Annotated in this window: 69 protein-coding genes and 1 riboswitch (1 of these 70 running past the window's edge); of the genes, 63 read left to right on the top strand and 6 right to left on the bottom strand. The window is 28.0% G+C overall.

What is annotated here, in order from left to right:
* The first annotated feature begins 478 nt into the window (after window positions 1–478).
* From J2Z24_RS13445 to J2Z24_RS13520, 16 genes are all read left to right on the top strand, one after another.
* Window positions 479–2,122: an ABC transporter substrate-binding protein gene (locus J2Z24_RS13445; RefSeq protein ID WP_173702721.1), complete on the top strand. Its 1,644-nt coding sequence runs from the start codon at window positions 479–481 to the stop codon at window positions 2,120–2,122.
* A 9-nt stretch (window positions 2,123–2,131) separates the two neighbouring features.
* A complete protein-coding gene (locus J2Z24_RS13450; protein WP_035152308.1) occupies window positions 2,132–3,118 on the top strand; it encodes an ABC transporter permease in 987 nt (328 codons plus the stop codon).
* Entirely contained in the window at window positions 3,115–3,930 is an 816-nt protein-coding gene (locus J2Z24_RS13455) for an ABC transporter permease (protein WP_035152310.1), read from the top strand. Before J2Z24_RS13450 ends, J2Z24_RS13455 begins: the two co-directional genes overlap by 4 nt.
* A gap of 10 nt (window positions 3,931–3,940) precedes the next feature.
* The gene (locus tag J2Z24_RS13460) at window positions 3,941–4,738 is read left to right on the top strand and encodes an ATP-binding cassette domain-containing protein (RefSeq protein ID WP_051593440.1); all 798 of its coding nucleotides are present in this window, start codon (window positions 3,941–3,943) and stop codon (window positions 4,736–4,738) included.
* Window positions 4,735–5,355: an ABC transporter ATP-binding protein gene (locus J2Z24_RS13465; RefSeq protein ID WP_035152312.1), complete on the top strand. Its 621-nt coding sequence runs from the start codon at window positions 4,735–4,737 to the stop codon at window positions 5,353–5,355. The genes J2Z24_RS13460 and J2Z24_RS13465 overlap by 4 nt, the downstream gene beginning before the upstream one ends.
* A gap of 23 nt (window positions 5,356–5,378) precedes the next feature.
* Window positions 5,379–7,133 (top strand): ABC transporter ATP-binding protein, encoded by a 1,755-nt coding sequence (locus J2Z24_RS13470; RefSeq protein ID WP_035152314.1) that lies wholly within the window; start codon window positions 5,379–5,381, stop codon window positions 7,131–7,133.
* A gap of 12 nt (window positions 7,134–7,145) precedes the next feature.
* Window positions 7,146–8,876 (top strand): ABC transporter ATP-binding protein, encoded by a 1,731-nt coding sequence (locus J2Z24_RS13475; RefSeq protein WP_035152315.1) that lies wholly within the window; start codon window positions 7,146–7,148, stop codon window positions 8,874–8,876.
* 63 nt (window positions 8,877–8,939) lie between these two features.
* Complete coding sequence (locus J2Z24_RS13480; RefSeq protein WP_035152318.1) at window positions 8,940–10,307, top strand: MATE family efflux transporter; 1,368 nt, start codon at window positions 8,940–8,942, stop codon at window positions 10,305–10,307.
* A 162-nt stretch (window positions 10,308–10,469) separates the two neighbouring features.
* On the top strand, window positions 10,470–10,850 hold the full coding sequence (locus tag J2Z24_RS13485) for a DUF4363 family protein (protein ID WP_111947496.1): 381 nt from the start codon (window positions 10,470–10,472) through the stop codon (window positions 10,848–10,850).
* Between the two features lie 46 nt (window positions 10,851–10,896).
* On the top strand, window positions 10,897–11,568 hold the full coding sequence (locus J2Z24_RS13490) for a DUF421 domain-containing protein (protein ID WP_035152322.1): 672 nt from the start codon (window positions 10,897–10,899) through the stop codon (window positions 11,566–11,568).
* Between the two features lie 56 nt (window positions 11,569–11,624).
* Window positions 11,625–12,227: a DUF421 domain-containing protein gene (locus J2Z24_RS13495; RefSeq protein ID WP_035152325.1), complete on the top strand. Its 603-nt coding sequence runs from the start codon at window positions 11,625–11,627 to the stop codon at window positions 12,225–12,227.
* 169 nt (window positions 12,228–12,396) lie between these two features.
* On the top strand, window positions 12,397–12,954 hold the full coding sequence (gene dhaS / locus J2Z24_RS13500; RefSeq protein ID WP_035152328.1) for a dihydroxyacetone kinase transcriptional activator DhaS: 558 nt from the start codon (window positions 12,397–12,399) through the stop codon (window positions 12,952–12,954).
* Between the two features lie 275 nt (window positions 12,955–13,229).
* Window positions 13,230–13,409, top strand: coding sequence for a hypothetical protein (locus J2Z24_RS13505; protein ID WP_035152331.1), 180 nt, complete (start codon window positions 13,230–13,232; stop codon window positions 13,407–13,409).
* A gap of 176 nt (window positions 13,410–13,585) precedes the next feature.
* Window positions 13,586–14,386, top strand: a complete 801-nt coding sequence (locus J2Z24_RS13510) for a glycoside hydrolase family 73 protein (RefSeq protein ID WP_051593441.1) — start codon at window positions 13,586–13,588, stop codon at window positions 14,384–14,386.
* Between the two features lie 284 nt (window positions 14,387–14,670).
* Window positions 14,671–16,371, top strand: a complete 1,701-nt coding sequence (locus J2Z24_RS13515) for a methyl-accepting chemotaxis protein (RefSeq protein ID WP_051593442.1) — start codon at window positions 14,671–14,673, stop codon at window positions 16,369–16,371.
* An 88-nt stretch (window positions 16,372–16,459) separates the two neighbouring features.
* Complete coding sequence (locus J2Z24_RS13520; RefSeq protein ID WP_035152334.1) at window positions 16,460–17,395, top strand: hypothetical protein; 936 nt, start codon at window positions 16,460–16,462, stop codon at window positions 17,393–17,395.
* Between the two features lie 30 nt (window positions 17,396–17,425).
* Here the strand turns inward: J2Z24_RS13520 and J2Z24_RS13525 are convergent, their stop codons facing one another.
* Window positions 17,426–17,890, bottom strand: a complete 465-nt coding sequence (locus J2Z24_RS13525; RefSeq protein WP_035152336.1) for a pyridoxamine 5'-phosphate oxidase family protein — start codon at window positions 17,888–17,890, stop codon at window positions 17,426–17,428.
* A gap of 270 nt (window positions 17,891–18,160) precedes the next feature.
* A riboswitch (cobalamin riboswitch) is annotated at window positions 18,161–18,339 on the top strand.
* Between the two features lie 202 nt (window positions 18,340–18,541).
* Here J2Z24_RS13525 and J2Z24_RS13530 point away from each other — a divergent pair.
* The 11 genes from J2Z24_RS13530 to J2Z24_RS13580 all read left to right on the top strand — a co-directional run bounded on the left by J2Z24_RS13530 (window position 18,542) and on the right by J2Z24_RS13580 (window position 27,920).
* Window positions 18,542–19,408, top strand: coding sequence for a YitT family protein (locus J2Z24_RS13530; protein WP_035152339.1), 867 nt, complete (start codon window positions 18,542–18,544; stop codon window positions 19,406–19,408).
* A gap of 400 nt (window positions 19,409–19,808) precedes the next feature.
* Window positions 19,809–20,765: an ATP phosphoribosyltransferase regulatory subunit gene (locus J2Z24_RS13535; protein WP_035152342.1), complete on the top strand. Its 957-nt coding sequence runs from the start codon at window positions 19,809–19,811 to the stop codon at window positions 20,763–20,765.
* A 6-nt stretch (window positions 20,766–20,771) separates the two neighbouring features.
* Window positions 20,772–21,398 carry an ATP phosphoribosyltransferase gene (gene hisG / locus J2Z24_RS13540; protein WP_035152345.1) on the top strand — a complete coding sequence of 209 codons (627 nt, stop codon included), beginning with the start codon at window positions 20,772–20,774 and terminating at the stop codon, window positions 21,396–21,398.
* A 2-nt stretch (window positions 21,399–21,400) separates the two neighbouring features.
* On the top strand, window positions 21,401–22,687 hold the full coding sequence (hisD, locus tag J2Z24_RS13545) for a histidinol dehydrogenase (protein ID WP_035152348.1): 1,287 nt from the start codon (window positions 21,401–21,403) through the stop codon (window positions 22,685–22,687).
* A 3-nt stretch (window positions 22,688–22,690) separates the two neighbouring features.
* Window positions 22,691–23,743, top strand: a complete 1,053-nt coding sequence (gene hisC, locus J2Z24_RS13550) for a histidinol-phosphate transaminase (protein WP_035152350.1) — start codon at window positions 22,691–22,693, stop codon at window positions 23,741–23,743.
* Complete coding sequence (gene hisB, locus J2Z24_RS13555; RefSeq protein ID WP_035152353.1) at window positions 23,730–24,308, top strand: imidazoleglycerol-phosphate dehydratase HisB; 579 nt, start codon at window positions 23,730–23,732, stop codon at window positions 24,306–24,308. Before hisC ends, hisB begins: the two co-directional genes overlap by 14 nt.
* Entirely contained in the window at window positions 24,309–24,911 is a 603-nt protein-coding gene (gene hisH / locus J2Z24_RS13560; RefSeq protein WP_035152354.1) for an imidazole glycerol phosphate synthase subunit HisH, read from the top strand. It begins immediately after the preceding gene.
* Window positions 24,908–25,627, top strand: a complete 720-nt coding sequence (gene hisA / locus J2Z24_RS13565; RefSeq protein WP_035152357.1) for a 1-(5-phosphoribosyl)-5-[(5-phosphoribosylamino)methylideneamino]imidazole-4-carboxamide isomerase — start codon at window positions 24,908–24,910, stop codon at window positions 25,625–25,627. Before hisH ends, hisA begins: the two co-directional genes overlap by 4 nt.
* Window positions 25,609–26,367 (top strand): imidazole glycerol phosphate synthase subunit HisF, encoded by a 759-nt coding sequence (gene hisF / locus J2Z24_RS13570; protein WP_035152360.1) that lies wholly within the window; start codon window positions 25,609–25,611, stop codon window positions 26,365–26,367. Before hisA ends, hisF begins: the two co-directional genes overlap by 19 nt.
* 11 nt (window positions 26,368–26,378) lie before the next feature.
* Window positions 26,379–27,002, top strand: a complete 624-nt coding sequence (hisIE, locus tag J2Z24_RS13575) for a bifunctional phosphoribosyl-AMP cyclohydrolase/phosphoribosyl-ATP diphosphatase HisIE (protein WP_035152362.1) — start codon at window positions 26,379–26,381, stop codon at window positions 27,000–27,002.
* Window positions 27,003–27,059: 57 nt separating this feature from the next.
* Entirely contained in the window at window positions 27,060–27,920 is an 861-nt protein-coding gene (locus J2Z24_RS13580; protein ID WP_241392966.1) for a metallophosphoesterase, read from the top strand.
* A 156-nt stretch (window positions 27,921–28,076) separates the two neighbouring features.
* Here the strand turns inward: J2Z24_RS13580 and J2Z24_RS21795 are convergent, their stop codons facing one another.
* Window positions 28,077–28,535 carry a CBO0543 family protein gene (locus tag J2Z24_RS21795; protein ID WP_307861368.1) on the bottom strand — a complete coding sequence of 153 codons (459 nt, stop codon included), beginning with the start codon at window positions 28,533–28,535 and terminating at the stop codon, window positions 28,077–28,079.
* A 165-nt stretch (window positions 28,536–28,700) separates the two neighbouring features.
* On the opposite strand from J2Z24_RS21795, the gene J2Z24_RS13585 reads away from it, so the two are divergent.
* The 3 genes from J2Z24_RS13585 to J2Z24_RS13595 all read left to right on the top strand — a co-directional run bounded on the left by J2Z24_RS13585 (window position 28,701) and on the right by J2Z24_RS13595 (window position 31,816).
* Window positions 28,701–28,874 (top strand): aspartyl-phosphate phosphatase Spo0E family protein, encoded by a 174-nt coding sequence (locus tag J2Z24_RS13585; RefSeq protein ID WP_085059182.1) that lies wholly within the window; start codon window positions 28,701–28,703, stop codon window positions 28,872–28,874.
* A gap of 141 nt (window positions 28,875–29,015) precedes the next feature.
* On the top strand, window positions 29,016–29,402 hold the full coding sequence (locus J2Z24_RS13590) for a BlaI/MecI/CopY family transcriptional regulator (protein ID WP_035152368.1): 387 nt from the start codon (window positions 29,016–29,018) through the stop codon (window positions 29,400–29,402).
* Window positions 29,403–29,416: 14 nt separating this feature from the next.
* Window positions 29,417–31,816: a M56 family metallopeptidase gene (locus J2Z24_RS13595; RefSeq protein WP_051593443.1), complete on the top strand. Its 2,400-nt coding sequence runs from the start codon at window positions 29,417–29,419 to the stop codon at window positions 31,814–31,816.
* A 46-nt stretch (window positions 31,817–31,862) separates the two neighbouring features.
* Here the strand turns inward: J2Z24_RS13595 and J2Z24_RS13600 are convergent, their stop codons facing one another.
* Window positions 31,863–32,636: a 3'-5' exonuclease gene (locus J2Z24_RS13600; protein WP_035152371.1), complete on the bottom strand. Its 774-nt coding sequence runs from the start codon at window positions 32,634–32,636 to the stop codon at window positions 31,863–31,865.
* Window positions 32,637–32,775: 139 nt separating this feature from the next.
* Between J2Z24_RS13600 and J2Z24_RS13605 the strand changes: the two genes are divergently transcribed.
* Window positions 32,776–33,690 (top strand): Ig-like domain-containing protein, encoded by a 915-nt coding sequence (locus J2Z24_RS13605; protein ID WP_051593444.1) that lies wholly within the window; start codon window positions 32,776–32,778, stop codon window positions 33,688–33,690.
* 181 nt (window positions 33,691–33,871) lie between these two features.
* Window positions 33,872–34,054 (top strand): hypothetical protein, encoded by a 183-nt coding sequence (locus J2Z24_RS13610; RefSeq protein ID WP_035152374.1) that lies wholly within the window; start codon window positions 33,872–33,874, stop codon window positions 34,052–34,054.
* A gap of 58 nt (window positions 34,055–34,112) precedes the next feature.
* Here J2Z24_RS13610 and J2Z24_RS13615 read toward each other — a convergent pair whose 3' ends face one another.
* On the bottom strand, window positions 34,113–34,700 hold the full coding sequence (locus J2Z24_RS13615; RefSeq protein WP_035152377.1) for a protein kinase: 588 nt from the start codon (window positions 34,698–34,700) through the stop codon (window positions 34,113–34,115).
* Window positions 34,701–34,803: 103 nt separating this feature from the next.
* On the opposite strand from J2Z24_RS13615, the gene J2Z24_RS13620 reads away from it, so the two are divergent.
* From J2Z24_RS13620 to J2Z24_RS13635, 4 genes are all read left to right on the top strand, one after another.
* Window positions 34,804–34,968, top strand: a complete 165-nt coding sequence (locus J2Z24_RS13620) for a hypothetical protein (protein WP_156950279.1) — start codon at window positions 34,804–34,806, stop codon at window positions 34,966–34,968.
* A gap of 142 nt (window positions 34,969–35,110) precedes the next feature.
* The gene (locus tag J2Z24_RS13625) at window positions 35,111–35,611 is read left to right on the top strand and encodes a TspO/MBR family protein (protein ID WP_035152380.1); all 501 of its coding nucleotides are present in this window, start codon (window positions 35,111–35,113) and stop codon (window positions 35,609–35,611) included.
* Window positions 35,612–35,785: 174 nt separating this feature from the next.
* On the top strand, window positions 35,786–35,980 hold the full coding sequence (locus J2Z24_RS13630) for an alpha/beta-type small acid-soluble spore protein (protein WP_035152383.1): 195 nt from the start codon (window positions 35,786–35,788) through the stop codon (window positions 35,978–35,980).
* Window positions 35,981–36,145: 165 nt separating this feature from the next.
* A complete protein-coding gene (locus J2Z24_RS13635; protein ID WP_035152386.1) occupies window positions 36,146–36,442 on the top strand; it encodes a hypothetical protein in 297 nt (98 codons plus the stop codon).
* A 130-nt stretch (window positions 36,443–36,572) separates the two neighbouring features.
* On the opposite strand, the gene J2Z24_RS13640 is transcribed toward J2Z24_RS13635, so the two are convergent.
* Window positions 36,573–37,028, bottom strand: coding sequence for a hypothetical protein (locus tag J2Z24_RS13640; RefSeq protein WP_035152390.1), 456 nt, complete (start codon window positions 37,026–37,028; stop codon window positions 36,573–36,575).
* A 150-nt stretch (window positions 37,029–37,178) separates the two neighbouring features.
* On the opposite strand from J2Z24_RS13640, the gene J2Z24_RS13645 reads away from it, so the two are divergent.
* From J2Z24_RS13645 to spoVM, 26 genes are all read left to right on the top strand, one after another.
* Window positions 37,179–37,376 carry a hypothetical protein gene (locus J2Z24_RS13645; protein WP_035152392.1) on the top strand — a complete coding sequence of 66 codons (198 nt, stop codon included), beginning with the start codon at window positions 37,179–37,181 and terminating at the stop codon, window positions 37,374–37,376.
* Window positions 37,377–37,499: 123 nt separating this feature from the next.
* Window positions 37,500–37,733 carry a DUF3006 family protein gene (locus J2Z24_RS13650; RefSeq protein ID WP_035152395.1) on the top strand — a complete coding sequence of 78 codons (234 nt, stop codon included), beginning with the start codon at window positions 37,500–37,502 and terminating at the stop codon, window positions 37,731–37,733.
* A gap of 98 nt (window positions 37,734–37,831) precedes the next feature.
* On the top strand, window positions 37,832–38,014 hold the full coding sequence (locus J2Z24_RS13655; protein WP_035152398.1) for a hypothetical protein: 183 nt from the start codon (window positions 37,832–37,834) through the stop codon (window positions 38,012–38,014).
* A 170-nt stretch (window positions 38,015–38,184) separates the two neighbouring features.
* The gene (locus tag J2Z24_RS13660; protein ID WP_156950280.1) at window positions 38,185–38,334 is read left to right on the top strand and encodes a hypothetical protein; all 150 of its coding nucleotides are present in this window, start codon (window positions 38,185–38,187) and stop codon (window positions 38,332–38,334) included.
* Between the two features lie 127 nt (window positions 38,335–38,461).
* A complete protein-coding gene (locus J2Z24_RS13665) occupies window positions 38,462–38,749 on the top strand; it encodes a hypothetical protein (RefSeq protein ID WP_242990641.1) in 288 nt (95 codons plus the stop codon).
* A gap of 119 nt (window positions 38,750–38,868) precedes the next feature.
* Complete coding sequence (locus J2Z24_RS13670) at window positions 38,869–40,017, top strand: aminotransferase class I/II-fold pyridoxal phosphate-dependent enzyme (RefSeq protein ID WP_035148468.1); 1,149 nt, start codon at window positions 38,869–38,871, stop codon at window positions 40,015–40,017.
* Window positions 40,018–40,186: 169 nt separating this feature from the next.
* Window positions 40,187–41,065, top strand: a complete 879-nt coding sequence (locus J2Z24_RS13675) for a YicC/YloC family endoribonuclease (protein ID WP_035148469.1) — start codon at window positions 40,187–40,189, stop codon at window positions 41,063–41,065.
* Between the two features lie 15 nt (window positions 41,066–41,080).
* Window positions 41,081–41,353, top strand: a complete 273-nt coding sequence (gene remA, locus J2Z24_RS13680) for an extracellular matrix/biofilm regulator RemA (protein WP_035148470.1) — start codon at window positions 41,081–41,083, stop codon at window positions 41,351–41,353.
* Entirely contained in the window at window positions 41,353–41,982 is a 630-nt protein-coding gene (gene gmk, locus J2Z24_RS13685) for a guanylate kinase (protein ID WP_035148472.1), read from the top strand. The genes remA and gmk overlap by 1 nt, the downstream gene beginning before the upstream one ends.
* The gene (rpoZ, locus tag J2Z24_RS13690; RefSeq protein ID WP_035148474.1) at window positions 41,963–42,181 is read left to right on the top strand and encodes a DNA-directed RNA polymerase subunit omega; all 219 of its coding nucleotides are present in this window, start codon (window positions 41,963–41,965) and stop codon (window positions 42,179–42,181) included. The genes gmk and rpoZ overlap by 20 nt, the downstream gene beginning before the upstream one ends.
* Window positions 42,182–42,183: 2 nt before the next feature.
* Window positions 42,184–43,377, top strand: a complete 1,194-nt coding sequence (coaBC, locus tag J2Z24_RS13695; RefSeq protein ID WP_035148476.1) for a bifunctional phosphopantothenoylcysteine decarboxylase/phosphopantothenate--cysteine ligase CoaBC — start codon at window positions 42,184–42,186, stop codon at window positions 43,375–43,377.
* 118 nt (window positions 43,378–43,495) lie between these two features.
* Window positions 43,496–45,697 carry a primosomal protein N' gene (priA, locus tag J2Z24_RS13700; RefSeq protein ID WP_035148478.1) on the top strand — a complete coding sequence of 734 codons (2,202 nt, stop codon included), beginning with the start codon at window positions 43,496–43,498 and terminating at the stop codon, window positions 45,695–45,697.
* Between the two features lie 20 nt (window positions 45,698–45,717).
* Window positions 45,718–46,170 carry a peptide deformylase gene (gene def, locus J2Z24_RS13705; protein ID WP_035148480.1) on the top strand — a complete coding sequence of 151 codons (453 nt, stop codon included), beginning with the start codon at window positions 45,718–45,720 and terminating at the stop codon, window positions 46,168–46,170.
* A gap of 5 nt (window positions 46,171–46,175) precedes the next feature.
* Window positions 46,176–47,111: a methionyl-tRNA formyltransferase gene (gene fmt / locus J2Z24_RS13710; RefSeq protein ID WP_035148482.1), complete on the top strand. Its 936-nt coding sequence runs from the start codon at window positions 46,176–46,178 to the stop codon at window positions 47,109–47,111.
* 49 nt (window positions 47,112–47,160) lie between these two features.
* Window positions 47,161–47,847, top strand: coding sequence for a zinc metallopeptidase (locus tag J2Z24_RS13715; protein ID WP_035148483.1), 687 nt, complete (start codon window positions 47,161–47,163; stop codon window positions 47,845–47,847).
* Between the two features lie 63 nt (window positions 47,848–47,910).
* Entirely contained in the window at window positions 47,911–49,236 is a 1,326-nt protein-coding gene (gene rsmB, locus J2Z24_RS13720) for a 16S rRNA (cytosine(967)-C(5))-methyltransferase RsmB (RefSeq protein WP_035148485.1), read from the top strand.
* A gap of 8 nt (window positions 49,237–49,244) precedes the next feature.
* Window positions 49,245–50,282: a dual-specificity RNA methyltransferase RlmN gene (rlmN, locus tag J2Z24_RS13725; protein WP_035148491.1), complete on the top strand. Its 1,038-nt coding sequence runs from the start codon at window positions 49,245–49,247 to the stop codon at window positions 50,280–50,282.
* 14 nt (window positions 50,283–50,296) lie between these two features.
* Window positions 50,297–51,043, top strand: coding sequence for a Stp1/IreP family PP2C-type Ser/Thr phosphatase (locus J2Z24_RS13730; RefSeq protein ID WP_035148493.1), 747 nt, complete (start codon window positions 50,297–50,299; stop codon window positions 51,041–51,043).
* The gene (pknB, locus tag J2Z24_RS13735) at window positions 51,018–52,874 is read left to right on the top strand and encodes a Stk1 family PASTA domain-containing Ser/Thr kinase (protein ID WP_035148496.1); all 1,857 of its coding nucleotides are present in this window, start codon (window positions 51,018–51,020) and stop codon (window positions 52,872–52,874) included. Before J2Z24_RS13730 ends, pknB begins: the two co-directional genes overlap by 26 nt.
* Window positions 52,875–52,925: 51 nt before the next feature.
* Window positions 52,926–53,792 (top strand): ribosome small subunit-dependent GTPase A, encoded by an 867-nt coding sequence (rsgA, locus tag J2Z24_RS13740; RefSeq protein WP_035148497.1) that lies wholly within the window; start codon window positions 52,926–52,928, stop codon window positions 53,790–53,792.
* Window positions 53,789–54,442, top strand: coding sequence for a ribulose-phosphate 3-epimerase (gene rpe, locus J2Z24_RS13745; protein WP_035148500.1), 654 nt, complete (start codon window positions 53,789–53,791; stop codon window positions 54,440–54,442). Before rsgA ends, rpe begins: the two co-directional genes overlap by 4 nt.
* Window positions 54,439–55,074 (top strand): thiamine diphosphokinase, encoded by a 636-nt coding sequence (locus tag J2Z24_RS13750; RefSeq protein ID WP_035148503.1) that lies wholly within the window; start codon window positions 54,439–54,441, stop codon window positions 55,072–55,074. Before rpe ends, J2Z24_RS13750 begins: the two co-directional genes overlap by 4 nt.
* 185 nt (window positions 55,075–55,259) lie before the next feature.
* On the top strand, window positions 55,260–56,078 hold the full coding sequence (locus tag J2Z24_RS13755; RefSeq protein WP_035148505.1) for a hypothetical protein: 819 nt from the start codon (window positions 55,260–55,262) through the stop codon (window positions 56,076–56,078).
* A gap of 2 nt (window positions 56,079–56,080) precedes the next feature.
* Window positions 56,081–56,641: a hypothetical protein gene (locus tag J2Z24_RS13760; RefSeq protein WP_035148508.1), complete on the top strand. Its 561-nt coding sequence runs from the start codon at window positions 56,081–56,083 to the stop codon at window positions 56,639–56,641.
* An 88-nt stretch (window positions 56,642–56,729) separates the two neighbouring features.
* Window positions 56,730–56,891 (top strand): hypothetical protein, encoded by a 162-nt coding sequence (locus J2Z24_RS13765; protein ID WP_173680263.1) that lies wholly within the window; start codon window positions 56,730–56,732, stop codon window positions 56,889–56,891.
* Between the two features lie 19 nt (window positions 56,892–56,910).
* Window positions 56,911–56,979, top strand: coding sequence for a stage V sporulation protein SpoVM (gene spoVM / locus J2Z24_RS21960; protein WP_111947565.1), 69 nt, complete (start codon window positions 56,911–56,913; stop codon window positions 56,977–56,979).
* 112 nt (window positions 56,980–57,091) lie between these two features.
* On the opposite strand, the gene rpmB is transcribed toward spoVM, so the two are convergent.
* Window positions 57,092–57,283 (bottom strand): 50S ribosomal protein L28, encoded by a 192-nt coding sequence (rpmB, locus tag J2Z24_RS13775; protein ID WP_027623420.1) that lies wholly within the window; start codon window positions 57,281–57,283, stop codon window positions 57,092–57,094.
* A gap of 222 nt (window positions 57,284–57,505) precedes the next feature.
* Here rpmB and J2Z24_RS13780 point away from each other — a divergent pair, with 222 nt between their 5' ends.
* Window positions 57,506–57,671: the 5' end (the start) of an Asp23/Gls24 family envelope stress response protein gene (locus tag J2Z24_RS13780; protein ID WP_035148511.1), read on the top strand. The gene runs 185 nt beyond the window's last position; 166 of the gene's 351 nt are visible here — the first part of the coding sequence; the start codon lies at window positions 57,506–57,508; the stop codon falls past the right edge of the window.

Genomic DNA, 57,671 nt, shown 5'->3' on the forward strand with positions numbered 1-57,671 from the left:
AGTCCTATTTTACAAACTACTCTAAATAATCAATTCTTTAAAACCGTAGGTTTAGACAGCCTGTCGGCAAAATATATGAAGGCACATAATTCTTAAAGAACCGCCGTGTACCAGACCGGTACGCACGGTGGTGTGAGAGGTCGGGAAAATTTAATTAATTTTCCCTCCTACTCGATTATGATTAAAAACATTCCCGATTGTCATATTGAAAATCCTGGTTAGCAATAGAGAAAGAAGAGTAAATTGAGGATAATTATATTAGACTTTCAAAGAGTATAGATTTTGAATTTATCCGACCTTCTACCAATGCGAATACTCTCGCTTCTTAGGTGGAAGATAAGTACTGGTATGAGTCTGGATAAGTTTTTCAACTAAAGAATAAGGATTTCTAAGAAGCAAAGTTTCCAAGAATTCTCTTAATTAAATTCATCTGAATCTAAGAATCACTTGATAGCATAAGGAAGGAGCGAAAACAAAAATGTTAAAACTGAAAAAAACTTTAATTATAGCATTATCAGTTTCTATTGTTGCTTTAGGGCTTATAGGTTGTCAGAAAAGAAAGAATGAAAAAGCAACTTCAAACAATTTATTAAACCAAGAGAGTGTTGAAAGTAATAAGGAAAGAACGGATTTAGTTATTGCAGTTGACACTGGAATGGTGGAAAACGGATTTGATCCTACTACTGGTTGGGGGAGGTATGGTTCTCCCTTGTTTCAAAGCACACTTGTGAAAAGAGGTGAGGACAATAAGATCGTAAATGATTTGGCAACGAACTATAAAGTTTCTAATGATGGGTTAACTTGGACCTTTAATATTCGTAAAGATGTAAAGTTCACAGATGAACAGCCTCTTACTGCAAAAGATATTGTATATACTTATAATACGACAGCAAAAAGCGGTTCAGTTGTTGATTTGAATATTATAGATTCCGTAACACAACAGGGAGATTATACCATAAACTTTAAATTAAAACATCCTCAGTCAACTTTTATTAATATTGTTGAGAAACTTGGCATTGTTCCAAAACATGCGCATAATGATAAATACCGTGACAATCCAATTGGATCAGGACCATTTAAACTTGTACAGCTGGATAAAGAACAGCAGTTTATAGTTGGAGCTAATACAAATTATTATGGAGACAAACCCTTCTTTAAAAAATTAACTTTTCTATATTTAAATGAAGATGCAGGTTTAGCAGCGGCAAAGTCAGGCAAGGTAGACATTCTTTATGTCACTCCAACCCTTGGAAAAGAAAAGATTAAAGGTATGCATCTTTTAGAAGTTCAATCAGTAGATAATAGGGGTATTATATTCCCTTATGTAAAATCTGGGCATAAAGGAAATAAGGGTAATCCAGTTGGTAATGATGTAACTTCAGATTCTGCAATTAGAAAGGCAATCAACTTTGCTGTTGATAGAAAAAGTTTAGTAAATGGTATATTAAATGGTTTTGGAACAGAATGTTATTCCATATGTGATGGACTTCCTTGGTATAATCCAGATTCCAAAATTAAAGATGCAGATATTGAAAAGGCAAAGAAGATTTTAGTTGATGGAGGATGGAAAGATACTAATTCTGATGGCATTCTCGAAAAGAATGGTTTAAAGGCAGAATTTACATTACTTTACCCATCTAATGATGCATTAAGGCAATCCCTTGCTTTAGCTGTAGCAGATCAAATGAAGCCTATTGGTATCAAGATTAATGTAAAAGGAAAAGGCTGGGATGAAATACCCAAGAGAATGTATTCTGATGCTGTGATGCTTGGTTGGGGTAATTTGAGTCCCCTTGAGTTATACAATGTATATAGCAGTAAGACAATGGGATTAGAATTTTTTAATTCTGGTTATTATTCAAATCCAAAGGTTGATGAATATCTGAATAAGGCTTTATTAGCTTTATCTGAAGAAGAAGCTAATAATTATTTCAAAAAGGCTCAATGGGATGGAATAACTGGATTTAGCGCACAGGGCGATGCACCTTGGACATGGCTTGTAAATATAAATCATTTATATTTTGTACGTGATGATTTAGATATTGGTGAACAGAGAATTCAACCACATGGTACAGGTTGGCCAATCACAGATAACATTGCAAAATGGAAATGGAAAAATTAGGGTGGTTATATGAGGAAATTAAGTATAAATGTTTTATGGAAGCTGGGCCGACTGGCTTCCTTTTTATGTATCGTTTGTCTTATATCTTTTTTGCTTGTGAGACTATCGCCTTTGGATCCAGTAAGATCTTTTATTGGGGCAGAGGCTACATTAGTGGGAGAAGAGCAGAGATTACTTATAGAAGAAAAGTGGGGATTAAATGCCCCCATACTTCAGCAATTTGGGAAGTGGTTTGTTGAAGTGCTGCATGGAAATTTTGGAATTTCCATGATCTATAATCAACCTGTGTTAAATGTGGTTTTAGAAAAGCTATTCGCTTCTATTTTGCTGATTTTTACTGAATGGCTTGTTTCAGGATTGGTTGGATTTTTACTTGGTATGATTGCAGGAATACATGAAAATAAATGGATTGATAAAATACTAAAAACAGTTTTTCTCACTATTCTTTCTGCACCTGTGTTTTGGTTGGCAATTATTATTATGATGATTTTTGCTGTTTGGCTAGGATGGTTTCCAGTAGGGCTTAGTGTTCCTATTGCAGTATTTAGTGAAGATGTAACTTGGATGGAACAACTTATGCATATGATATTACCTTGCTTTACTTTATCTATTACTGGAATTGCTAATATTGCAATGTACACTAGGGGAACATTTGTTGAGATTCAAAGTGAAGATTATATACTCTATGCCAAGGCTAGAGGAGAAAGTAAAAAACAGCGACTTAAATTTCATGAGATTAGAAATGCGTTAATTCCAAGTATCATGTTTCAATTTGGTTCCTTTAGTGAACTTTTAGGAGCATCCTTATTGGTAGAGCAAATTTTCTCTTATCCTGGACTGGGGAAAGCTACAGTAGATGCAGGATTACGAGGAGATGCGCCATTGTTATTAGGTTGTGTGTTTTTTAGTGCAATTATTATTTTTGCTGGTAATTTAGCAGGAGAAATAATAGCTTATTTTATTGATCCAAGAGTAAGAGAGAAGGTGTCAAAATGAGTGTACGTAAAAAATTTATTTTATTATCTATTGTTTTTATTATTGTCATAGGTATATTTGCTTATTTCAATTATTTTGTAAGTGATAAAACAATTTCCGTTCATTTAGAGTTGAAAAATCTAGAACCATGTAAAGAACACTTTTTTGGCACAGATTGGCTTGGTAGAGATATGTTTGTAAGAACTATTAAGGGAATGAATATAAGCATGAAAGTTGGTATTATTACAGCTTTTTGTAGTACAGCAGTTTCTTTGATTATGGGATTATTAGCATCTGCTTTTGGGAAAGCAGGTGATGAATTTATTCTTTGGATGATTGATTTATTTTTAGGAATTCCTCAATTATTGGTTTGTGTATTGATTTCTGTTTGTGTTGGAGGAGGGATGAAAGGTGTAATTGTTGGTGTTGCTGCAACTCACTGGCCTAATTTAGCTAAAGTTATTCGCATGGAGGTAATGAAAATTCGTGAAAGTGATTATATCGTATTTTCAAGGCAGGGAGGTAAGAATAAAATGTGGATCGCTATTCAACATTTTATTCCTCATATTATTTCAAAGCTTGTGGTGGCAGTAATTGTTATGTTTCCACATGCAATTTTACACGAGGCATCTATTACTTTTCTAGGGTTTGGTTTGTCACCACAAATACCTGCAATTGGTATTATTCTTTCAGAGGCTACTAAGTATTTATCCAGCAGATTATGGTGGCTGGCAGTTTGTCCAGGAATAGTACTTCTTATAGTTGTAAAACTATTTGATTCCCTTGGAACTAAATTATCTATGATTTTAGATTGTCATAGTGCTCAGATGTAGGAGGGGTAATATGGAATTATTAAGTGTAAAAGACTACTTACTTTCATTTATTCAATATGATAAATGGTTTACTAGAAAGAAAGTAAAAGTATTAAATAATATAAATTTAACGATTCATAAGGGAGAAATTGTTGCTATTTTAGGAGCAAGTGGCTCAGGGAAAAGTGTACTGGCACATGCTATACTTGGAATTTTACCAAATAACCATTGTTCAAGTGGAAAAATCTTTTATCAGGGAAAAGAACTTAAATCTGAAAAATTAAGAGGTAAAGAAATTTCTTTTGTGCCCCAATCTGTTAATTATTTAGATCCAATTATGAAAATAGGTAATCAAGTAAAAATAGGAATAAAAGATTATAAAGGTAGAGATAGCAAAGTTCATGCTTTATTTGAAAAGTATGGCTTAAAGAAAGAAAATGAAATTTTGTATCCACAGCAAATATCTGGAGGTATGGCAAGACGTGTACTCATTGCTATAGCTATGAGTCAAAAAGGAAAGTTAATTATTGCAGACGAACCAACAGTAGGACTAGATAGAAAAAATATTAAGAGAATATTAGAAAGTATTAAAGACATGGTATCTGATGGCTCCGGGGTTCTTATGATTACTCATGATATATCTTCAGCCCTTAAAATAGCAAATCGTATTGCTATATTTTATGATGGAAAAATTATTGATATTGCAAAAAGAGAAGATTTTTGTGGTAAGGGGGAGAGGTTAAAGCACCCATACACATGTGAGTTATGGAATTCTATGCCAGGAAATGATTTTATTTATCAATCATCTATAAAGGAGGGATGGATATGATTCAAATACAAGACCTGTGCTTTGCATATGATTCAAAAGAAGTACTAAGTCATGTGAACTTTACATTATCTCCAGGTGAATGCATTGGTTTACTTGGAGAGAGTGGATTAGGGAAAAGTACCTTTGCTAAGCTTATGTGTGGAATTTTAAAGCCTACTAGTGGACAGGTTTTAATTGATGGAATAAATGTACAGAAAATTAAAGGAATTAAACCCAGCCAGCTTATTTTTCAGCATCCAGATAAAGCAGTTAATCCAAAGTGGCGTATGATTAAAACCTTAAATGAAGTATGGAATGTGGATGAAAGAACTATAAAAGATTGTGGAATCAAGGATATTTGGATTTCAAGATATCCAAATGAATTGTCAGGAGGAGAACTACAAAGATTTTGTATTGCAAGAACTCTTCATCCATCTGTGAAATATTTAATTGCAGATGAAATGACAGCTATGTTTGATACTATTACGCAGGCCAAAATTTGGAGCTTGATGCTTAATATTTCAGTAGAAAGAAATCTGGGACTTTTTATAATTAGTCATGATGAGGCATTACTAAAAAAACTTTGTAATAAAGTCTATGTTATTCGAGATAAAGGCGAGATAAAGGATTGTACATAAAAGAAATGAAAGGAGAATGCTAAATGGCAAAGGAAAAAGATACATCTATAGATCAATTGAAAGAACTTATGAAACCTTATAAAGATGGATTTATAAAATCTGTTATTTTAGCCAGTCTTGGAGTTTTTTCGGGAATGATTCCCTATTTTATAGCAGCTAGAATTGTTGGAAAGATTGTTAGTGGAAATAAAGATTTTCAAGGGTATATTGCATTGTTTGTGATAGCAGTTATAGGAGTTGTTCTAAAGACGTTGTTTATGAATCTTTCAACAGCGTCATCTCATATTGCTACTTATAATACTTTAAAGGATATTAGAATTAAAATGATTAAAAAGCTATCTAGTATGCCAATGGGTTACATTTTGGAAACCCCATCAGGAAAGTTAAAAAATACAATTGTGGATAGGGTAGAAAGCATGGAAACAATTTTAGCCCATTTAATTCCTGAGATTACATCAAATATATTAATTCCCATTGTTATTGTTTTATATATTCTTTATTTAGATCCACTAATGGCATTAGTGGCGTTGGCTACTGTACCAATAGGATTTTTATGCTTTAAGGGAATGACAAAAGGCTATACAGAAAGATTTAAAAAAATGATTCAAAAGGTTCGTACTATGAATTCTACCGTTATTGAATATGTAAATGGTATAGAGGTTATTAAGGCATTTAATCAGTCAGCAAAATCCTATGATAAGTATACAAAAGCTGTTAATGACAATGCTCGGTATGCTGTAGATTGGATGAGTGACACTCAAATTTATAAATCTTTAAGTTTTTCTATATGGCCAGCTGTTTTGATTGCGGTATTACCATTTGGTTGTTATTTCAATATGCGAGGTACACTTTCTGCTGAGAATTTAATTACCATTGTTATATTATCTTTAGGGCTTATCAGTCCAATTATGGATGTTATAAATTATACAGATAATGTTTCTCAATTAAAAACTATTATAGGAGAAGTAGGAAATTTTTTAAATCAAGTTGAGCTTAAGAGACCAGAAATATCAGTTAAAATTCCAAATACTAATATTGAAATGAAGAATGTTTATTTTTCCTATGATAGGAATCCATCACTGGAAAATATGGTTATAAAATATATCAATTTAAACATTCAACCATCTACGATAAATGCTTTTGTTGGGCCATCTGGTGGAGGAAAATCAACTATTATAAAATTAATTGCAGGATTTTGGGATGTAACAAAGGGAGAAGTTATTATAGGAGGTATTAATATTAAAGACATTCCTCAAAGTGAGCTCATGGATAAAATTGCTTATGTCTCTCAGGATAACTATCTTTTTGATGATACTGTAATGGAAAATATCAGAATAGGCAAAAAAGGAGCAACAGAGGATGAGGTGATAAAAGTAGCAAAAGATTGTGGATGCCATGATTTTATTATGGGTTTAGAGAATGGATATAATACGGTTGTGGGCGGTAATGGAGGTCACTTATCCGGTGGAGAACGTCAGAGAATTGCCATTGCTAGAGTCATGCTAAAAGATGCTCCTATTATTATTTTAGATGAAGCTACAGCTTATACAGATCCTGAAAATGAAGCTATTATTCAAGAAGCAATCGCAAAGCTTATTCAAGGAAAGACACTTCTTATGATTGCCCACCGTTTATCTACTATTGTTGATGTAGATTGTATCTTTGTCATCAAGGATGGCGAAATCAATTCCATGGGAACACATGAAGAATTATTAAATAGTTCATTATTATATAGCACCATGTGGAGAGCACATATTGATGCTAAAGATAAAATGTAAGGAGGAACATATATGTTAGTAACATTAAAAAAGATATTTCAATTCTCGGAAAAGTATAAAAACTCTATTATCCGCTCTGTAATCTTAAATATTATTCACTCTATTTTTGATTTCATGCAGTTATTTGCTTTAGTTATTGTACTTAAAGGGTTGATAGGGAGTATGAACTGGTCAATTTTATGGGAAGCTTTTATAGTTATGCTCATTAGTATTATTGGGAAAGTAGGCACTAGTTATGTAGCAAACTTAGATCAGACAAAAGCAGCGTATTATATGTGCGCTGATAAAAGGATTTATATCGGTGATAGAATGAAATATATGCCAATGGGCTATTTTAATAGTCATAGTTTAGGAGAGATTACATCTGTTGTTACAACAACAATGAGTGATATTGAAAATAATGCAGTTTTAGTCTTAACCAAAGTGTTAAATGGATATATTCATGCCTTTGTAATTGCTATAGGAATGTTATTCTTTGATTTTAGTATTGGGCTCATTGTTATAGTAGGTATTTTATTGTTCTTTAGTGCAAATAGTCTATTACAAAGAAGAGCTCACAATGATTCGAAAAAAAGACAGATTGCACAGGCAAAACTAGTGGAATCAACCTTGGAATACATTAAAGGTATGATGATTGTCAAGTCATTTAATTTAGGAGATTGTTCCAATAAAAAGGTAGACAAAGCCATTGAAGAAAGTAAAGATAAGAACTTGGCTCTTGAGGATGCCTTTATCCCATATATTGCTCTTCAACAGTTGATTTTAAGATTAACTAGTGTTGTGATTATGATTGTTGCGGTTTATCTTTGTGTGACAGGAAATATGCAAGTCAGTTATTGTTTATTAATGGTTATTTCATCTTTCATGATTTTCAGTAAACTGGAAGCAGCGGGAAGTACAGCATCTATGCTTCGAATAATTGATGTTTCTATTGATAAAGTAAATGAAATTGATGATATACCTGTTATTGATACAGATGGGAAAGAAATTATACCTAATAACTATAACATTGAAATGAATCATATTTATTTTTCTTATGATGAAAAGGAGATATTAAAAGATATTAGTCTAAAGATTCCAGAGTGGACTACAACTGCTATTGTAGGGCCATCTGGAAGTGGTAAAAGCACTTTGTGTAATTTGATAGCTAGATTTTGGGATGTGAATAAAGGGGATGTTTCTATAGGTGGATGCGATGTAAAGGACTATAAATTAGATAGTTTACTTTCTAACATAAGTATGGTTTTTCAAAAAGTGTATCTATTTAATGATACTATTGCTAATAATATAAAATTTGGTAAATATGGTGCAAGCAAGGAAGAAATCATAAACGCAGCCAAAAGAGCACGCTGTCATGATTTTATTATGAGATTGCCCAATCAGTATGATACCATCATTGGAGAAGCAGGATCAAGCCTTTCTGGTGGTGAGAAACAACGTATTTCTATAGCAAGAGCTATGTTAAAGGATGCACCTATTGTTATTTTGGATGAAGCAACTAGCAATGTAGATCCTGAAAATGAAAAATATATTCAAGAGGCTATGGAAGCGCTGACTAAAAATAAGACTATTATTATGATTGCTCATCGTCTAAAGACCGTGCGAAATGCTGATCAAATAGTGGTTATTGATGAGGGAAAAATGGTTCAAAAAGGAACACATGATGAACTGATGCAAGAAGAAGGAATTTATATGAACTTTATTAATGTTCGAAAAAAGGCAGTGGGATGGAAACTAAATTAATGAGAGCTAAGTTATGCCATTGCATCAATCAATAAATTAAATAATGTAATAAGGAGAGGAAAAATGAAAGATATAAGAGAAAAATTACTTACTGAATCTCCAAGAAAATTGATGTTTCAACTTTGTACACCTGCCATTATTGGTATGGTTGTCATAGGTTTATATTCCTTTATGGATGGAGTATTTGCAGGACAATTAGTTGGAGAACAAGCTATGGGAGCCATATCTGTTGCTTTTCCATTAACTTTTTTTAATAGTGGAATTTCTACATTGATTGGAGTTGGATCTGCTTCAATTTTATCTAGGGCTATAGGAAAAAAGAATCAAAAAATCATTGACACTATTATGGGGAATTTGATTGCATGGGTGATTTTATTTTCCACTGTAATTATGATACTGGGATTAACTTTTACAACACAGCTTTTACAAATAAGTGGAGCTTCCGGGGAAATTTTAGAACTTGGAGTCCGCTATCTTAGAATTATTTTTATTGGTTCTATCTTTGTAAACTTTGCTCAAAGTGCAAATATGGTAATACGTGGAGAAGGCTTAATGAAAAAAGCCATGTTAATTATGGGATTTGGAGCAATTTTAAATATTATTTTAGATCCAATCCTAATGAAAATTTTTGGAGACATGGCAATAGAAGGGGCGGCAATTGCAACGGTGATTTCTCAGATAATACAAGCCGTACTTACCTTGAATTATTTTAAGAAAAAGAGTAAAGTAGTTAAAATTAATAAAATTAAAATAGATAAAAATATTAAATCAGAAATGTTTTCTGTAGGGTCATCTGCTATGATGATGCAAGTGTTGATGTTCATTCAACAGACACTACTCTATCGTATGGCATTTAAATATGGGGGAGATAATCAGGGAATATTAATGGCAGCTAATCTTAGAATTTATGCTTTTTCCTTTATTCCACTTTGGGGAATGTCTCAAGGATTACAACCTGTTGTGGGAACTAATTTCGGGGCAGGTTTTTATGAACGTGTTAAGAAAGCCAACAATACTTTTATTGTAGGAGCCACTGTTTTGGCTTTGGTATTTTGGATTCCTATAGAATTTTTACCAAAACAAGTTTTAAGTTTATTTATTACCAATGAGAATTTAGTTTTATCAGGAATTGAGAATTTTAGAACTTTTTATAGTTCATTTCCCCTTTACGGAATATTGGTAATAATGATTGCCTTTTTTCAATCCATAGGAAATGGAAAAACAGCAGGTTTGTTAGTCATGTTCAGACAAGTTATTTTATTCGTTCCAGCTATTCTGTTATTGCCGAAAGCTTTTGCATTAACAGCTGTTTGGTTTACACAACCATTGGTGGATACACTGATTATAATAGTTGGAATTGTTATAATGTTTAGACAATATAAAAAGATGGTAAGCAAATTTATATCGTCAGGCATAGAGCAGAGAAGGTAATCTAAAAAGTCAGTATTATAGCTGGCTTTTAATATTTAGTCTTATGAATTTTTTAAAATTTTTATTGAATTAGAAAAAATTAAATGGATGACATTATATAGTTAAAAATGGTATAAAAATTAATTTACGTTACATAATATACATAGGAAATAATAGTTAGAGGTGGTAGTTATAAAAAGTAGAAATGATATGAGATTTGTTGTTGGAGTTATTTGGATTATTTCCTTTGTTGTTATGTGGAATATATTTAATGTCCTTTTGCCTAAGAATGAATTTAAAATTCAATTAAATCAGATAGAAGAAAGTGTATCAAAAAAAGACTGGAATCAGGCTAGAAAATCTATGGTACAGTTAAAAAATATTTATAACAGAAATAGGATATTCATACAAGCAAATAATGCTACAGAAATTCTCACAACTTTTAACTATACAATGGGGCAGTTAGATGTTTCAATACAACATGAACAGAATGCAGCTCTTGAATATATTGGTGGATTAAAGTCCTCACTAAATCTTGTTATGAGACCATTTTCAGGACCTTGATTAGGTTATATATGATATAAAATATAAGCATAATTGGAGGAGCATAATGATTGATTTTTTAACTTTTACTATAAGAGTTATCTTAGTTTTTTACTTTACATATCTTTGTACTAGAGGATTAACTAAAAAGGCAATGGCACAAATGACTGCTTATGAGGTAGCTGGGCTTATGATTTTAGCTAATGTAGCTGCTGAACCACTAGTAGATAAAGTTACTATAAAATCAGTTTATGGTGCTGGATTATTAGTAATTTTGATGATTATCAGTACTAGATTGGCATTTAAAAATGCTCTTACACCTATACTGGAACATACTCCAACTGTCATTATTAATAAAGGAAATCTTAATATGAAGGCGTTGAAAAGTACAGGGTTAAGTTTAAATCAATTAGAGGGATTAATTAGGCAGCAGGGATATGACAAAATATCTGATTTGGATACAGTTATAATGGAACCTCAAGGCAATATTTCTGTTTTTCCTAAATCTGAAAATAGACCTGTTACATTAAAAGATTTAAATATAAAAACATATGAACAAGGCATCACTATACCATTAATAATGGATGGAGATATTTTATATACGAATCTGAAGCATATAAAAAGAACTAAAGATTGGTTATTACAGGAATTAAATAAGCAGGGAATATTAGATTATAAAAAAGAAGTAGGAATTGCAGAGCTTGATACAAGTTGGCAACTAAGTGTTCTAAAAAAATAAATAAATATATGTATTTATTTTCATTTAGTTATTAAAAGGAGGAGAGAATAAAAGAAATGGAATTAAATTGGATATGGCAGTCAATTCTTATATTTATTATAGGAACATTTATTTTAAGAGTAGGTGGAAGAAAATCAATTTCTCAAATGACAATATCACAAACCATTGTGATGATAGGGTTAGGCTCATTGCTCATTCAGCCCGTATCTGGAAAAGGATTACCTATTACTTTTCTAGCTGCATTTATGTTTACATTATTAATGATAATTACCGAGTATTTGGAAATAAAAGTTGATTTTTTAGAAACATTATTTTCTGGTAAAGCAGTAATTGTCATCGAAAATGGCAAACCCCATATTAAAAACTTAAGAAAACTTAGAATGACAGTAGATAAACTTGAAACCCGTTTAAGGCAGGCGGGAATATCTTCTATAGAAGATGTAAAGTATGCAACAATTGAAGTAAGTGGGCAGCTTGGATATGAATTAAAGGATAACAAAAAGCCTGTAACACAAGAGGAATTTATGAAGTTAATAAATGAAATATCTCAAATAAAGGCAATGGCTCTGAACAATACAAGGACTCAATTAAACGAAAAAAATAATATTTTTCAAGAGATAAAAAATAAAAAGTTTGAGGGGAACAAAAATGAACCATAAAAGTATATAAAAAAGCACTTGAATAATTTCAGGTGTTTATTTTATTGATAAAAGTTATATGAAATGGGTAATTTAGCTTCTTCTATAGAATAAGATTTTAACGAATTATATGGTAAAATATAATAAAGGTTAGGATAAATATTAAAATTCATTTAGGAGGCGATAGATAATGTCGCGAATGACAAAAAAGGGACTTGCTGCTTCATTGAAAAAATTAATGATAAAAATACCACTTGAAAAGATTACTGTAAAAGATATAGTAACAGATTGTGGTGTTAATCGCCAGACTTTTTACTATCACTTTCAAGATATATATGATTTGTTGGGATGGATTTACAAAACTGAAGCCTTAGATGCTATCGCTGATTATAAAACTTATGATACTTGGCAGCAAGGATTTTTGAAGACTTTCCAATATGTTGAGAGGAATAAATCCTTTAGTATTAATACCTTTCATTCTTTAGGAAGAGAACATTTAGAGCAGTTTCTGTATAGTGTTACTTTTGATTTGTTAATTGGCGTGATAGAAGAACTGTCCAATGGAGTTAATATTTCAAAAGAAAACAAAAAATTTATTGCAGACTTCTATAGTTACGCTTTCATTGGTTTATTGCTGGTATGGTTAAAATCGGGGACACAAGAAAAGCCAGAAAATATTATAGAAAAACTTAGCAAACTCATTGATGGTGACATAAGAAGAGCAATAAACAAATATATGCAGGAATAGGGATAATAGATTTAGTATTATCCCTAATTTTTTGTCTATAAATAAAAAGGTTGTAAACTTAAAATTACAATCTTTTTTAACGTAAACTTATAAATTGTTTATTTAACAAAATAATATGTATAAAGATATAATAAAGTATAAAGTATATTTTATACAAAGGAAATTTATATAATTATATCTACAATAGGATTAAAAAAATAATAATTGGCAATATAGTAAAAGGAGGTTTTCAATACAAACCTATCACTTAAATATGTTGCAAAAGGAGTGGAATTGTGGATATAAAAAAAGGTGATAAAGTACAAATATTAGACAATAGTCAGTGGCATCAAAAAATTGGATTATGCACGGAAGTAGGTCATGATATAGCAGTAGTATTTTGTGTTCAATTTCCATTTTGGAGGTATTATGTTACGGAAGAAAATAGAGAAAGTGTAAGAATAATAGGTAACTAATAAATATGAAATTATATTACTGAATTCTATAAAGCTTATGTAGGAAAAAAATAATATACTCATACAATATAATTATTTTAAAAGTAAACCCTGGTTAATCCAGGGTTTATATAATCAAAGAGTTTTTGGTTAAAATTACTAGATGTATGTATTAAAAAAGTATAAGGGGCGATAATATGGCATATACAGATAATTTTATAAATGGTGTTAAATATGGGGCAATAGCTTCACAAAAGAAATATAAAATACTGGCAAGTATAACAATAGCTCAGGCAATATTGGAGTCAGCTTGGGGAAAGAGTGCACTAGCACAGGAAAGTAAAAATCTTTTTGGTATAAAAGCTATAGGGGAATGGAGAGGAATAAAAAAACTTTATTCAACCTATGAATGGTATAATGGAAGAAAAATTAAAATAAACGATTATTTTAGAGTTTACAATTCCTACGAAGAATCTATAGAAGATCATGCCTTATTTTTAGTTAATAATTCTAGATATAGGCAAGCAGGACTTTTTAGTGCAAAGAATTATATAGGACAAGCTAATTCACTACAAAAAGCAGGATATGCAACAGATCCTAATTATGCAAAGACACTTATTAATTTGATAGAACAATACGAATTAAACAAATATGATAATTTAGATAATAGCTTTATTAAGATAGATGGAGGAGCGTATGCTTCATATAATAGCGGTTCTCCTGGCTTAAATTTAATTATTAGAGATTATTCTAGTGATATAGTAAGAGTTTTTGCTTGGGTGGATAATGATAAAGGAGCAAGTTGGGCTTTTGATATAGAACCTCCTAATAATAACTATAGAGAGCTTAAAAAAAATTGTAGTAAAGTTATTACAGTTAGAAATGGTGGATATACTTTTTCAAAAGGGGCTAAATATAAGATAAAGGTTAAAGCATATAATAAAAATAGAGAGATAGTTAAAGAAAATGATATAGTTATAAAAATACCAGAAAAATAAGATTAAATTTAGTGGCTGTCGCATTAAGGAATTTACATACAATATACTGTTTTGCAAGCTTAAAGTTAACACAATATATTGTAGAATTTTTTCTTAGTGCGACAGTCTCTAATGAGGCCTATAATAATTTAAAAATTATGGGCTTTTTCTTTATGTAAAATTAAAATATAAAAATGTTCATGAAAAGTATAGGATAATATGATATAATTTCACTAAAACATATTATATTACCAATATAATTAATTTATTACAGTATATTGGTAAAGTGTTGTAGGAGGGGTAACTTGAGGAAATTACTTAAAAATTTAAAAGTATCTACTACTATAATAATTTTATCTATTGTTGCCATAATTTCCAGTTTAATAATTGGAACCTATGGCATGATTAGTACGAGTAAAATTAACGACAATGTTTCTATTATGTATGACCATGGCATAATTCCTATTACTAATGTATCAAAAATAAGAGAAAATTTTGTACTTATAAGATTGAATTGTGCTAATGCAGATTTAAATTTTGATGAAAAATACATGGATCTTATAGATCAAAGTGACAAAGAAATAATGAGAAATCTTAATGAATATAAGTCCTATTGTGATGATGAAGAGTCCAAATATTTAAAAGTATTTCAAGATAATTATAAAAATTATTTGGAGATAGCCAAAAAATCAGTTATATTATCAAAATCGGGTAAGCCTTTATCAAAGGTAGAGGCAGACAAAATAACAGAAATGGGAGCCAAAATAGAAAAGTCATTAAATGATCTACAGGATTACGATATTAAATTAGCAGAAAAGGATAAAACAGAAAGTAATCAAATATTTGTTAAGAATAGAAGTATACTCATTGGGATTATAATTTTTTGTATTATAATTTTTGCGTTGCTATCTGTTAGAACTGTTAAAAATTTTAATGGATTCTTAAAAGAAATAGATGGTATATTAAAAGAAATGTCTGCAGGAAATTTAGATTTAGATATTAAAAAAGAATGTGAAAATGAATTTGAAGAAATGAAAATGTATATACAAAGTACAATAAACAACTTTGGAAATATTATAAAGAGTTTAAAAAACAAGAGTAATTCAATAAATAGTTCTTCAGAAAACTTAAGTACTATATCAGAAGAAATGGCTTCTTCTTCTGACAATATATCAGCAGCCATAAGTGATGTAGCTAAAGGAACTGGGGATCAAGCAGGGAACTTAGTTGATATAACTAATATATTAGATGATTTTGCAAATTCCATCAAAGAAGTAGTCAATGGACTAGATGAAGTTAATAATATTTCTAATGAAATTGCTATTACTGCTAATAGCAGCAGTAATAAAATGAAAAATTTAGAGGGATCTTTTGAATATGTAGGACAATCCTTTAAAAATTTCGTTCAAAAGATAGATAGTTTAGGGAAAAATATAAATAAGATAGATGAGATAACTGTTCTTATAAATAATATATCAGAACAAACAAATTTACTTGCACTAAATGCAGCAATTGAAGCTGCAAGAGCAGGAGAATCAGGTAAAGGTTTTGCTGTAGTTGCAGAGGAAATAAGAAATCTAGCGGAACAAAGTAAAGAGTCCTCAAATAACATAAGTATTCTTATAAGTGAAATATCAAAGGAAACTAAAAATATTGTAGATGATACGGGCGACATAGATGGTAAACTGAAGGATTCTTCAGATGTAATAAAAGATTCATTAGATTCTTTTGAAAATATTATTATATCTATTGAAGAAGTAGTACCTAAAATAAATCTTTTAAATAAGTCAGCAACAGCTATAAATGAAGAGAAAGATAATATATTTGAGAAAATAGAAAGCGCTTCTTCTATTGCAGAAGAAATATCAGCATCTTCAGAGGAAATATCAGCATCTTCTAATGAAATGAATTCTTCCTCAAGAGAGGTAGCAAAAACAGCTAATGATTTGCGAGGACTTACAAATGAATTGATAGGAGAAATTAATATATTTAAAATTAAAGAATGAAAAATTTAAATTATTATGCATCATTTTCCTTACTTAAATCGTCTAATAGTTACAGAAGGATTTTTAACATGAATAAGGAGGATTTTAAATGATTAAGAAGAGAATAATTTTGGTATTGACTTGTATTACTTTAGCATTGCCAATTACAGGAGTTGCAGCAGCAGCGAATATACCTGTAAATCAGGAAAAAATGGTGATTAGTAACAATGAAAGTATAAAAGTTGATATTAGTAGTGCTGAAGGAGAAATACTAGATATAATAGCAGTTAATAATGGGATAATAGCTAAAATGAAGAATATTAATATTTCTATTGATGATAAAAGTGAAATAATAGATGAATTTAATGGAAAAAAATTAACTAAAGAAGATTTAAAAAAAGGAGTAAAAGTTAGGGCTTTTTACGGACCAGCGGTTACCTTAAGTATTCCACCAATGTCTTATGGAAGAAAAATTATGGTTGTATCTGAAAATATGGATAACTTAGAACAAACTGTAGGAGATATAGCGAGATTTAACAATAAAAAACATGCTTATATAAAATCTAAAGATGAAGCTACATTTACTTTTATTACAGAAAAAACTGAAATTGTAAATGATAAAGGAGAAAAATCATCTATTGAAGATATAAATGTAGGAAGTAAGCTAAGATTATATTTTAGTGAAAAAGACGAAATGATAAATCTAATAGGATACTTACCTAGTATTTATATGCCAGAAAAAGTTGTGATTTTAGGTAAACAAAATGAAAGTTTATTAGCAACAGAAGGAAATATAAGTAACCTACTTAACAATAAAGATAGGGTATCTATTCTTGTAAAAGGTAAAAAAGTTACAGAACAAGGATACAGTGAAATAAGACTTAACTTAGATAAAAATATAAAGATTATAAGTGCTAAAAATAGAAAGGAATTATTATGTAAAGATTTAAAAGAAGGGCAACATATATTAGTATATTATGATAGAAAGGTTACAAGAAGCCTGCCTCCTATAGGAAACTGTAGAGAAATAGTAGTTTTAGAATAATAAAAAATCAGCGAAAAAGTTCGCTGATTTTTAACTTCTTTTTTTGCCATTAATATTTTCAATTTCAATTTTTATTACTTTTGTTTTATGAGCAGCTCTTTTTATATATTCTATACCTTGAGGAATATAATTAGGTGAATATTTTTCTATTATGGATTGAAGAGCTGTTTCTTTTTCTTCATTTTCCACTTCATATGCTTTACCGAAGACTATAGTACTTTCATATTTTGTACTAAACTTTTCAGGAAGAGTCTCAGTTTTCCCAACTACACAAAAAGAAACTTTATTATTTTTTTTCATACTATCTAATTTAAATCCTTCAATGGCACAATGAAAATATATGTAATTATCAATTAATGTATAGCTTAATGGAACTCCATAACCATAATCATTTTCTCCAACTAAAGATAAAACTCCATATTCACCATTTTTTAATAATTCAAAGGCATCTTTTTCTCCTAAAGCTCTATCCTTTTTTCTTATTTCTCTAAACATTTTAATCCTCCCATATAATTTATATTATTTAATAATCATTTTAAGTGATGACCTTAGGTAATAGTCAATAGTTTTTTATAAATTCTTATTAATTTATATTTTTATATAGTGAATATATAATACATTACCATGGAAAAGCTATTACAATAATGAAAGAAAAGCGTCAAAATTAGAAGATTAATGAATATAAAAAGTAATATAGCTATATAACCATAAAATAATCAGGTTGATTTATAGTTTGCTATGAAATAGAATTAAGGTAGATTTAAAATTGAATAATAAGTTATAGGTTTTTTTATAGAAAAATTAAAAGGGAATGTGGTTAAAAGCCACAACAGCCCCCGCTACTGTAATAGCAGACAAATCGGATAAACCACTGACGATAAGTTGGGAAGGAAAGAAGAGGATGAAGCTAAAGTCAGGAGACCTGCCTATAACTTCGCAGCAGTCTTTCGGAGGGAAGGAATTTGCGGTATCGATAATTTAAGTGTACACTATGGATATATTTTTTTAATTATATGTAATACTTTTGTATTATATTATTAAGCTGAGAAATTTATATCTGAAATATATTTGGATACTGTAAAAGACTTCTCTTGAGAAGTCTTTTTTAATTTTAAATAATAGTTATTCTATGAAAGAAGGGAAATTATGAATAATGAGCCTGTAATAAAAAGAGAGAATTTTTGGAAAAGGATTTTTTTGGTGAGTATAGGAGGTTTAATATACGCGTTAGGAATAAATATATTTATTGCTCCACACAAATTGTTAAGTGGGGGAATTGCAGGTATATCTCTTTTAGCTCAATATATAACTAATATACCATCAGGATACTGGGTATTTATATTAAATATACCTATATTTATATTAGGCATAAAAAAAGTAGACAAGGATTTTGTATTTTTTAGTTTGGTAGGTACTGTTACTGTTTCTTTATTTCTACTTTTAACTAAAAATATATCTAATTTTTTAGTAGTGGATGATTTAGTTATATCGACTGTATTTGGAGGCATAATAAGTGGTATAGGTATGGGGTTGGTATTTAGGAGTAGAGCTTCTCAAGGAGGGACAGACATAATTGCTGTTATAATAAGAAAGAAAAATGGAGCCAAAATGTCTACTTTATATTTTTTATTAAATGGAGTTATAGTACTTTTAGGTGTATTTGCTACTAGCTTTAAATTAACGCTATATACAATAGTTTTAATGTATATAAAAGCTACTATAATTGATAAGGTTATAGAAGGGTTTGATCATAAGAAAATTGTTATGATAGTAACAGAGAAAGAAAAGGAAATATCTGATATGATAATGCATCAAATAGGAAGAGGAACGACCTATCTTTATGGGGAAGGGGGGTACACTGGAGAAAAGAAAAAGATAATATACTGTCTGTTAACTACAAAAGAATTAAATAACGTTAAAAAGTTAGTTGAAGAACTAGATTATAATGCTTTAGTATCTATTTCAGAAGCAGAAGAAATAAAAGGAAAAGGATTTTTAAAACCAGCAATTTAGTACAGCTAATAATAGTATTGTAAAATATTTAACTTATAAAATTTTAAAAATCTATTGAAAAAAGATTTTTAAAGTAGTATAATTCATTTAAAGTTTTGTAATTTAGCGTGATAAATTAGTAAAGTAAAATTGTTTTGTTTTTGTGTAAAGTAAGTTTTTACTTTGAAAGGAGAATGTAAAATGATCAATATAGTTGTAATGAAGTCAAAGGTTGAATTCCATCATCATAGATAAAAGGGTTTGTAATTTGAACTAACAATAGTTCATAGATGCAATCCCTGATTTAGTTGCCTAAGTTTCAGGGATTGTATCTATGATGGTTTTATATATAAAGAAAAGCCATATAGGTATGCCTATATGGCTTTTTATATTATCAAAATATAAAGAGTAGGTGAATATAATGGAATTTTTAAAAATTAAAGATGAGATAAATTATTCTGCTAAAAGATATAAAATGATAAAAATGTTAGAGGATATGTTTTTAAAAGAAGGATTTATTCAAATTCAGCCATCCACTTTTGAACAGTGGGATAAATTTACGGAAATCAACAAAAGGATAAAAAAGGAATCTACAGTAAAGGTATTAAATAATACCTCTGAGGTTTTTATATTGAGATCTGATATAACTCTTAATATAATTAAGAATTTAATACCAAGATGGGAAGAAGACTTAAAACTTAAGTTATTTTATACTTCTACAATTTATAGAAATAAGGATGAAGCAAATATTAAAGAAATTATACAAACGGGAATTGAATATTTGGGAGAAAATTCATTTAAAGGAAATAGAGCTGTAGTAGGAGTAGCGTTAAAAGTTTTAAAGGAATTTAATGATAATTTTATTTTAGAAATTGGCAGCAGTAAATATGTGAATGGAATTTTAAATGAGTTGCATTTAGATGAAAATGCTGAAAATCAGTTGAAGAACTTAATTTACAGAAAAAATAAGTTTGAATTGATTAATTTAATACAAACTTTAAATTTACCAAATGAAATGTATGAGCTTTTATCTAACATTTTAACTTTTCAGGGTAACTTAACAGAAATTATATCTATGACTAAAAGTTTTTATACCAATGAAGAAATGAAAAAAGCTATAGAAGAACTTATAAATCTAAATAATTTTATAGAGGAGAATGGATATAAAAAATATATAAATTTTGATTTATCTATGGTTACAGAATTAGATTATTATGATGGATTAATTTTTAAAGGATATTATCCAAATTGTTATAGAGAGATTATAAGTGGAGGAAGATATGATTCCTTAACAAAAGAATTTGGTAAAAAAGTCTCAGCTATAGGCTTTTCTATAAATTTATATGGGTTAATGAAAAATTATTATAAAGGAAGGTGATAGAAGTTGAATTACATTACTATAGCTCTTTCAAAGGGTAGACTTGGAGATGAAGCGTATAAAGTATTTAATAAAGCGGGCTTGGGAAATTGTATAGATTTAGATTCAAGAAAACTTATTTTTAAAGATAAAGAAAATAAAATAAATTTTATATATGTTAAGCCTACGGATGTACTAACTTATGTGGAAAAGGGAGTAGCAGACTTAGGAGTGGTTGGAAAAGATGTGATTTTAGAAAGTGATAATGATGTATATGAGATTTTAGATTTAGGATTTGGAAAATGTAAATTTTCTATAGCTGGTATAAAAGGCGAAAGTGTTTATAAAAAAGATGAAATATTAAGGGTAGGAACTAAGTATCCAAAAGTTTCGCAAAAGTATTTTGATGAAAGAGGTCAAAAAATTGAAATAATAAAACTTAATGGCTCTGTAGAACTAGCACCTTTAGTAGGTCTTTCTGATGTAATAGTAGACTTAGTGGAAACAGGAAATACATTAAAGGCCAATGGACTTCAAGTAATTGAAGATATGCTCCATATAAGTGCTAAGCTTATATGTAATAGAGTAAGCTATAGATTTAAATTTCATAGGATACAAAACATTACTAAATTATTAAATAATATGGAGGGATAACTATGATTAATATAATTGAATTTGAAAAGGATAGAAAATTTTTAAAAAAGCTTTTATCAAGAAGTCAATTTGAGTTTTATGAGGTAAACAAAGTTGTTGATGAAATTTTAATAGAAGTTAATAGAAGAAAAGACGAAGCTGTAAGAGAATATACATCAAAATTTGATGGAGTCCTATTAGAAAATTTTTTAGTATCAGATGAAGAAATAGATAATGCATTTAATAACATAGATAAAAATTTAAAGGAAGATTTAGTGAAGGCAAAGATAAACATAGAAAAATACCATAATAAACAAATAAGAAATTCTTATACTTTTTATGAAGGAGAAGATATTATTCTAGGACAAATAGTAAACCCTATAGAAAAAGTAGGTATATATGTTCCTGGTGGAAGTGCAGCTTATCCATCTACAGTATTAATGAATGCAGTACCTGCAAAAATAGCTGGAGTTAAAGAAATTATTATGATAACTCCACCAAATAAACATGGAAAGATTAAGGATTCTATACTTGTAGCAGCATCTATAGCCGGGGTAGATAAAATATATAAAGTTGGAGGAGCACAAGGTATAGGAGCACTAACCTTTGGAACAGAAACAATAGCGAAAGTAGATAAAATAGTGGGTCCTGGCAATATCTATGTGGCTATGGCTAAAAGAAAGGTTTCTGGTTATGTAGGAATAGATATGGTGGCTGGGCCTAGTGAAATTTTAATAATTGGAGATAGATACACTAATGCAAAATATGTAGCTGCAGATTTAATTTCACAAGCAGAACATGATGAAATGGCGGCTCCTATTTTGGTTACAAGTTCACAAATTCTTGCTAGAAATGTGGTAAAGGAGTTGGAAATACAGGTAAATGCTCTCCAGAGAAAAGATATAATAAAAAAATCTTTACAAAACTATGGAGCAATTATTATAACTACATGTTTAAGTAAATCTATAGATATAGCTAATGAAATAGCACCTGAACACTTAGAAATACTAACAAAGAATCCCTTTGATATATATAGAAGAATAAAAAATGCTGGTGCAATATTTATTGGAGAATATTCACCAGAACCAGTGGGAGATTATTTTGCAGGAACAAATCACACTTTACCTACTAGTTCTACTGCTAGATTTTCTTCACCTCTTTCAGTAGATGATTTTATAAAGAAAACTTCATTAGTTTATTATAGCAGGGAAGCACTTAGAAAATCTAAAGATTCAATTATTAGGATTGCAGAAGATGAAGGATTAACAGCTCACGCTAATTCAATAAAAGTTAGATTTCAGGAGGAGTAGTTTATGGAGTTAATAAAAGAAAGTATAAGAAATTTAAAAGAATATGTTCCTAATAACTTTAAATATAAAATAAAGCTAGATGCTAATGAGGGCAAAAACATTTTATTTAAAGATATATACAAAGAAGGAATTAAATTTGGAGAAGATTTTAATATAAATTTTTATCCTGATAATGAGGCCAACATTTTGAGGGAGGAAATAGGCAAATATATAAATATAAATCCGACAAACATAATAGCTGGCAATGGTTCAAGTGAAATGATAGAACTTATAATAAAAACTTTTGTAGATAAGGATGAAGTTATTTTAAGTTTTGTTCCTACTTTTAGTATGTATTCAATATTTAGCAAAATATATTCAGCTAAATTTATGGGACTTAAAAGTAATGAAGACTTTTCTATAGATATAGAACTTTTAATAAACAAGGCTAAAGAAGTTAACCCTAAGGTTATTATTTTATGTAATCCTAATAATCCAACAGGATATTTGATAGATAAAGATTATATAAAAAGGCTATTGGAAAATACGGACTCAATAGTAGTAGTAGATGAAGCTTATATAGAATTTGCAGGCGATTCTATGGTGAATGAAATAGGAAACTATAAAAATTTAATAGTTTTGAGAACTTTATCAAAAGCATTGGGACTTGCAGCTGTAAGACTTGGATATATGGTATCTAATGAAAAAACAATTAACATAATAAACAAAGTAAGATCTCCATACAATTTAAATGCTTTAACCCAATATGTAGGTGTAATGGCGCTTAGAAATAAAGATAAAATTATCAGCTATGTAGAAGAGGTAAAAAAAGAGAGAGAATTTTTATATACTAAGCTAAATAGATTAAGAATTAAGGCTTTCAAATCTTATGGAAATTTTGTGTTTTTTAAGTGTGAAACTAGTGATTTAAAGTATAAGCTTGCAGAGTATGGAATACTTATAAGAGATTTTTCAGAGGATTTAAAAGGATACTTTAGGGTTACTGTAGGAAGTGAATATGAAAATAGGGAATTTATTAAATGTTTAAAGGAGATAAAAGAAAATGAGAAAAGCTAAGGTTGAAAGAAAAACTCTTGAAACTAGTGTAGCTGTAGAAATGAATTTAGATGGCAGCGGCAAAAGTGAAATTAATACAGGTATTGGTTTTATTGATCATATGCTTACTCTAATGGCTTTTCATGGTTCTTTTGACTTAATAGTAAATTGCAGTGGAGATTTGTATGTGGATGACCACCATACTGTAGAGGACATAGGTATAGCATTAGGGCAGGCTTTTAATAAGTGCTTACGGGAAAGAGTAGGTATAAAAAGATATTCTAGCGTTTATATACCTATGGATGAAGCCCTATGCCGTATAGTTTTAGATATAAGCAACCGTCCTTATTTAGTTTTTAATATAAACTTTGAAAGAGAAAACATAGGAAGTATGGATACACAAAACTTTAAAGAGTTTTTTAAAGCTTTTGTAAGTGAAGCTAGAGTAACTCTCCATATAAATGTTTTATATGGTGAAAATGATCATCACAAAATAGAGGCTGTATTTAAAGCTTTTTCTAGGGGATTAAAAGAAGCAATACAGGTTATTTCATGTAATGTATCATCATCAAAGGGGGTTTTATGATTGAATATAATAATAGATTATGGACTTGGGAATATAGACTCTGTAAAGAGAGCTTTTAAAAAAGTAGGGATAGAAACTAAGGTTTCAAAAGATATAGATGAAATTAAAAATTGTAATTCAATTATTTTGCCAGGAGTAGGAGCTTTTAGAGATGCTATAGATTCATTAAGAGGTATGGGGCTAATACCAGTAATAAAGGAACAAGTAGAAAAAGGAAAATTTATAATTGGAATATGCTTAGGTATGCAATTACTTTATGATAAAAGTTATGAGAATGGAGAGTATGAAGGATTAGGTTTAATAGAGGGAACTGTAGAAAAAATAGATGTAGATTTGAAAATTCCACATATGGGATGGAATAATATAAAATTTTATAAGGATGATCCAATATTAAAATATATAAGTGAAGATGAATATGTATATTTTGTACATTCTTACTATGCAAAATCTACAAATAAAGAATTGGTATGTTATACCAAATATAGCATTAATATTCCTGCTATTGTAAGAAAAAATAATATTTATGGAATACAATTTCATCCAGAAAAGAGTTCTCAAGTTGGACTTAACATACTAAAAGCTTATGGGGAGATGATAATATGATAATTTTTCCTGCAATTGACATAAAAAATAATAAATGTGTAAGACTTTCTCAAGGAGATTTTAATAAATTAAAGGTATATTCTAATGAACCCTTTGAAATGGCGGTAAAGTGGAGAGAACAAGGAGTTTCATTTTTACATCTAGTAGATTTAGATGGAGCTAGAAGCGAAGAGTTTATTAATAAAAAATCCATAGAAAAAATAGTAAAAAATATAGGACTACCTGTTCAAATAGGAGGAGGCATAAGAAGTATAGAAAAGGTGCGAAGTCTTCTAGCTATGGGAGTAGAAAGAGTAATTGTGGGGACCATAGCTGTTGAAAATAAGAAACTTTTAAAAGAATTAATTTCTAAATATAATGAAAAAATAGTAGTTTCTATAGATGCTAAAGAAGGAAAAGTAGCAACAAGGGCCTGGGAAGTAGTAAGTGAGATTTCTTCTATAGATTTATGTAAAGAACTTGAAGACATAGGAGTAAAAACAATAGTTTATACGGATATTTCTAAGGATGGTATGCTAGGAGGACCTAATTTTGATATCTATAAAATATTATCAAAAAAAACTAAGTTAAATATTATTGCCTCAGGAGGTATAACAAGAATTGAAGACATATTAAAGCTTAAAGCAATGAATATATATGGAGGAATAATAGGAAAAGCTTTTTATGATAATTTATTAGATTATAAGGAGGTTGAAAAATGCTTACAAAAAGAATAATACCTTGCTTAGATGTGAGCAATGGTAGGGTAGTGAAAGGACAAAAATTTGAAAATATAGTAGATGTAGATAGTCCAGAAATATTAGGAAAGTATTATAGTGATTTTGGAGCAGACGAGCTTGTATTTTATGATATAACCGCTTCCAATGAAGAAAGAAAGACCTCCTTGAAGTTTGTTCAAAAGGTAGCTGAAAATATTAATATACCGTTTTGTGTAGGTGGAGGAATTTCTTCAATTGAAGATATTACAAGTATTTTAAGAAGCGGAGCGGATAAGGTTTCTATAAATTCTGCTGCTATAAAAAATCCAGAATTAATAAGACAGGCATCTTTAACATTTGGCACACAATGTATAGTATTATCTATAGATGCTAAAAAAAATAATGAAGGTTCTTGGATTGTTTATATAAAAGGTGGAAGAGAAAAAACAGATTTAGATGCGGTAGAGTGGGCAACAAAAGGAGTTGAGCTTGGAGCGGGAGAAATAGTGGTAAATAGTATAGATGAAGATGGAATGAAAAATGGCTATGATGTTGAGCTTTTAAGAAGAATAACGTCTTCTGTAAATGTACCTGTAATTGCATCCGGTGGCGCGGGAAAAATGGAGGACTTTTATAATGCAATAGAATATGCAAAGGTGGATGGAGTGCTTGCGGCTTCTGTATTTCATTTTGGAAAAATGAATATCTTGGATCTTAAGGAGTATTTAAAAGATAAAAATATTGAAGTGAGAATATAGGAGGCTTTATTATGAAAATTAAAAAAATAATAGAAGAAATAAAATTTGATACTATGGGATTAGTACCTGCTATAGTACAGGATATAAATACTAATAAAGTATTAATGCTTGCTTATATGAATGAAGAGGCCATTAGAAAAACTTTAGAAGAAAGAGTAGCTCACTACTATAGCAGAAGCAGAAAAAAGTTATGGAAGAAGGGTGAAACTTCGGGAAATATACAGAAGATAAAAGGATTTTATTATGATTGTGATAAGGATACAATTCTTATTTCAGTAGAACAGATAGGAGTAGCTTGTCATACAGGAAATTATTCATGTTTTTTTAATGAGGTAATTAAAGAAGAAAGTGAAAAAGGAGATGTATTACAATTATTATATTCAGCTATACGAGATAGAAAAAATAATCCTAAAGAAGGATCATATACAAATTATTTATTTCAAAAAGGATTAGATAAAATACTTAAAAAAGTGGGAGAAGAAACTAGTGAAGTAATAATAGGAGCTAAAAACAAAAGTAAGGAAGAGCTAGTTTATGAGATAAGCGATTTGGTATATCACCTTTTAGTTCTTATTATTAATGAAGAAGTTACTATTGAAGATATAAAAAATGAGCTATATAAAAGAAAAAAGTAATTTATTTAAAAATATTTGGTATAATTTAAAGTAACTTTCAAATTGGAGAGTAGCTAAATGTTTAAAATGATTTTAAGTAATATGCCCTATAAATTAGTCTTAATTTTCTTTGTGCTAATAATATTTTTGTATTTAGAAAATAATAATATAGTAATTTCTAAATATAAAATTAGAAGTAAAACATTACCAAGTGAATTTAATAATTTTAAAATATTGCATATATCTGACCTTCATAATAAAGTTTTTCTTTATAATAATAGAGGATTAATTAATAAAATTAAAAAGGAAAAAGCAGATATTATAGTAATTACAGGAGATTTAGTTGATAGACGTAAATATAATGAAGATAAAGCCATATCTCTTATCAGGAAATTAAAGGATATAGCTCCAATATATTATGTAACAGGAAATCATGAGGGATGGTCAGGGAAATTTCACTCTTTAGAGAAAAAGTTAAAGCATGAAGGTGTAACTGTATTAAGAAATATATTACACATTTATAAAAAGAATAAACAAAATATTTTTATTCTGGGGGTGGATGATCCTGCTTTTAGTACCAAAAATTATACAGATAGATTAAAAGATTATGATATTATAAAAAAAAATTTAGAAAAAATTAATAAGGAAAAAGGATTCAAAATTTTACGTTCCCATAGACCGGAATTATTTAAACTTTATGTAGAGAAAAATATTGATTTAGTTTTTTCTGGACATGCTCATGGAGGACAGATTATTATACCATTTCTAGGTGGAATTATAGCTCCACATCAAGGATTTTTCCCTAAATATTATAAAGGAACTCATAAAAAGAATGGTACTACTATGGTTATAAGTAGAGGACTTGGTAATAGTCTTGCACCACAGAGGATATTTAATAGACCAGAAATAGTAACAGTTATATTAAAAAGTTATAAATAAATATAAATAGGGCTGTCGCATTAAGGAATTTATATACAATATACTGTTTTAGAAGTTTAAAGTTAACACTATATATTGTAGGATTTATTCTTAGTACGACAGCCCTATGTCTTTTATATTACGTTCATTATATAAGAAAAGTGTATTTTATAATTTTTACTCTAATATATTTATTCTTTTTAAATTTAAATAATAATAATACACTAAAATGTAAGGAAACAGATAAGAGAAAAATGTGTAAAAAATATTCCATCCATTGTGATAAGCTACTTTACCTATAATGATGCCTAAAGCTTCAAGAAATGTTGTAAAAATGGAAAAAAGTATTACAACAATATAAGCATTAATATTAGATTTTTTAATTAAATAGACTAAGTAAACACTGAGAACAGGGTATAATCCTAAGTCAAAAGGGACAGAAGAAACTTTTCCCAAATTAAAAGGATATAAACTCCAATAATCTTTATAGAATCCCCAAGTATTAACAGTGTATGCTACTGTACTGAAAAATGGAGCTATGACAAATAATAAAATCTTTTCTTTAAAATATATAAATATACCTAGAATCCAAGGAATTATAAATCCAATTATAAAATTAGTTAACATGATATACATCCTTTCAATTAATATTATATAGTTTCCCCTTAAAATTTATAATATAATCAATAATCTTTAAATTTATATATAGCTTATTTAGAAATATATTTAAAAATTAAACTCTAAACATTAAGCCATAATATCCCATTTATTGATATTATCAATCAAGAAAGGAGGGATATTATGGATGAGTTTAAAAGACTAAAACAAATAATTGACGAATTAAGAAAAGACATGTATGACTTAATTGAAAAAAAATCAGACCTGTTAGATCCAGAAGTAGTTTTAGCAAGTCAGATGCTTGATGTAGTTCTGGATGAGTATTACAAAATTCTTGAAAAGAAAAAGGACAAGTAGTATTTACTAGAGAAGAAGAGGGAAAGGAGAAACACCTTTCCCTTGACTCATATGGAAAATAATTTTAAATTATGTTGACAATTACAGATTACAATTGTAATATATAAATATAGATTACAATTGTAATAAGGAGGTGTCAATATGATAAATATATCTAAAATATCTCATTCAGAATGGCAGATAATGAATTTTATATGGAATAATTCAACCTGCACAGCAAATGAAGTTGTAGAAGCTTTATCTAAAACTAGTAATTGGAAGCCTAAAACAATAAGAACATTAATAAATAGGCTGGTCAATAAAGGTATACTAGGTTATGAAATAGATAAAAAGGATAAAAAAACCTATCATTATTTTGCATTAATATCGGAAAAAGAATGTAAAAAGGAAGAAAGTAAATCATTTTTAAAACGTGTATTTAATGGTTCTGTAAATTCTATGCTTGTAAATTTTATAAGTGAAAATGAATTATCATCTGAGGAAATAGATGAACTAAAAAGTATTCTTGATAGAAAGAAGAAAGGTTAAATGGTGACATTATTATGTGGCTTTTATTTATTTTCAAGTGGATAATTCATTCAACCATTATAGGAAGCATTTTAGCTTTTATAATACTTCTTGTTAAATTTATATTTAAAGAAAGATTAGGAGTACGATGGAATTATTGTGTTTGGTTTCTGCTATTAGTGAGATTAATAATACCTTATGCACCACAGAGTTCAGCAAGTATTTTTAATGTTTTTTATATAGCTGAAAACAAATTATTTAAAAATGAAATATGCGAAAATAATTTGTTAAACATCGAATTGTCTCATAATAAATTAGTAAATGAAAAAGTTCATGAAGAAGATTATATATTAGATAGCTCAAAAGTTAAGCCAATGAATAAATCTACTTATAAAAATGAAAAATCTATCTTAGAATATAAAGATAAACTGAGAGAAACTAATAAAAACAAAGAGGTTAATTATATTGACAAACATAAAGAAAATAAAACTATAAGCAGTAGATTTTATGATAGCTGGACGTATTTTCATTTGATAGCTTTTTTATGGGTAATAGGAGTAATAATATTAGGAACATATATAATATCAGTGAATGTTAAGTTCAGATTAAAACTTGCAAATAAATCGAAGTGCAGAGATGCAGAAACTTTGGAGCTTTTAAAGAAATGCAAGTTAAAAATGAATTTAAAGTACAACATAGAGGTTTTAAATACAGACTTAGTTAAAACACCAGCAATTTTTGGAGTTATAAAGCCTAAATTACTTTTGCCTACAAATATAAAAAAGCAAATTACTTGTAAAGAATTGCAATATGTGATTTTTCATGAGATTTCTCATGTTAAGCGTAAAGATATATTGGTTAATTGCATCACCAGTATATTATCTATACTTCATTGGTTCAATCCTATTATATGGTATTCATTCTATGTAATGCGCGATGATAGAGAATTAGCTTGTGACGCTTTTGCATTATCACATATAAATTCTAATGAGTATATAAGCTATGGACATACAATTATAAAACTGCTTGAAAATTATAAGAAAACATCATATCTTTATGGAGTGACTTGTATTATAAATAATAAATCTGGAGTAAAAAGGAGAATTGTTATGATTTCTTTATTTAAAAAAAATTCATATAAATGGTCAATAATATCTATAATTGCTTTGATTGTAATGGGAGTTGTTATGTTAACTAATCCTAGAAATAATTCAGTACTAGCTACCAAAGAAAAAGATAAAAAAATAATTAAAGAAGAAAAAGGAAATGTAATTGACAGAAGTAGTAAAAAATTATTAAATAGGGAAATAATTCATGAAGTTAATCTTCAATATAATAAGTATTTATCACCAGTTGAAAAGACAACAGCTAATGATATAATAGTAACCTTAGACAATAATATTCAAAGTATTTGTGAAAAGGCAGCAGAAAAGGCTTTAAAAGATAATAAAAGCAAAGCAGTAAGTATATTAGTTATGAATCCTAATAATGGAGAAATTTTATCTATGGTAAATAAGTATGCACCTTCATTAAAGCACAATAATAGGGAAATATTCGAAAATAGGATTATAAGTGATAGTTTTGAACCTGGATCCATGTTTAAATGCATTACAGCTGCAGTGGCTTTAAATGAAAAAGTGATCAATCCAGATAGTTATGAGGTTTTATGTAATGGTGAAACAGAAGTAAATAATACAATAATACGTTGTTGGAGTAGAGATGGACATGGGAAACAAAGTTTTGATAAGGTGTTGCTAAATTCTTGCAATATAGGATTTATGGATTTGGGTAAAAAAATAGGAGCTAAAAGGTTCAATAAATATAATAAGGCATTTGGTTTTGGACAAAAAACAGGTATAGACCTACCAAAAGAAAATTCAGGAGTTATAAAAAATACGAAAGAAATAACGGACATGGATTTAGCTACTATATCCTTTGGACAAACCAATACTGTAACACCAATACAATATTTGACTGCATTTAATACTCTTGCAAATGGTGGTACATGGATTAGACCTCATGTTATGAAAGAAATTTTACAAGATGAAGATGGGAAAAAAGAAGTATATAAAAAATTTAATGATTATGGGAAAAAACAAATACTTAATAAAACTACAGCTGATGCTATGAAAAATTATCTTGAAATGAATGTGTCTGGAAATGGGAAGTATTGTATGGAGGGGTATAACATAGGAAGTAAAACAGGAACTTCACAAAAATCCATAGATGGAAGATATGAAAAAGGTAAATATATATGTAATTATGTTGGAATGGCTTCACCTAAAGAAGGAAAAGATACAAAATTCACAATTTTAATATCTATAGATGAACCTGATCCTAAAAATTATTACGCAGAAAAGATAACTAATCCGATAGTAGAGGAAATTTTCAATAATATTTTTGATTATTATGCAGTTAACAAAAAAAGTAAATAATTAAATTTAAAAGGAGGATTCTATTTTATAAAGTCCTTCTTTTTTTCTAAATCTTATTCCCCTCATCCTTTGAATTATTCAAATGTGGAATTTGAAATTGATTTGTTTTTCCCATCATATATGCTAATTTAATCATAGATTGCTCTTCTAAAGTTATTTCCCTATCAAACATTTTTTGGAATTGTTTTATTAGATTATCCCAATCTAATCGTGTTTTTGGAGTATTATGTGTAGTTGAATTTTTATATTTATTAAAATTATATATATTAGTTTTAATTTCGTTATTATAAATTTTTTTAAAAACTTCTGCGGTATAATAAGCATCATTGAAAGCATCATGAAATTGATTTTTAATTGGAATATTCAATAGTTTAACTGCATTGCTAAGGCCAATATAGATACCTTTTTGATTATTAAAATGTTTAGATGCATAAAGCTGTATATTAATATATTTTTTGGGGATTAAAGATAAGTGTAATTTATGATATTCTATATTTCTAAATAGTTCTTTTATATCAGACATACCCCAAACACATAATATACTTTCTTCTCCTAAAAAATAAACAAATTCGTTATATATTTTTTCAAAGGATTGAGAATTAGCTACTTTATCAATTGTTATGCCTGTTATTTGTTCCACATAAGGATTAATTGTAGTATATAATTCAGGTTTTACAAATTTATTAAAGGTTGAAATAATGTTAAGATCTTTATTAAGTTTTACAGCACCTATTTGAATTATTTCAAAAGGGCACTTTTTATTTTCTTCTATAGAATTGTAACTTTGATTGAACTCCAAATCAAATACAATATAGTTCATTTTATCGCTCCTAAATAAAATTCAATTACTTAGTATTACATTTTACACCTATTTAGCAGGTAATTCAATTAAGTTATTGCATAAAACTGTTGATAATTGTAAAATATATGTAAGCATAAATGGTAGAGGAGTGGTTTTTTTGGTTAAATTTAAATGCATAATAGCTAGTTTTTTTCTTTTTTTTATTTTGGCGTTACCTATAAATGTTAATGCTGCTATTAGAGACAATCAAATTGTAGGTCTATATAAAAACTGGACAGTACAGTTCAATGATGAAGTGGGATTTGATGAACTTACTAAAAATGCAATTTATGTACAGGATAGTAAAGGAAAAAAAGTAAATGTAACATTAGAATTAGGAAAGGATACAAGAAGTGTTATAGTTAATGCTCCAATAGGGGGATATACTACTGGAGAAAAATACACTTTATTTGTTAAGGAAAATGCTCATTCTAAAAAAGGGAAAAAAATTCCTAGAAGTCGTCAAATGACTTTTAATATAAAAAGTGATGGAGAATTGAAAATACTAAACATTGAGGATATAAGTTTTACTGCTGAATTAGGGGGAGACTATAGTTTTAATGATTCTATAGAAGCTTATATGAGTGATGGAACTAAGCAAAGTGTTCATATAAAATGGGAGCGGTCATCTAAGATAGACACATCTAGAGAAGGATATATTACATATTATGGAACAGTAGATGGTTACGATAAAAAGGTTAAAGCTACAGTATTTGTTGTGAGAAGTGGAAGTAAAGAGCAAACTAGAGAAGAAATACAAAAAAAGATAGATGAAATAATAAGAAAATATCCTGTTTATAAATATGATGAATATAATTATAAAATGGAACGTAATATATTACAAGATGAATTATTAAAATTGCAAAGACAATATGATTCATTAAAAAATGATACTTCTGCTGAAGCATTATTAAAGAGATATGACTTAAATAAGCAAATAGGAGAAAAAAAGGATGCTATAGAGTATTTAGATGTTTCTTGGGAAGCTAAAAGGCTTATTATTCAATATGAAGATATGTTAAAACAACTTTAAAGAAGAATGTGAACAAGCTAGAAATTAAAATACTAATTTCTAGCTTGTTTTTTGATTTATCATTTTATTAAAGAATAACTACTTTAAAATATGTTAAAATTAATTTAAACTTATTATGTTATCACAAAATAGATTTAAAAATAACATCTGTTTTACAAGAAAGGAGAAAATATTTTTTTATATGGAAGCACATATTTTTTTAAAAGGAGAAAAAGAGCCACATATTTATAAAGGAGATAGAATAGATATTTTAGATTTTCAAATGAGTGGAGTAGCATATAAGCAAATAAGATATTTTAAAAATGGATCTAGTAAAAGTGAACTTATAGAAGAGAGTATAATAATAAAAATTGTAAAAAAATAATAAATATATGAAAATAGATTAAAGTCAGGTGAAATTTAATTGTCACCTGACTGGAATGTTATTTTATTCCCTTGTCTAAGTATTGATTAATCCTAAAATTCCATAATTTATAAAAAGCTTTATGTTCATTTTTAACTACAGTTAAGAAGTCATCTAATACTCCTAGATTATTTAAACCTTTCATTAAGTGTCTAGGATAGGGCATTTCTTTAGAAAAATTGTTTTTAGGATCAATAACCTTAATAGAGAAATCTTTTCTAATGTATAAGTCTTTACATCTGATATCTAGTTTTTTAAAATTAAGTCTTTGAAATTCTTCAATTAGCTTAATAATATTTAATGCTATTTTCTTATTAAAGCCATTTTTTTTAATATATTTATCTAACCGTTCTCCATCTACATAATCTCTAACAATATAATAATCACCATGTTCATAAGTTTTTGGGAAATAGTTGCTTTTTTTTATTCTTCTTAAAATATCGTACTCTGTTTTACAGACTTTTTTATCTCTAAAAATTTTTATCACTTTTTTGTTAGGTAAAGAATATACTATGCCGTTATGGCCTTTACCTAAGAATTGAGCTTTTTTTAGCATTTTTTCAGCTTTAAGGTCTAATTCAATAAAATAATTTGTATTTTTAGGCATAACAATCTCTTCTTTATAATTATATCATTATATTGTATGAGTGTACTTACATTTATATTTCTATTGTAGTAAACTATTATGTAAGGGAAAGGAAGTGCAAGGGATGGATAATAAAATAAAAAAAACCTTTGATAAAAAATGTCCATATTGCTGTAGTGATGATGTAAAGACCACAAAGTTGGAAGTTAAAACAGCTAAAGATATAACTGAGACAGAATATGTTTGCAGTAAATGTAAGAAAAAATTTATATTTATAGATTTTATTTAAAAAATCTCACCTTTAGAAAGGTGAGATTTTTATTATATATATAAATGCTGTAATAATAGTATATAATTCATAATATATTACTATTAGAAGTGAGAGAACACTGGAAATAGTAGTTATAGAATAAATAAAAAGGAGGAGTAATATGATAAATATATTTAATGTAGATAAGGAAAAGAACATAAAATTATTAATCTTACTAATTATTTTAATAGAGGGATTAGGATTTTTATCAGGATTTTTAGGTATGGCTAGTAGTGAAGTATATAAGGAACTTATAAAACCAACATTTTCTCCTCCAGGATGGGTGTTTTCTATTGTATGGACTATACTTTATTTTTTAATGGCAGTTTCTTTATATAGAATAATATTAATAGGAAAGAAAGGTCAAAATGTAAGAAGGGGAATAAAATATTTTATTATTCAATTTGTATTAAATTTTTTGTGGTCAATTATTTTTTTTAGATTTAAACTTTATGGATTAGCGTTTATAGAATTAATGATTTTACTTATTTTTATTATTTTAACTACCTTTGAATTTTATAAAAACGACAAAATTGCAGCCTACTTAATGATACCGTATATTATCTGGGTATCTTTTGCTGGAGTACTTAACTTCTCAATATGGATGCTTAATGAAATGTAGTTAAATAATAAAAGTTTTTAAAAAAATAGTATGATATATAAAAAATGATATTATATACAGCATATTTCCAAATATTCCTCCAATTTAATAACATATACTTTGACCAAAGTGTGAAAACTTATAGTACAACAATAAAATACAAAATAAAAAATATTTAATAAGGAGGAGTTTATTATGGCAAATAGAAATAATAGAGTATTAGTTCCAGAAGCTAAGGAAGGATTAAACAGATTTAAAATGGAGTCAGCTAAAGAAGTAGGAGTTAATTTAACAAATGGATATAATGGAAATCTTACTTCAAGAGAAGCTGGATCAGTAGGTGGAAATATGGTTAAGAAAATGGTAGAAGCCTACGAAAGAAATCTATAAGATTAATTAAAACATTAAGAGATTAGCGTGAAGCTAATCTCTTTTTATGTTTATAATGCTAATATTCATAGATTAAATTAATACAGAAAAAACACATATATTACTATGTTAAATTATATTAATAATATAATAAGAATTAAATTTTTATTTCAGGGGGATAAAATTATGGAGATGAAAGAGAATTTTACTTCTAGAATAGAAAATATGAGATATATTGAAAAAGAGGCATTAAAAGAACTTGGAGGAAAAGTTATAATAGGAGAAAATCTTAAAGAAAAATATACTATAGCAAATTATATTAGATTGAAACCTGTTCTTTTAGCTGGAGATTTTGCAGATTATAATCTTTCTAAAGAAGGAATAGAAATAATTCCGCATAATCAAAAGTTAACTAAGGATAGAATCGATGAAGAAATGCAGGTATATAGTATATGGTTAGAGTGTTATAGGAAAGCATTGTAATTTTATAAAACAAATAATGTTAAACATTATTAAGGTGCCTCAATATATTAAGGCACCTTAAGGATATTTAACTTTCAGCATACAATTAGTGTTTCAAAATAAAGTTATAAAATTTCAACTAAGACTTATTCTATCTATGATGATACATCCACCACCAGGGTCTTTGATGATAAAAAGGATAATAATATGGGGAGTAAGGATAGTAATCATATGAATAATCATCTTCAGAATAGCTTTCATAGGAATAATCATCATCATAATAGTCGTCATAAGAATAATCATCATCAGGTTTTCTATCATCAGATTCATTTCTATATTTCATGTATTCTTTACAGTAATCATCTTTACAGCAATTGCAACTATTTTTTTTGTCTTCTTCCATGTACATTGTATTATAAGGCATTATCCCATACATATACATTAGTGGGCAGCAACACATTGTTTGATAAGGATAAATGGGCATTATTGGCATATCCTTTTTTTTATCATCATGATGGTGTTTATGTTTACGGAAGTTTAAATCTTCTCCATCTAGTAATTCATCATTAACAATATTTAATTTATCCTTTTTTGTTTCAGTGTTCATTAATAACCCTCCATAAATTTTAATCTAATATAATAATATTATATTAATTGAAATTTGTTACATTTAAAATTAAATAAAATCTTTATATAAACATATTAATTTAATTTTAGGAAAAACTTATACTGTAGTAAAAATAAAGGAGGATAAATTATGAAGATAAGAGAAGGTGTAATTCCAACAACATTAGGAGCCTTAGTTACAGCAACCGCTTTTGCTTTTAGTTTAAAGGATATGAATATGAAAAGGATGAGAAAACAAAATATAACTCCTTTAGTAGAAACAGCAGTATTAGGATTTGGATTAGCTCATATTGTGCTAGGAGTAATAGATATAATAGAACATAGATGAAGAGTCTTTAAAAAGGCTCTTTCTTATTTTGAAAATTTATATAATATTAAAAAGCATAATGTTGAAATGTTGCACTATTTGTAATATAATAAAAATTAAAAATAGTATAAAGGGGTTTAAAATATGGAAGGAATTATAGTATGTTTTATAGGGGATTATGCTATTTGTAAAAATGAAGAATCTGGAGAAGTATTTAATGTAAGTAAAAATAGCATTAAAAGATGCCATGTAGGAGATATTATTATTAATAAAGAGGAAATTTGGATAAAAAAAAAGAAAGAAAAAGCTAATAAGAAAAATTCAAAATTTGAAGATTGCTATATATGTGATGATATAGTAATTGAAATAAATAAGTAAAATGTAATTTTATTTTTAAACACTTAATAATTAGTAATCCTAAATTTTTATCATAAATACATATTTTTGTGAATATATAAAATTGGGGGTGTTTAAAAATGAAATTAGAGATTAAAACATTAAATGGAAATGAAATCCATAAAATCAATTTAGAACAATTTAAAAAATTTGAGGAATGGTATAATGATACAAATAGTAGAAATATTTTTACTTATTGGAAAGACGGATATACTTGGCATATAATAAAACCTCAAATTAAAGATGTGAAATATATAAAATAATGAAGTTATAGAATAATACCTCTTTCTATGGAGAAAATAATCCTAGAAAGGGGTGCTTTATTTTGTTTAAAAGGAATATAATACTTTAAACAAAGTTTAGATGAACTTATATAGAGGAGAGTAGTTAAGAAATAAAAGGTGAAAATAAATTTATAAGGGAGTGAAAAGAGATGGTAAAGAAAAATCAGAAACTTCCTCATGCACAAGCTTTTAAAAAGGCTAAAAAGATGATGGATAATGATAAAGATCTTTCTAATGTAATTCAAGAAACTTCATTAAATCATAGTGATATACTTAAAATAAAAAATGAAAATAGATAATAAGGATTGTATTTTATATATAATATACAAAATATTAATAAAATCATATACTATAATAAATAAATTATTAGTAAAATACTAATAAGATTTTATTTGATGTAATGGATACTTTAATATTTTATAAGGAGTGTTGGGTTTGAGTATACAAATATACCAAAACCTGAATTTTAAAGTATATAAAGTAGGTAATGAATTTATTATCCATAATACAAAGAAAAAGTTTAGGAATGGGCATACTCATGTTCACAAGTATAAAATCTGTATGATTATGATAAAGCTTATCAAACATAAAGAATTACCTAAAAATCATAATAAGTATTTTTTAGAGAGTCTTATAAGAATTAGTGATGATAAAGATTATATAAAAAAAATAGAAGATATATATTCAAAGAAAAAATCTCAGGTAAATTCCTGAGATTTTTTCTTTGAATATAATTTACATAAAAAAAATTATGTAAATTAATAAAAATGTAAACTGTAACACTATGAATAAATTATGAATAAAATAATAAAAAAGATTTTGGAGGATTAAAAGTGAAAATTAATAACAGATTAAATAACATTCCTGAATTTGAATTAGGTAAAACTAATAAAATAAAAACAGAAATAATAAAAGATAAGAAAGATATTATTAATTTAACTGTGGGAGATCCAGAGTTACCAGTAGATAAAAGTATATTGGAAGGAATGATAGAAAGTTTTTATAAAAAAGGGTTTAATAATTATCCTCCTTATGATGGAATAATTGAACTTAAACACGGAATAATAGACTATTACAAAGATATATTTGGAGTAAAATTGAAAGAGGATGAAGTACTTATACTTATTGGATCAAAAGAAGGAATAAGTAATTTAATACCAGCAGTATGTGATTTAGGAGAGTACGTTATAATTCCTAAACCTTCTTATCCAGTTTATGAAGGCAGCAGTAAATTGTGGGGAGTTGTGCCTTATAAATTAACATTAAAAGAGAAAGATGGATATCTTCCTGATATTAAATTAATTCCTAAGGAGATTGTGCTGAAAAGTAAACTGTTTATTATTAATTATCCCAATAATCCAACAGGTGCTATTGCAAATAAAGATTTTTATAAAGATATAGTTGAATTTTGTTATAAAAATAATATTGTGTTATGCAATGATGGTGCATATAATGAAATAATTAGAACAAAAGATAACCCCTTAAGTTTATTACAATTTGATTATGAAAAAAAATGTATAGAATTTGGAACTTTTTCTAAGATATATAATATGACTGGATTTAGAATAGCGTATGCGGTAGGAAATAGTGAAGTACTAAAAGCCATGCTTAAGATAAAGATGAATATGGATTCAGGACAATTTATACCTATACAGATGGCAGCCTTAAATGCTATTAAGTTGGGAAGAGAGTATATAAATTCTACAAGAGAAGTGTATATTGAAAGAATTAATATAGCAGAAAATTTGTTAAGAAAACATAATATAAGTTTTTTTAAGAATGAAGGTACTTTTTATATATGGTGTAAAGTACCCAAGGATTATACTACAGATGAATTTTGTGATGAACTTTTAAAAAAGTCTGGAATAATGGTTACTCCTGGCTATATTTTTGGAAATCTGTTTTATGGATATTTTAGGATAGCTCTAACAAAAGATAAAAGTGTAATAGAAAATGCGCTAAATAAGTTAAATATATATTGAACAAAAAGAGATATAATATGTTTACATTTATATTTTTGTGATATAATTCAAATTATAGAGTAAATCAGAGCATATTTTGTGATATTGCAAAATATGCTTGAATTTATTGTAGATATATATGTATAATTAGTATATGTTAAGCAAGTGGAAATGGAAGGATGAATTAATTATGATTAAAAGTATGACTGGCTTTGGGAGGGCAACCTTTGAGGATAGTAGTAGAAGTTTTGTTGTAGAAATTAAAAGCGTAAATCATAGGTATTGTGATATAAATATTAAAATGCCTAAAAGTTTAATTTCACTGGAAGATAAAATAAGGGCTACTATACAAAGAAAAATAAATAGGGGAAAAGTAGATGTATTCATTACTTTAAACACATATGATAAAAAAGATGTAAAGACTTTTCTAAATAAGTCTTTAGCAGATGATTATTTAGAATGTTTAAATGAAATAAAAGAAAGATATGATGTAGTAGATGACATTTCTGTTTCACTTATTGCAAAATTTCCTGAGATTATAACTTTAAAACAACAGGAAGAAGATCTGGAAGAACTTTTAAATAGTCTTTCTAGACCTTTAGAAGAAGCAGTAGAATTATTAGTAGCCATGAGGGAAAGAGAAGGGTTTAAGCTTGGAGAAAATATTTTAGAAAAATGCAATAATATCAAGCATATAGTAAATGAAATTGAAAAAAGGTCTTCAATAGTTCCTGTGATTTATAAAGAAAAATTAACCTCAAGGATTAAAGAACTTTTAGAAGATAGTCAAATAGATGAAAGTAGAATTGCTATGGAAGTAGCTATACTTGCGGATAAAGCTTGTATTGATGAAGAATTAGTAAGACTTAATAGTCATATAATACAGATGAAAGAAACCCTAAATTTAAATGAACCTATAGGAAGAAAGTTAGACTTTATAGTTCAAGAAATGAATAGAGAAGCTAACACTATTGCTTCAAAAGCTAATGATTTAGATATTACTAACTTAGCTTTAAATATAAAAAATGAAATTGAAAAAATAAGAGAACAAATTCAAAATGTTGAATAAAGCGGGAGGAATTCAATGGGTATCAAATTAATTAATATCGGTTTTGGAAACATAGTTTCAGCAAATAGACTTATTGCTATAGTAAGTCCTGAATCAGCACCAATAAAAAGAATAATTCAGGAAGCAAGAGATAGGGGAATGCTTATTGATGCTACATATGGAAGAAGAACAAGAGCTGTTATTATTACAGATAGTGATCATGTAATTTTATCAGCTGTACAGCCAGAAACTGTGGCTCATAGATTATCTTCCAAGGAAGATGATGATATAGAAGAGGTTGAGGAATAATGAATAAAAAAGGATTACTTATTGTGATTTCGGGACCATCAGGTACTGGAAAAGGAACAGTATGTAAGGCATTATTAGAGGAAAACGATTTTTGGATTTCTGTATCTGCAACTACAAGGACTCCTAGAAAAGGTGAAGTAGATGGAGTAAATTATTTTTTTCTTGAAAAGGAAGAATTCTTAAGAAGAATAGATTTAGAAGATTTTCTAGAATATGCTGAAGTCTATGGTAATTATTATGGTACACCAAGATCTAATGTCCTCAAGAAGTTAGAGGAAGGACGAGATGTAATACTAGAAATTGATATACAAGGAGCTTTAAAAGTTAAAGAGAACTATCCTGATGGTGTCTTTATTTTTATTCTTCCACCTTCTATGGAAGAATTAAAGAAAAGAATTACTAATAGAGGAACTGAAACAGAGGAATCCTTAATGACAAGATTTAAATCAGCTTATAAAGAAATTAATTATGTGTCAAAATATAATTATGCTGTAGTTAATGATACAGTTTCAGAGGCAGTAAGAAAAATAGAATGTATCATAGCAGCAGAAAAATGCAGAGTTGATAGAATAAAAGATGCTATATTTGATTCTAAGGAGGGATTGATACATGAACAACTCTATGATTAGTCCATCAATTGTGGATTTATTAGAAAAGGTAGATAACAGATATTCTTTAGTAGTAGTAACTTCTAAAAGAGCAAGACAAATTATTGATGGGGAAAAACCATTGATAGATACAAATTTAACCAAACCTTTAACTGTAGCCATAAATGAAATAGATACAGGTGTTATAACTTTTGAAACACTTAAAGAAGGTATTAAATAATTATGGATTATAAAAAAACTGTTGTTATAGGAGTAACTGGAGGAGTAGCAGTTTATAAAGCATTAGATGTAATTAGCAAGCTTAGAAAAAACAATGTTGATGTTCATGTTATAATGACAAAGTCTGCTTGTGAATTTGTGAATCCTTTAAGTTTTCAAAGTCTTAGTCAAAACATGGTCATTACAGATATGTTTGCAGAACCTAAGCATTGGGAAATACAGCATATATCTCTAGCTAAAAAAGCAGATTTAATGCTGATAGTTCCTGCCACTGCTAATATTATAGGAAAAGTATCTAATGGTATAGCAGATGATATGCTTAGTACTACTATTATGGCTACTAAAGCACCAGTAGTTTTTGCATCAGCAATGAACACAAATATGTATACTAACCCTATAGTTCAGGGAAATATAAATAAATTAAAAGAGTATGGATATAAATTTATAGAACCTGAAGAAGGTAGATTAGCTTGTGGAGATACAGGTAAAGGAAAACTTGCTGACACTGAATTGATTTCAGAGATAGTTTTAAGTATGTTATATCCTATAAAAGACTTACAAGGTAAGAAAGTATTGGTAACGGCAGGTCCTACTATAGCGCCTATGGATCCAGTAAGATATATAACAAATAAGTCTACAGGGAAAATGGGATATGCTATTGCAGAAGAAGCAAGAGATAGAGGGGCTGAAGTCACATTAATATCAGGACCTACAAGCCTAAAGGAACCTTTTGGTATGAATGTTATACATGTAAAGACTAATGAAGAAATGTTAAATGAAGTTTTAAATAATTTTAAACAGCAGCATATTATTGTAAAAGCTGCAGCAGTTGCAGATTATAAACCTAAGGAATATTCAACAAAGAAGATTAAAAAATCTTCAAATGATTTTATCTTAGAGCTAGAAAAAGATAGAGATATTTTAAAAACTCTAGGTGAGATTAAGGAAGATCAGATACTTATAGGGTTTGCAGCGGAAAGCAATGATTTAATAGAAAATGCTCAGATTAAACTTCAGAAAAAAAATTTAGACTACATAGTTGCAAATGATATTACTGGTGATGGAATAGGCTTTGCATCAGAAGAGAATAGGGTAACTATACTTTGTAAAGATGGTAGAAAGATTCCTGTAGATAAGATGAGTAAAAGGAAACTTGCCTGTGAAATATTTAATCTTGTTAATGAGGAAATAAAGTAGAACTAAAGGAATAGATTTTAAATTTAATTATTATATTTAAAAGGGGCATGTATTCGCAAAGTAATTTTGTGGAAGGCCTCTTTTATTTAGTCCATATTAGGAGTTAAAGGGTGATTAGGTGTATAAATATGCTGGAGTTATTATTAATAGCAATTCTATTCAGTTAGATAGGCTTTTTACTTATGCAATACCTGAAAGTCTCATAGAAAAAGTGAAAATAGGAAGCAGAGTTTTGGTTCCTTTTGGGTTGGGAAATAAAAAAGTGGATGGATTTGTTATAAAACTTTATGAGAATATAGATAATATAAAGAGAATTAAAAATATTTATAATGTATATAAAGATTTTCCATGTTTAACGGACAAAGATTTAATCCTTATAGAACAAATGAGAGAAAAATATCTTTCTACTTATATGGAATGTATAAAAACTATTATTCCATCAGCCCTATTTAAAGGTATGAAAAATAAAAAAGAAAATCTTATATTTATAGGTGATTTTCCAAAAGATAAATTTAATAAAGAGCCTTATATAAACATATTTAATACGGTTAAGGAAAATAACGGTAAGTTTAATAAGACTTCTCTAAGTAAAACTTTTAATATATCTTTATCTTCCATTAATACTATGCTTAAACATAAGTTTTTAGTTGGAGAAGAATCTATAGTAAATAGGTATAATGATAGAGAATATGCAATTTATGAGAAAAAGACTTTAAATAAAGAACAAAAAGAAGCTTTAGACAAAATAATTAATTCAGAGAAGAAAATATTTTTAATTCATGGAGTTACTGGTAGTGGAAAAACGGAAATATATATGAATTTGGTCCAACAAATGATGGATAAGGGAAAAGAATCAATAATACTCGTTCCAGAAATTTCATTAACTCCTCAAATGGTAGAGAGATTTAAAGGAAGATTTGGAAAAGATATTACTGTATTTCATAGTAAGCTTTCTGATGGAGAAAGATTAGATGAATGGTTTAGAGTTAAAAATGGTAAAGTAAAAGTAGCAATAGGAGCTAGATCAGCATTATTTTTACCTTTTAAAAATTTAGGAATTATAATTATTGATGAGGAACATGAGGGAAGTTATAAATCTGATAGTGATCCTAAATATAACGCTAGAGAAGTTGGAGAAATGAAAAGTTTTATTCAAGATTGCAAATTAGTATTAGGATCTGCAACGCCTTCAATTGAGACATTCTATAGATGTAAAAAAAGAGAAATCGAACTTATAACTTTAAACAATAGAGCTGATGGAGCTTTAATGCCAAAAGTAGAAGTTGTGGATATGAGAGATGAACTTATAAATAATAATAGATCTATGTTTAGTAGAATATTATATGAAGAAATCCAAACTAGACTTCATAATAAAGAGCAAATAATATTATTTTTAAATAGGCGAGGATTTTCAACTTTTGTATCCTGTAGAAAATGCGGTTATGTTTTTAAGTGTAATAATTGTGATATATCTTTAACCTATCATAATTCAAGTGATATATTAGTTTGCCATTATTGTGGTAGCAAGCAGAAGTTATTAAAAACATGTCCAAAATGCGGAAGTAAATATGTTAAACATTTTGGAGTAGGAACAGAAAAGGTACAAGAAGAAATAAAAAAATATTTTCCTCAAGCTAGAGTTCTAAGAATGGATTTTGATACAACTAGGAAGAAAAATTCTTATGAGTATATATATAATAACTTTAAGGAAGGAAAAGCAGATATTTTAATTGGAACACAGATGGTAGCAAAAGGTTTAGATTTCCCCAATGTTACTTTGGTGGGTGTTATAGCTGCAGATTTATCATTAAATTTACCAGACTTTAGGGCTTCAGAAAGAACTTTTCAACTTATAACACAAGTAGCTGGAAGAGCAGGAAGAGGTAAAAAAGAAGGATTGGTGATAGTTCAAAGCTATAGTTCTGATAATTATAGTATTATATCTGCATGCAATAATGATTATTTAGGATTTTATAATCAAGAAATACTTTTAAGAAATCTTATGAATTATCCTCCATATTTTGATATAATGCTTATAAATATGAGCAGTCAAAATGAGGATATATTAATAAAAAATATACAAAATGTTGGTATAATTTTAAAAGACATTTTAAAAAATAATGATAAAATAGAAATATTAGGACCTTGTCCTTGTGAAATATCTAAAATAAAAAATAATTATAGATGGCAAATAATTATAAAAGGAAATTTAGAGATAAGCTTAAAAAAACATATTAGGGATATGATTTATGACACTTTGAAAGAAGTTTATACTCATATTAGGGTAAGCATAGATGTAAATCCTTTAAATTTAATATAAATATATTGGAGGTAAGTAATATGGCATTAAGAAATATTAGAAAATTTGGTGATGAAATATTAAGAAAGAAAAGTAGAGTTGTAGAAAAAATTGATAATAGAATATTAACTTTATTAGATGATATGCTTGAAACTATGTATGAAAATAGTGGAGTAGGTCTTGCAGCTCCACAAGTAGGAATTCTTAAAAGAGTTGTGGTAATAGACATTGGAGAAGGACCTTTGTTTTTAATAAATCCAGAGATAATTGAGTCAGAAGGATCATATATAGATGAAGAAGGATGTTTAAGTATACCTGGTAGACAAGGAGCAGTAGAAAGACCTTATAGAGTTAAAGTAAAAGCATTAAATAGAGAAGGCAAAGAAATAGTTGTAGAAGGAGAGGAATTTCTTGCAAAGGCACTTTGTCATGAAATAGACCATTTAAATGGAATTTTATTTGTGGACAAAATAATAGAATTGGAGGAAGAATAATATATATGAAAATAATATTTATGGGTACTCCTGAATTTGCAGTTCCTTCTTTGGAAGCTTTAATTGAAAATTTTCATGTGGAAGCAGTTTTCACTCAACCAGATAGACCTAAAGGAAGAGGAAAGAAATTGGCTATGTCACCAGTAAAAGAGGTAGCTGTGAAACATGAAATAAAGGTATATCAGCCAGAAAATTTGAAGAAGGATAAGGAAGTTATTGATAAATTAAGAAGTATGAAACCAGATTTTATTATAGTGGTAGCTTATGGACAGATTCTATCAAAGGAAATCTTAGATATACCTAAATATGGATGTATCAATTTACATGCATCACTACTTCCAAAATATAGAGGAGCAGCTCCTATTAATTGGGCAATTATAGAGGGTGAAAAGATAACTGGTAACACTACTATGCTTATGGATGAAGGTTTAGATACAGGAGATATGTTACTTAAAAGTGAAATTGAAATTATAGATAATATGACTGCGGCAGAACTTCATGATCTATTAATGAATGATGGAGGAAAGCTTCTTATTGAAACTATAAATGGAATTGTTGAAGATAAAATTAAAAGAGTTAAGCAAGATGATAATAAATCTTGTTATGCCTCTATGCTAAATAAGGAAATAGGAAAAATAGATTGGAATAAAAGTAGTGAGGAAATAAATAACTTAATTAGGGGCCTAAATTCATGGCCTTTGGCATTTACTTATTATAATGGTGACATAATGAAAATACATGAAGCAATATCTTTAAAAGAAGATAGTGATCATGAAGTTGGATATATTTTGGATGTTTCAAAAGAAGGAATAAAGGTAGCATGTAAAAAAGGCATTTTATTAATTAAAAAAGTACAATTTCCTTCTAAAAAACCTATGTATGTGGAAGAATATATTAAAGGAAATAAAATAGAAAAGGGAAGCGTTTTAGGAAAGAAATAGTATTATAATTTTTAGAGTATGACTATTATTGAATATAAGGAGTGAGTATATGTTTTATCTTGATAGTAGTTTTATAATTTTAATACCAGCACTTATTATTGCTGGATGGGCTCAAATGAAAGTTAAATCTACTTTTAATAAATATTCCAGAATAAATAGTATAAATGGATATACTGGTGCGCAAGTAGCAAGAAAACTTCTTGATAGTCATGGACTTTTTGATATACCAGTTGAATTAGTACAAGGGAAATTAACAGATCATTATGATCCAACTAATAAGGTTATGCGACTTTCTTCAGAGGTCTATTATGGTACTTCTGTAGCTTCTATAGGAGTTGCTGCTCATGAAACAGGTCATGCGTTTCAACATGAGGAAAAATATTCTCCTTTAATTATAAGAAATTCTATAGTTCCTATAGTAAATTTTAGTTCCAATGTATCTTGGGTAATATTTTTTCTAGGTTTTTTATTTGGATTACCTAATCTTTTAAATATAGGAATAATATTATTTACTGCAGTGGTTGCATTTCAGCTAATAACTTTACCGGTAGAATTTAATGCATCTAATAGAGCATTGATGGTTTTAGAAAATAAAGGTATGCTTTATGGTGAGGAAATAGATGGAGCTAGAGCAGTTCTAAAGGCAGCTGCCATGACTTATGTGGCTGCGGCCATTACAGCTATAGCTCAGCTTTTGAGATTGATTATTTTAAGCAATAGTAGAAGAGATGATTAAAAAAGAAGGCTGTGTGGTTTTACCATACAACCTTCTTATGCTAAGAGAAATTGAGGTATATATATGGAGAATAGTAGAAAAATTGCTTTAGATATATTAGAGGAGATTTTAAATAAAAATGCTTACTCTAATATAGTTATAAATAATAAACTTAATAAAAGTAAATTATCTGATAAAGATAAAGCTTTAGTTACAGAGATAGTTTATGGAACATTGAAATATAAATATACTATAGATACAATACTAAATTATCATTTGAAAAATGGCATAAAAAATTTAGATAGTTATGTTTTAAATGTATTAAGAATAGGAATTTATCAAATAAGATATTTAGATAAGATTCCTTCTTTTGCAGCAGTAAATGAATGTGTAGAATTAGGTAAGAAAAAGTCAAAGGGAATGTCTAAGCTTATAAATGGAGTATTAAGAAATTATTTGAGAAGTATAAATAGAGATTATTGTGGAGAAAAAACTTTAGATAAGCTTTCTTTTAATTATTCTTTTCCAAAATGGTTAGTAAAGTTATTTATCAATCAATATGGAGAAGAAAGAGGAGAAAGTATTTTAAAGGGACTAAATTCGGTTCCAACTGTTACGGTTAGAATAAATAGCTTAAAAGGAAGTTATGAATATATTTGGCAAAGACTAGTATCCAATAATTATAATATTGAAGAAGGTATAGTATGTCCTGAAGGAATCAAGATAATAAAGGGAAGAAATATAGAAAATAATCCTTTATTTAAGGAAGGGTATATAACAGTACAAGATGAAAGTGCAATGCTTGTAGCTCCTGCTATGGATTTGAAAGATAATATGATAGTCTTAGATTTATGCAGTGCTCCAGGAGGAAAAACTACTCATATTTCTGAAATTATGAACAACACAGGTAAAGTATTGGCTTTTGATATTCATGAAAATAAGTTATCTTTAATAAAAGAGAATATTGATAGATTAGGAATTAATAATATTTCACTTAATACTATGGATGCTACCATATATAATTCTAGTTTGAATAAAACAGGGGATAGAGTATTAATAGATGTACCTTGTTCAGGCCTGGGAATTATAAGAAAAAAGCCAGAAATAAAGTATACAAAGGATAAAAAGTCATTAAACTCTTTAATAGAAATTCAAAGAAAGATATTAATTAATGCAGCTCGTTATGTAAAAGATAATGGCATAATTCTTTATTCTACTTGTACTTTAAATAAAGATGAAAATGAAGAAAATATAAAATGGTTTATAGATAAGTTTCCTCAATTTAAAGTTGAGCCTATTTTCTATGGAAATTTACAAAACTTAATTTATAGTGAGTTAGGTACATTAACCATATTACCAAATGAAAGCATGGATGGTTTTTTTATAGCTAAATTAAGGAAACAAGGATAGGTGATATAATGAAGAATATATTAGATTTTACTTTAGATGAGATAAAGATATGGATGAAAGAGAATAATGAAAGTGCTTTTAGAGCAAAGCAGGTGTTTGACTGGATATATAAAGGAGTTTATAATTTTAATAGTATGAAGAATTTATCTAAGTCTACTATAGATAAATTAAACGAGAATTTTTATTTTAGTATACCTGATATAGTTAAGAAATATAAATCAAAAGATGGAGATACTTTTAAATTCCTTTTTAGGTATAGTGATGGAAATATAATAGAGTCTGTTGTTATGAAATATAAACATGGCAACTCTATATGTATTTCAACTCAAGTAGGATGCAAAATGGGATGTAAATTTTGTGCTTCCACATTGGAAGGAATGGTAAGAAACCTTACTGCAGGTGAAATGCTAGGGCAAATCTTAAAAGCAGGAAATGATATAGGTGAAAGGATTTCTAATATAGTAATGATGGGGAGCGGTGAGCCTTTAGATAACTTTGAAAATGTAATGAAATTTTTAGAAATCGTAAATTCACCTGATGGTCTTAATATAGGACAAAGACATATAACTTTATCAACTTGTGGAGTAGTTGATAAAATATTAGAATTAGCAGATAGAAATCTTCAAATAACTTTAGCTATATCATTACATGCATCAGATAATGATATGAGAAAAGAGATAATGCCTATTGCTAGAAAATATAGTTTAGAAGAATTAATAAATGCATGTAAATATTATATAGATAAAACCAACAGAAGGGTAACTTTTGAATATGCTCTTGTAAAAGGAGTAAACGATAGTGAAGAAAATGCAGAGAAATTAGGAAAACTTTTAAAAGGAATATTATGCCATGTGAATTTGATTCCTGTAAATGAAATAAAAGAAAATAATTTAAAAAAATCATCCACCGAAGACATTAAAAAATTTAGTAATATATTAACAAAAAAAGGCATACAAACTACTATAAGAAGAGAAATGGGAGCAGATATTGATGCTGCATGTGGTCAGCTAAGAAGAAGCTATATAGAAGAAAAAAATAAAAATTAAAGAGGTGTAATATTATGGTGGGTATACTTTCAGATGTAGGAAATTACAGAAGTATTAACGAAGATTCTGTTGGTTATTATAAGGATGAAAATATAGGAGTATATGTAATTGCAGATGGTATGGGAGGACATAATGCAGGAGAAGTTGCTAGTAAATTAGCTGTAGATACTATTATAGATTATTTTAAAAATGCTAAAGACATAGAGAGCATACGAGATGAGATAGAGAAATCTATTATATACGCTAATGAAAAAATATATAATTTATCTAAAAAAGAAGATGGACTTAATGGAATGGGAACTACTGTAACTGCATCAATTATTAAAAATAACAAAATGGTGGTAGCTAATGTTGGAGATAGTAGTTGTTATATAATAAATTTGCAAAATGAGATTATTAAAGTCACAAAAGATCATTCATTAGTTCAGCAGTTAGTTGATAATGGAAGTATAACAGAGGAAGAGGCGGTTAGTCATCCAAATAAAAATATTATTACAAGGGCACTAGGAACAAATTCTTTTGTTCAGGTAGATACTTTTGAGTTAGAACTTGCCAATGTTAAGAAAATAATATTATGTACGGATGGATTAACAAATGATATTTCTCCTCAAGAAATGTGTGATATAATAATAAAAAATAGTAACAAGGAATCCTGTAAACTTCTTATAGATATGAGTAAAAGGAATGGTGGAAGAGATAACATATCAGTTATTGTATTTGAAGGAGAGTGTAAAGATGATAGGTACTTTACTAGGAAATAGATATGAACTCTTAGAGAAAATCGGTGAAGGTGGCATGGCAGAAGTATATAAAGCAAAATGTCATTTACTTAATAGATATGTGGCAGTTAAGATTTTAAAGGAAGAATTCTCTAAGGATGCACAATTTGTTGAAAAATTTAAAAGGGAAGCTACAGCTGCAGCAAGCATCTCAGATAATAATATTGTAAATATATATGATGTAGGTTCACAAGATGGAATAAATTACATTGTAATGGAGTATGTAAAAGGTAAAACTTTAAAAGAAGTTATACGTGAAAAAGGGAAATTAGAAATAGATGATGCAGTAGATGTTGCTATTCAAATTGCTAAAGCATTGCAATGCGCTCATAGAAATAATATTATACATAGAGATATAAAGCCACATAATATATTGGTAACAGAAAATGGACTTGTAAAAGTAACAGATTTTGGCATAGCTAAAGCCACAAATTCTGTTACTATAACTAATACATCAAAGGTAATGGGATCTGCTCATTATTTTTCACCGGAACAAGCAAAAGGGAGTTTTGTAGATTGTAGAACTGATATTTATTCATTAGGTATTGTTATGTATGAAATGGTTACAGGGAAAGTACCTTATGATGCAGAAAGTCCTGTATCAGTAGCTCTAAAACATATTCAAGAGCAAGTTATACCACCTAAAAATTTAAATCCATCTCTTTCAAATAGTTTTAATAATATAATATTAAAATCTATTGAAAAAGAACCTATAAGAAGATATCAAAATACTGATGAATTATTATTAGATTTAAATAAAATTAAAAATAATGAAAATGTAAATATAAATTTTTCACATTTGGATGACGATAGAACAAGAGTAATGGATGCGGTAAAAGTTAATGATAGACTAAATAATAAATCTTTTGATGAAGAGGATTATGAAGAAGACGATGAAGAAGATGTGAAAAATCCTATGGATAAAAGAAAGAAAAATATAATAGTTTTTATAACTGCAGTTATTTTATTTTTAGCAGTAGGATCTGCTTCAGGATATGTTATATACAATAAATTCTTAAATCCTAGTGCATCAGCTAAAAGTGTTGTTGTACCTGATATAATAGGAGCGACTAAAGAAGAAGCCACTAAACGTCTTGAAGAAAAAAAATTGATTTTTCAAATGGGGGGTACAGAAGAAAATGATAAACCAGAGGGAACTGTTATAAGTTGTTTCCCTAATGTAGGAACTTCAGTTAAGCAAAATAGTGAAATTAGAGTTATACTTAGTTCTGGCAAAGAAAAACCAGCAGTGCCTGATTTAAAGGAAATAGATTTAGAAGTAGCTAAGCAAATTTTAAGCAAATATAATTTAAAAATTGGAAATGATATTAAGTATGAATATAATGATAATGTACCTAAAAATTCTATCATAAGTCAAAATCCAAACAAAGGAGATAAAGTGGAAGAAGGATCAACAATATATGTGGTGGTAAGTAAAGGACCTGAAATAAAATATTCCACTGTACCTAGTTTAAATGGAAAAACTTTAGAAGAAGCTAGAACTTTACTTGCAAATTCAAACCTTAAATTAGGAGCGCAAAAAACAGCAAATACAAAAGATAAAACTCTAGATGGTAAGATATTTGAACAAAACATAGAAGCACTTACACAAGTTAAAGAAGGAACCACTGTTAATATAACCTACTATGTGTATAAAGAAGAGGAGAATCCAAACCCTGATGAAAATATAGATAAAAACGGCGATAATGGAAATAACACAGAAAATAATAATGAAAATAATAGTGAGAATAATAACAGCGGTAATAATGATCAGAATAATAATGATAGTAATAAAAACAAAGGTAACAGATGAAATGAAAAGAAGATTAGAAACAGTAAATTTAAATTTTAACCAGGAGGAAATATGCAGGGAATTATTATAAAAGGTATCGGTGGATTTTATTATGTAATGATGGAAGACAAGATTATAGAATGCAAAGCAAGGGGGAAGTTCAGACATAGTGAACTTACCCCTATGGTAGGTGATAGAGTTGAAATTAATATAAGTGGAGATAAGGGAACCATAGATAAGATTTATGAAAGAGAAAATATGCTTATAAGACCTGCAGTAGCAAATGTTACTCAATCCTTAGTGGTGTTTGCTTTAAGAAATCCAGATATAAATGAAGATTTGTTAAACAGATTTATAATGCTTTGCGAATACAATAGATTAAAAGTAGTAGTATGTTTTAATAAAACAGATTTGCTAAAGAATCCAGAAGAAGAAGAGATAGTTGCTATGATTAAAGAAGCAGGGTATGAAGTTTTATTTCTAAATGCAAAAGCAGGTGAAGGAATAGATAAAATAAGAGAAAGATTAAAGAATAATGTTACAGTATTATGTGGGCCATCAGGAGTAGGAAAGTCAACTATTTTAAATAGTTTAGCTAAAAGAAATGTTATGGAAACAGGAAATATTAGTGAAAAACTTAAAAGAGGAAAACATACTACAAGGCATAGTGAACTTATAGAGATAGAAGGAGGATTTCTAGTAGATACTCCAGGATTCTCTTCTTTAAATACAGATTTTATAGAAAAAGAAAAGGTTCAATTATGCTTTCCGGAATTTGAAGATTACTTAGGACAATGTAAGTTTACTGGTTGCTTGCATTACAAAGAACCAAAATGTATGGTAAAAGAAGCCATGGAAGAAGGTAAAATAAATAAAAAAAGATATGATTTTTATATTAAAATCATTGAAGAAAAGATAAAGGGGAGAAATAACAGATGATAAAGATAGCACCATCAATATTATCAGCAGATTTTTCAAAATTAGGAGAGGAAGTTAAAGCGTTAGAAAATAACAATGCAGATGTAATTCATATAGATGTTATGGATGGTATGTTTGTGCCTAATATATCTTTTGGAGTACCTATAATAAAAAGTATCAGAAGTATAACAAAATTACCTTTTGATGTACATTTAATGATTGAAGAACCCGGAAGATATATAGAAGACTTTGTAAAAGCTGGTGCAGATATAATTACTGTACATTATGAGGCTGATAAACATATAGATAGAACAATAAATTACATAAAAAGTTTTGGAATAAAGGCTGCTGTAGCTTTAAATCCAGCTACTCCAGTAAGTGTTATAAAAGATATAATTCCATCATTAGATATGGTTTTAATAATGTCTGTAAATCCTGGATTTGGTGGACAAAAATATATAAGTTATGCGTCAAGCAAAATAAAAGAAGTTAAAGAGTTAAAAGAAAAATATAATACAAACCTTCTTATTGAAATAGATGGAGGGGTAGATGTACATAATATAAAAGAAGTGGCAGAAAGTGGTGCTGAACTAATTGTAGCAGGATCAGCAGTATTTAAAAATGGAAATATAAAAGAAAATATTTTTAATTTAAAAGAGGCTGCAAAATGAAGGCTTTAATAGTTTCAGGAGGGAATCCGCCTTCTTTTTCAATAATTGAAGAAGAAGTGAAGAAATGTGATATAATAATTTCAGCAGATAAAGGAGCAAATGTTCTTTATCAATATGGAATAAAACCTGATTTGATTGTTGGAGATTTTGATTCTATAGAAAAACAGGTATTAGAACATTTTAAATTGCTAAATGGAATTATTGAAAAATTTCCTGAAGAAAAAGACTTTACTGATTCTCATGCTGCTTTACAAAAAGCTATAGATTTAGGGGCAAAGGAAATAAGCTTATTAGCTTGTACTGGAAGCAGAATAGATCATTTACTAGGCAATATTGGATTATTGTATGAAAGTTTAAAACTTGGTGTTCAAACCTATATTAGAGATAATAACAATCTAATAAGGTTAGTAGATAAACCTCTTTGGATAGAAAGAAAAAATTATAAATATTTTTCTTTGCTTAGTTATGGAGATGTAGTTAAGGGAATTACTATAACTGGAGCAAAGTATCCTTTAAATAATTATAATTTGAAATTAGGAGAATCTTTAGGAGTGTCTAATGAGGTGTTGAATGAAAAAGCATATATAGATTTTAAAGAAGGATTGCTTTTTGTAATTCAGAGTAATGACTAGTAAAATAAAGTTTAATTTTTATATAAATTAGTTGTTATATAAAAGGCTAATGGTAAAATACATTTTATCACTAGCCTTTTATAAAATTTAATATTTGTAATAAATTTACAATTAATCATAATTAATTTATGGTTTAATGATATAATTATATATGAGGTATAAATTATGGAACATGGGGGATATGAATGAATTTAAATAAAAAAGTTGTAACTATAGGAATAGGAATACTAGTAATTTTATGGATAGGAAATATATTTTATTATAAGCAGCATATATTAAAAGAACCTATTTTTTTAAAGCATTATTGCTGTATTAGTCAAGGTAGAGATAGATTTAAATTGGTTTATATTGAAAATATAAATTCAAAGGAAAAAATAGTGTCTATTAAGTTACCTGAAATTGGAGAAGAATTTATAGATTGGGGAGAATACCATAATAATGATGATGGAATATATTATAGGATGAAAAGTATAGTTGTAAGGATTAGTGAAAAAGATATTGAAAAATATAAAAATAGATTAATTACTAAGGCTGAAATTTATTTTTCAGATGGAAAGAATATGAACGTGGATATAGGTAACATATATTTATGTGATGATAGAATAGATGAAAGACTTTTTCATACAGAAAGCGCTTCTTCAAGTAGTGATAATATTGGAGAAAGTACGCTTATGCTAGAAAGAGATATGAAAATAAATGGAGTTGAGTCAAGATTTCCTGAAATTATAAATGATATAATAAAAATTAAAATAAATGATACTCTATTAAAGGATGTCAAATTTCCTATGAAATTAAAAAAAGGAGATAAATTTAATGTAAGTTATAGTTTTAAATTCAATAAAGATGATATAAGAAAAAATTATATATATGATGTTCCATTAGATATTATTTATGAATATTCTAATAAAACTAAAAGATTTACTGCTTGTTTTGCCAAATATAGGATTCAATCTCCACAGAATATTAATATTAAGGCTTTAATAAATAAAAAGGAGATAAATTAAAAATGTATGATTCAGGGTATAATAGGTTGTTTTGGGGAATGATATTTATAATTTTTGATATAAATCTTGAAAATATTAATATTTTACCAAATTTTGTAGGGTATATCCTTATATACTCAGCATTAAATATACTTATTTCACAGCATGAAATTTATGAAAAAGGAAAAATACCATCAATGATTTTAATTATTCTAACATTAAAGGATATAGTGTACACTGGTAAGGATAGCCTTTTATCAGAACAGTTTCAAAGTATAAATATTTTTGGGATGATAACTGGCTCAATAATTTCTATTATCAATATATATTTAATCTACATTATTTGTAAAGGGATATATTATCTTGCCATAGATAGAGGAATGGAGAAATTGAAGAATAGTATTGAAATAGGATGGAAAAGTTATTTTATTATAGCAACATGTATGATGTATTCTATACCCTTCTTTTTAAATTTTTCTAGAAAGTTTAATATTTTTGTTACTATATTAGCAATGATAAATTTAGGTATAATGATATATTTAGCAGTATTATTTAGAAGATGTAGATTATCGTTAAAAGAATAAATTAACTACAATTTGTTGTTAATGGATAATCACCCTTTTAAAAAGTTTGCATATAATATTAGCATAAGTGATACGAGGGGATAATAATATGGCTAAATGGTGTAAATGCAAAAAAAACATAGGCTTAATTATAGCTTCAATAGGCACAGGTATAATTATAACTTTTATTATCCCAATATGGGGATGGATTATAGCTGTAGGTGGCGGACTCATTTATGCAGGATGGTATTTAAATAAACACTGTAAATAATTATTGAGGTGATATATTTATGAAGATTGTTGCTATTAAATTACCAAAATTTTTATCATCGCTTATTAAGATTATATTTAGAAAATAAAAAATATAACATAATGAATATAAAAGACATATAGTAATAATTATTTCTACCATATGTCTTTTATATGTGCTAAATAAAAAATGCAATTGGTTTAGCAATTGCATTTCCTATATTATATAGCACGCTGTACCTTACCGGAACGTAGGCATCTTGTGCAAACATGTATAGTTTTAGGTGTTCCTTCAACTATAGCTTTTACCTTTTTTATGTTTGGAGCCCATGTTCTTTTTGATTGACGGTGTGAGTGACTATATTGTACACCAGCTACAACGCCTTTTCCACAAACTTCACATTTTCTTGACATCGAAAACACCTCCTTTATATTGAAAAGAGTAAAATCCTCTCAATTTAGACCTATATTATTTTAGCATACAATATATAAATTTTGCAAGTATAATATAAAAAAAGACAATTATACTTTATGCTTATGGCAAAAGTACTATAGCAATTTTTCTTATTTCCTTGAATAAATTCCATATTTAATATAAAATATGTTTGAGGCTTTATGCATAAGGAGGGTTAAATTATGATAGGTAACATTTCAAATGATTATGGATATATTAATTATTCTGAAGATGTATTAGGTAATATTATAGGAGTATCAACTATGGAATGCTATGGAGTAGTTGGAATGGCTTCTAAAAATGCTACAGATGGATTATGGGAATTGTTGAGAGGAGAAAATTTAAGCA

Origin of the sequence: Clostridium tetanomorphum (assembly GCF_017873215.1) — a bacterium.
Classification (GTDB): Bacteria; Bacillota; Clostridia; order Clostridiales; family Clostridiaceae; genus Clostridium_AO; species Clostridium_AO tetanomorphum.

Coding starts and splice junctions, on each gene's coding strand:
- J2Z24_RS13675 (WP_035148469.1), top strand. CDS start 40,187: ATGATTAAAAGTATGACTGGCTTTGGGAGGGCAACCTTTGAGGATAGT.
- J2Z24_RS13595 (WP_051593443.1), top strand. CDS start 29,417: ATGTGGCTTTTATTTATTTTCAAGTGGATAATTCATTCAACCATTATA.
- J2Z24_RS13645 (WP_035152392.1), top strand. CDS start 37,179: ATGAAGATAAGAGAAGGTGTAATTCCAACAACATTAGGAGCCTTAGTT.
- rpoZ (WP_035148474.1), top strand. CDS start 41,963: ATGAACAACTCTATGATTAGTCCATCAATTGTGGATTTATTAGAAAAG.
- hisIE (WP_035152362.1), top strand. CDS start 26,379: ATGAAAATTAAAAAAATAATAGAAGAAATAAAATTTGATACTATGGGA.
- J2Z24_RS21795 (WP_307861368.1), bottom strand. CDS start 28,535: ATGTATATCATGTTAACTAATTTTATAATTGGATTTATAATTCCTTGG.
- pknB (WP_035148496.1), top strand. CDS start 51,018: ATGATAGGTACTTTACTAGGAAATAGATATGAACTCTTAGAGAAAATC.
- rpmB (WP_027623420.1), bottom strand. CDS start 57,283: ATGTCAAGAAAATGTGAAGTTTGTGGAAAAGGCGTTGTAGCTGGTGTA.
- J2Z24_RS13520 (WP_035152334.1), top strand. CDS start 16,460: ATGATTAAGAAGAGAATAATTTTGGTATTGACTTGTATTACTTTAGCA.
- J2Z24_RS13630 (WP_035152383.1), top strand. CDS start 35,786: ATGGCAAATAGAAATAATAGAGTATTAGTTCCAGAAGCTAAGGAAGGA.
- J2Z24_RS13445 (WP_173702721.1), top strand. CDS start 479: ATGTTAAAACTGAAAAAAACTTTAATTATAGCATTATCAGTTTCTATT.
- remA (WP_035148470.1), top strand. CDS start 41,081: ATGGGTATCAAATTAATTAATATCGGTTTTGGAAACATAGTTTCAGCA.
- hisB (WP_035152353.1), top strand. CDS start 23,730: ATGAGAAAAGCTAAGGTTGAAAGAAAAACTCTTGAAACTAGTGTAGCT.
- J2Z24_RS13535 (WP_035152342.1), top strand. CDS start 19,809: ATGGAATTTTTAAAAATTAAAGATGAGATAAATTATTCTGCTAAAAGA.
- J2Z24_RS13650 (WP_035152395.1), top strand. CDS start 37,500: ATGGAAGGAATTATAGTATGTTTTATAGGGGATTATGCTATTTGTAAA.
- J2Z24_RS13450 (WP_035152308.1), top strand. CDS start 2,132: ATGAGGAAATTAAGTATAAATGTTTTATGGAAGCTGGGCCGACTGGCT.
- J2Z24_RS13490 (WP_035152322.1), top strand. CDS start 10,897: ATGATTGATTTTTTAACTTTTACTATAAGAGTTATCTTAGTTTTTTAC.
- hisD (WP_035152348.1), top strand. CDS start 21,401: ATGATTAATATAATTGAATTTGAAAAGGATAGAAAATTTTTAAAAAAG.
- rsgA (WP_035148497.1), top strand. CDS start 52,926: ATGCAGGGAATTATTATAAAAGGTATCGGTGGATTTTATTATGTAATG.
- J2Z24_RS13525 (WP_035152336.1), bottom strand. CDS start 17,890: ATGTTTAGAGAAATAAGAAAAAAGGATAGAGCTTTAGGAGAAAAAGAT.
- J2Z24_RS13600 (WP_035152371.1), bottom strand. CDS start 32,636: ATGAACTATATTGTATTTGATTTGGAGTTCAATCAAAGTTACAATTCT.
- J2Z24_RS13610 (WP_035152374.1), top strand. CDS start 33,872: ATGGAAGCACATATTTTTTTAAAAGGAGAAAAAGAGCCACATATTTAT.
- J2Z24_RS13635 (WP_035152386.1), top strand. CDS start 36,146: ATGGAGATGAAAGAGAATTTTACTTCTAGAATAGAAAATATGAGATAT.
- fmt (WP_035148482.1), top strand. CDS start 46,176: ATGAAAATAATATTTATGGGTACTCCTGAATTTGCAGTTCCTTCTTTG.
- J2Z24_RS13760 (WP_035148508.1), top strand. CDS start 56,081: ATGTATGATTCAGGGTATAATAGGTTGTTTTGGGGAATGATATTTATA.
- hisA (WP_035152357.1), top strand. CDS start 24,908: ATGATAATTTTTCCTGCAATTGACATAAAAAATAATAAATGTGTAAGA.
- J2Z24_RS13750 (WP_035148503.1), top strand. CDS start 54,439: ATGAAGGCTTTAATAGTTTCAGGAGGGAATCCGCCTTCTTTTTCAATA.
- dhaS (WP_035152328.1), top strand. CDS start 12,397: ATGTCGCGAATGACAAAAAAGGGACTTGCTGCTTCATTGAAAAAATTA.
- J2Z24_RS13585 (WP_085059182.1), top strand. CDS start 28,701: ATGGATGAGTTTAAAAGACTAAAACAAATAATTGACGAATTAAGAAAA.
- J2Z24_RS13480 (WP_035152318.1), top strand. CDS start 8,940: ATGAAAGATATAAGAGAAAAATTACTTACTGAATCTCCAAGAAAATTG.
- J2Z24_RS13460 (WP_051593440.1), top strand. CDS start 3,941: ATGGAATTATTAAGTGTAAAAGACTACTTACTTTCATTTATTCAATAT.
- def (WP_035148480.1), top strand. CDS start 45,718: ATGGCATTAAGAAATATTAGAAAATTTGGTGATGAAATATTAAGAAAG.
- hisC (WP_035152350.1), top strand. CDS start 22,691: ATGGAGTTAATAAAAGAAAGTATAAGAAATTTAAAAGAATATGTTCCT.
- J2Z24_RS13475 (WP_035152315.1), top strand. CDS start 7,146: ATGTTAGTAACATTAAAAAAGATATTTCAATTCTCGGAAAAGTATAAA.
- J2Z24_RS13530 (WP_035152339.1), top strand. CDS start 18,542: ATGAATAATGAGCCTGTAATAAAAAGAGAGAATTTTTGGAAAAGGATT.
- hisF (WP_035152360.1), top strand. CDS start 25,609: ATGCTTACAAAAAGAATAATACCTTGCTTAGATGTGAGCAATGGTAGG.
- J2Z24_RS13465 (WP_035152312.1), top strand. CDS start 4,735: ATGATTCAAATACAAGACCTGTGCTTTGCATATGATTCAAAAGAAGTA.
- J2Z24_RS13765 (WP_173680263.1), top strand. CDS start 56,730: ATGGCTAAATGGTGTAAATGCAAAAAAAACATAGGCTTAATTATAGCT.
- J2Z24_RS13660 (WP_156950280.1), top strand. CDS start 38,185: ATGGTAAAGAAAAATCAGAAACTTCCTCATGCACAAGCTTTTAAAAAG.
- rsmB (WP_035148485.1), top strand. CDS start 47,911: ATGGAGAATAGTAGAAAAATTGCTTTAGATATATTAGAGGAGATTTTA.
- J2Z24_RS13495 (WP_035152325.1), top strand. CDS start 11,625: ATGGAATTAAATTGGATATGGCAGTCAATTCTTATATTTATTATAGGA.
- J2Z24_RS13470 (WP_035152314.1), top strand. CDS start 5,379: ATGGCAAAGGAAAAAGATACATCTATAGATCAATTGAAAGAACTTATG.
- J2Z24_RS13620 (WP_156950279.1), top strand. CDS start 34,804: ATGGATAATAAAATAAAAAAAACCTTTGATAAAAAATGTCCATATTGC.
- J2Z24_RS13655 (WP_035152398.1), top strand. CDS start 37,832: ATGAAATTAGAGATTAAAACATTAAATGGAAATGAAATCCATAAAATC.
- J2Z24_RS13510 (WP_051593441.1), top strand. CDS start 13,586: ATGGCATATACAGATAATTTTATAAATGGTGTTAAATATGGGGCAATA.
- rpe (WP_035148500.1), top strand. CDS start 53,789: ATGATAAAGATAGCACCATCAATATTATCAGCAGATTTTTCAAAATTA.
- J2Z24_RS13715 (WP_035148483.1), top strand. CDS start 47,161: ATGTTTTATCTTGATAGTAGTTTTATAATTTTAATACCAGCACTTATT.
- J2Z24_RS13755 (WP_035148505.1), top strand. CDS start 55,260: ATGAATTTAAATAAAAAAGTTGTAACTATAGGAATAGGAATACTAGTA.
- J2Z24_RS13455 (WP_035152310.1), top strand. CDS start 3,115: ATGAGTGTACGTAAAAAATTTATTTTATTATCTATTGTTTTTATTATT.
- J2Z24_RS13590 (WP_035152368.1), top strand. CDS start 29,016: ATGATAAATATATCTAAAATATCTCATTCAGAATGGCAGATAATGAAT.
- J2Z24_RS13730 (WP_035148493.1), top strand. CDS start 50,297: ATGGTGGGTATACTTTCAGATGTAGGAAATTACAGAAGTATTAACGAA.
- gmk (WP_035148472.1), top strand. CDS start 41,353: ATGAATAAAAAAGGATTACTTATTGTGATTTCGGGACCATCAGGTACT.
- coaBC (WP_035148476.1), top strand. CDS start 42,184: ATGGATTATAAAAAAACTGTTGTTATAGGAGTAACTGGAGGAGTAGCA.
- J2Z24_RS13640 (WP_035152390.1), bottom strand. CDS start 37,028: ATGAACACTGAAACAAAAAAGGATAAATTAAATATTGTTAATGATGAA.
- J2Z24_RS13580 (WP_241392966.1), top strand. CDS start 27,060: ATGTTTAAAATGATTTTAAGTAATATGCCCTATAAATTAGTCTTAATT.
- rlmN (WP_035148491.1), top strand. CDS start 49,245: ATGAAGAATATATTAGATTTTACTTTAGATGAGATAAAGATATGGATG.
- J2Z24_RS13615 (WP_035152377.1), bottom strand. CDS start 34,700: ATGCCTAAAAATACAAATTATTTTATTGAATTAGACCTTAAAGCTGAA.
- J2Z24_RS13625 (WP_035152380.1), top strand. CDS start 35,111: ATGATAAATATATTTAATGTAGATAAGGAAAAGAACATAAAATTATTA.